General features: G+C 37.9%; 44 protein-coding genes, 2 pseudogenes and 1 riboswitch (1 of these 47 running past the window's edge). Of the genes and pseudogenes, 35 read left to right on the forward strand and 11 right to left on the reverse strand.

Features of this window, described 5'->3' with window-relative positions; genetic code table 11:
• The first annotated feature begins 150 nt into the window (after positions 1 to 150).
• Positions 151 to 987: an aminoglycoside phosphotransferase family protein gene (locus EFD62_RS12455; RefSeq protein ID WP_069196143.1), complete on the forward strand. Its 837-nt coding sequence runs from the start codon at positions 151 to 153 to the stop codon at positions 985 to 987.
• Positions 988 to 1,185: 198 nt separating this feature from the next.
• Here EFD62_RS12455 and EFD62_RS12460 read toward each other — a convergent pair whose 3' ends face one another.
• The 6 genes from EFD62_RS12460 to EFD62_RS12485 all read right to left on the reverse strand — a co-directional run bounded on the left by EFD62_RS12460 (position 1,186) and on the right by EFD62_RS12485 (position 5,625).
• A complete protein-coding gene (locus tag EFD62_RS12460; protein WP_069196144.1) occupies positions 1,186 to 1,602 on the reverse strand; it encodes a hypothetical protein in 417 nt (138 codons plus the stop codon).
• Between the two features lie 98 nt (positions 1,603 to 1,700).
• Entirely contained in the window at positions 1,701 to 2,405 is a 705-nt protein-coding gene (locus EFD62_RS12465) for a flavodoxin family protein (protein WP_069196145.1), read from the reverse strand.
• A gap of 65 nt (positions 2,406 to 2,470) precedes the next feature.
• Complete coding sequence (locus EFD62_RS12470) at positions 2,471 to 2,887, reverse strand: hypothetical protein (RefSeq protein ID WP_069196146.1); 417 nt, start codon at positions 2,885 to 2,887, stop codon at positions 2,471 to 2,473.
• A 238-nt stretch (positions 2,888 to 3,125) separates the two neighbouring features.
• A complete protein-coding gene (locus tag EFD62_RS12475; protein WP_069196147.1) occupies positions 3,126 to 3,725 on the reverse strand; it encodes an NAD(P)H-dependent oxidoreductase in 600 nt (199 codons plus the stop codon).
• Positions 3,726 to 3,922: 197 nt separating this feature from the next.
• Positions 3,923 to 4,954, reverse strand: a complete 1,032-nt coding sequence (locus EFD62_RS12480) for a sensor histidine kinase (RefSeq protein WP_069196148.1) — start codon at positions 4,952 to 4,954, stop codon at positions 3,923 to 3,925.
• Positions 4,951 to 5,625 (reverse strand): response regulator transcription factor, encoded by a 675-nt coding sequence (locus EFD62_RS12485; protein WP_069196149.1) that lies wholly within the window; start codon positions 5,623 to 5,625, stop codon positions 4,951 to 4,953. The genes EFD62_RS12480 and EFD62_RS12485 overlap by 4 nt, the downstream gene beginning before the upstream one ends.
• Before the next feature lie 333 nt (positions 5,626 to 5,958).
• Between EFD62_RS12485 and EFD62_RS12490 the strand changes: the two genes are divergently transcribed.
• The 4 genes from EFD62_RS12490 to EFD62_RS12505 all read left to right on the forward strand — a co-directional run bounded on the left by EFD62_RS12490 (position 5,959) and on the right by EFD62_RS12505 (position 8,860).
• A complete protein-coding gene (locus EFD62_RS12490) occupies positions 5,959 to 6,780 on the forward strand; it encodes a DUF5685 family protein (RefSeq protein WP_069196150.1) in 822 nt (273 codons plus the stop codon).
• Positions 6,777 to 7,445, forward strand: coding sequence for a DnaJ domain-containing protein (locus tag EFD62_RS12495; RefSeq protein ID WP_069196151.1), 669 nt, complete (start codon positions 6,777 to 6,779; stop codon positions 7,443 to 7,445). Before EFD62_RS12490 ends, EFD62_RS12495 begins: the two co-directional genes overlap by 4 nt.
• A gap of 30 nt (positions 7,446 to 7,475) precedes the next feature.
• Positions 7,476 to 7,886: a hypothetical protein gene (locus EFD62_RS12500; RefSeq protein ID WP_069196152.1), complete on the forward strand. Its 411-nt coding sequence runs from the start codon at positions 7,476 to 7,478 to the stop codon at positions 7,884 to 7,886.
• Positions 7,887 to 8,050: 164 nt separating this feature from the next.
• Positions 8,051 to 8,860 (forward strand): alpha/beta fold hydrolase, encoded by an 810-nt coding sequence (locus EFD62_RS12505; protein WP_069196153.1) that lies wholly within the window; start codon positions 8,051 to 8,053, stop codon positions 8,858 to 8,860.
• A 24-nt stretch (positions 8,861 to 8,884) separates the two neighbouring features.
• A riboswitch (Fluoride riboswitch) is annotated at positions 8,885 to 9,000 on the forward strand.
• Positions 9,001 to 9,149: 149 nt separating this feature from the next.
• Here EFD62_RS12505 and EFD62_RS12510 read toward each other — a convergent pair.
• Positions 9,150 to 9,782 carry a TetR/AcrR family transcriptional regulator gene (locus EFD62_RS12510; RefSeq protein WP_069196154.1) on the reverse strand — a complete coding sequence of 211 codons (633 nt, stop codon included), beginning with the start codon at positions 9,780 to 9,782 and terminating at the stop codon, positions 9,150 to 9,152.
• Between the two features lie 710 nt (positions 9,783 to 10,492).
• Here EFD62_RS12510 and EFD62_RS12515 point away from each other — a divergent pair.
• The 7 genes from EFD62_RS12515 to EFD62_RS12545 all read left to right on the forward strand — a co-directional run bounded on the left by EFD62_RS12515 (position 10,493) and on the right by EFD62_RS12545 (position 22,785).
• Entirely contained in the window at positions 10,493 to 12,997 is a 2,505-nt protein-coding gene (locus EFD62_RS12515; protein WP_069196155.1) for a GDSL-type esterase/lipase family protein, read from the forward strand.
• A 166-nt stretch (positions 12,998 to 13,163) separates the two neighbouring features.
• Positions 13,164 to 13,652, forward strand: a complete 489-nt coding sequence (locus EFD62_RS12520; protein WP_069196156.1) for a flavodoxin domain-containing protein — start codon at positions 13,164 to 13,166, stop codon at positions 13,650 to 13,652.
• A gap of 170 nt (positions 13,653 to 13,822) precedes the next feature.
• A complete protein-coding gene (locus EFD62_RS12525) occupies positions 13,823 to 15,004 on the forward strand; it encodes an aminotransferase-like domain-containing protein (RefSeq protein ID WP_069196157.1) in 1,182 nt (393 codons plus the stop codon).
• An 89-nt stretch (positions 15,005 to 15,093) separates the two neighbouring features.
• Positions 15,094 to 17,289, forward strand: coding sequence for a M56 family metallopeptidase (locus EFD62_RS12530; protein ID WP_069196158.1), 2,196 nt, complete (start codon positions 15,094 to 15,096; stop codon positions 17,287 to 17,289).
• Positions 17,290 to 17,591: 302 nt separating this feature from the next.
• Entirely contained in the window at positions 17,592 to 19,340 is a 1,749-nt protein-coding gene (locus EFD62_RS12535; RefSeq protein WP_128706224.1) for an ABC transporter ATP-binding protein, read from the forward strand.
• Entirely contained in the window at positions 19,333 to 21,225 is a 1,893-nt protein-coding gene (locus EFD62_RS12540) for an ABC transporter ATP-binding protein (RefSeq protein WP_069196427.1), read from the forward strand. Before EFD62_RS12535 ends, EFD62_RS12540 begins: the two co-directional genes overlap by 8 nt.
• A 129-nt stretch (positions 21,226 to 21,354) precedes the next feature.
• Positions 21,355 to 22,785, forward strand: a complete 1,431-nt coding sequence (locus EFD62_RS12545; RefSeq protein ID WP_128706225.1) for an aminoacyl-histidine dipeptidase — start codon at positions 21,355 to 21,357, stop codon at positions 22,783 to 22,785.
• A 25-nt stretch (positions 22,786 to 22,810) separates the two neighbouring features.
• On the opposite strand, the pseudogene EFD62_RS12550 reads toward EFD62_RS12545, so the two are convergent.
• Positions 22,811 to 22,948: pseudogene (locus EFD62_RS12550) on the reverse strand (GNAT family N-acetyltransferase); the annotation flags it as partial.
• A gap of 17 nt (positions 22,949 to 22,965) precedes the next feature.
• Complete coding sequence (locus tag EFD62_RS12555) at positions 22,966 to 25,839, reverse strand: CotH kinase family protein (protein WP_128706226.1); 2,874 nt, start codon at positions 25,837 to 25,839, stop codon at positions 22,966 to 22,968.
• Between the two features lie 605 nt (positions 25,840 to 26,444).
• Between EFD62_RS12555 and EFD62_RS12560 the strand changes: the two genes are divergently transcribed.
• From EFD62_RS12560 to EFD62_RS12600, 9 genes and pseudogenes are all read left to right on the forward strand, one after another.
• Entirely contained in the window at positions 26,445 to 27,893 is a 1,449-nt protein-coding gene (locus EFD62_RS12560; RefSeq protein ID WP_128706227.1) for a tryptophanase, read from the forward strand.
• A gap of 248 nt (positions 27,894 to 28,141) precedes the next feature.
• Entirely contained in the window at positions 28,142 to 28,870 is a 729-nt protein-coding gene (locus tag EFD62_RS12565) for a DUF554 domain-containing protein (protein ID WP_069196163.1), read from the forward strand.
• A gap of 256 nt (positions 28,871 to 29,126) precedes the next feature.
• Positions 29,127 to 30,551: an aminoacyl-histidine dipeptidase gene (locus EFD62_RS12570; protein WP_407921093.1), complete on the forward strand. Its 1,425-nt coding sequence runs from the start codon at positions 29,127 to 29,129 to the stop codon at positions 30,549 to 30,551.
• Positions 30,552 to 30,569: 18 nt separating this feature from the next.
• Positions 30,570 to 32,434: pseudogene (locus EFD62_RS12575) on the forward strand (OPT family oligopeptide transporter).
• 351 nt (positions 32,435 to 32,785) lie between these two features.
• Positions 32,786 to 33,841, forward strand: a complete 1,056-nt coding sequence (cbiB, locus tag EFD62_RS12580; RefSeq protein ID WP_069196165.1) for an adenosylcobinamide-phosphate synthase CbiB — start codon at positions 32,786 to 32,788, stop codon at positions 33,839 to 33,841.
• A gap of 153 nt (positions 33,842 to 33,994) precedes the next feature.
• Positions 33,995 to 34,558 (forward strand): bifunctional adenosylcobinamide kinase/adenosylcobinamide-phosphate guanylyltransferase, encoded by a 564-nt coding sequence (cobU, locus tag EFD62_RS12585; protein ID WP_069196166.1) that lies wholly within the window; start codon positions 33,995 to 33,997, stop codon positions 34,556 to 34,558.
• Positions 34,559 to 34,576: 18 nt separating this feature from the next.
• Entirely contained in the window at positions 34,577 to 35,323 is a 747-nt protein-coding gene (gene cobS / locus EFD62_RS12590; protein ID WP_069196167.1) for an adenosylcobinamide-GDP ribazoletransferase, read from the forward strand.
• Between the two features lie 86 nt (positions 35,324 to 35,409).
• Positions 35,410 to 35,961 carry an ECF transporter S component gene (locus tag EFD62_RS12595; RefSeq protein WP_069196168.1) on the forward strand — a complete coding sequence of 184 codons (552 nt, stop codon included), beginning with the start codon at positions 35,410 to 35,412 and terminating at the stop codon, positions 35,959 to 35,961.
• Positions 35,962 to 36,039: 78 nt separating this feature from the next.
• Complete coding sequence (locus tag EFD62_RS12600) at positions 36,040 to 36,774, forward strand: MBL fold metallo-hydrolase (RefSeq protein WP_128706229.1); 735 nt, start codon at positions 36,040 to 36,042, stop codon at positions 36,772 to 36,774.
• 116 nt (positions 36,775 to 36,890) lie between these two features.
• Here the strand turns inward: EFD62_RS12600 and EFD62_RS12605 are convergent, their stop codons facing one another.
• Positions 36,891 to 38,159: a methyl-accepting chemotaxis protein gene (locus EFD62_RS12605; protein WP_128706230.1), complete on the reverse strand. Its 1,269-nt coding sequence runs from the start codon at positions 38,157 to 38,159 to the stop codon at positions 36,891 to 36,893.
• A 274-nt stretch (positions 38,160 to 38,433) separates the two neighbouring features.
• Here EFD62_RS12605 and EFD62_RS12610 point away from each other — a divergent pair, with 274 nt between their 5' ends.
• The 12 genes from EFD62_RS12610 (at position 38,434) to EFD62_RS12665 (ending at position 53,744) form a co-directional block, all read left to right on the forward strand.
• The gene (locus tag EFD62_RS12610) at positions 38,434 to 39,813 is read left to right on the forward strand and encodes a beta/alpha barrel domain-containing protein (protein ID WP_069196171.1); all 1,380 of its coding nucleotides are present in this window, start codon (positions 38,434 to 38,436) and stop codon (positions 39,811 to 39,813) included.
• Between the two features lie 34 nt (positions 39,814 to 39,847).
• The gene (locus EFD62_RS12615) at positions 39,848 to 41,776 is read left to right on the forward strand and encodes an aconitate hydratase (RefSeq protein WP_069196172.1); all 1,929 of its coding nucleotides are present in this window, start codon (positions 39,848 to 39,850) and stop codon (positions 41,774 to 41,776) included.
• A gap of 81 nt (positions 41,777 to 41,857) precedes the next feature.
• The gene (locus tag EFD62_RS12620) at positions 41,858 to 42,529 is read left to right on the forward strand and encodes a GntR family transcriptional regulator (RefSeq protein WP_128706231.1); all 672 of its coding nucleotides are present in this window, start codon (positions 41,858 to 41,860) and stop codon (positions 42,527 to 42,529) included.
• Positions 42,530 to 42,608: 79 nt separating this feature from the next.
• The gene (locus EFD62_RS12625; protein ID WP_069196174.1) at positions 42,609 to 43,982 is read left to right on the forward strand and encodes an RsmF rRNA methyltransferase first C-terminal domain-containing protein; all 1,374 of its coding nucleotides are present in this window, start codon (positions 42,609 to 42,611) and stop codon (positions 43,980 to 43,982) included.
• A 43-nt stretch (positions 43,983 to 44,025) separates the two neighbouring features.
• On the forward strand, positions 44,026 to 44,760 hold the full coding sequence (locus tag EFD62_RS12630) for a pseudouridine synthase (protein ID WP_069196175.1): 735 nt from the start codon (positions 44,026 to 44,028) through the stop codon (positions 44,758 to 44,760).
• A 28-nt stretch (positions 44,761 to 44,788) separates the two neighbouring features.
• Complete coding sequence (locus EFD62_RS12635; RefSeq protein WP_128706232.1) at positions 44,789 to 45,958, forward strand: class I SAM-dependent methyltransferase; 1,170 nt, start codon at positions 44,789 to 44,791, stop codon at positions 45,956 to 45,958.
• Positions 45,959 to 46,372: 414 nt separating this feature from the next.
• Complete coding sequence (locus EFD62_RS12640; protein ID WP_069196177.1) at positions 46,373 to 46,870, forward strand: carbohydrate-binding protein; 498 nt, start codon at positions 46,373 to 46,375, stop codon at positions 46,868 to 46,870.
• Positions 46,871 to 47,293: 423 nt separating this feature from the next.
• Positions 47,294 to 48,928 carry a response regulator transcription factor gene (locus EFD62_RS12645; RefSeq protein ID WP_069196178.1) on the forward strand — a complete coding sequence of 545 codons (1,635 nt, stop codon included), beginning with the start codon at positions 47,294 to 47,296 and terminating at the stop codon, positions 48,926 to 48,928.
• Positions 48,929 to 49,083: 155 nt separating this feature from the next.
• Positions 49,084 to 50,190, forward strand: a complete 1,107-nt coding sequence (locus EFD62_RS12650) for a peptidylprolyl isomerase (protein ID WP_069196179.1) — start codon at positions 49,084 to 49,086, stop codon at positions 50,188 to 50,190.
• A gap of 246 nt (positions 50,191 to 50,436) precedes the next feature.
• Complete coding sequence (locus tag EFD62_RS12655) at positions 50,437 to 51,717, forward strand: glucose-1-phosphate adenylyltransferase (RefSeq protein ID WP_069196180.1); 1,281 nt, start codon at positions 50,437 to 50,439, stop codon at positions 51,715 to 51,717.
• Positions 51,714 to 52,835, forward strand: coding sequence for a glucose-1-phosphate adenylyltransferase subunit GlgD (glgD, locus tag EFD62_RS12660; protein WP_069196181.1), 1,122 nt, complete (start codon positions 51,714 to 51,716; stop codon positions 52,833 to 52,835). The genes EFD62_RS12655 and glgD overlap by 4 nt, the downstream gene beginning before the upstream one ends.
• 33 nt (positions 52,836 to 52,868) lie before the next feature.
• Positions 52,869 to 53,744, forward strand: coding sequence for a YegS/Rv2252/BmrU family lipid kinase (locus EFD62_RS12665; RefSeq protein WP_069196182.1), 876 nt, complete (start codon positions 52,869 to 52,871; stop codon positions 53,742 to 53,744).
• Positions 53,745 to 53,799: 55 nt separating this feature from the next.
• On the opposite strand, the gene EFD62_RS12670 is transcribed toward EFD62_RS12665, so the two are convergent.
• Entirely contained in the window at positions 53,800 to 54,558 is a 759-nt protein-coding gene (locus EFD62_RS12670) for an enoyl-ACP reductase FabI (RefSeq protein ID WP_069196183.1), read from the reverse strand.
• A 312-nt stretch (positions 54,559 to 54,870) separates the two neighbouring features.
• On the opposite strand from EFD62_RS12670, the gene EFD62_RS12675 reads away from it, so the two are divergent.
• Positions 54,871 to 55,587, forward strand: a complete 717-nt coding sequence (locus tag EFD62_RS12675; RefSeq protein WP_069196429.1) for an ABC transporter ATP-binding protein — start codon at positions 54,871 to 54,873, stop codon at positions 55,585 to 55,587.
• Positions 55,574 to 57,671, forward strand: partial view of a COG1361 S-layer family protein gene (locus EFD62_RS12680; RefSeq protein WP_069196184.1) — the 5' portion only. 335 nt of this gene lie beyond the right edge of the window; the window shows 2,098 of its 2,433 coding nt (coding positions 1–2,098); the start codon lies at positions 55,574 to 55,576; its stop codon lies off the right edge, out of view. The genes EFD62_RS12675 and EFD62_RS12680 overlap by 14 nt, the downstream gene beginning before the upstream one ends.

The raw sequence follows: 57,671 nt of genomic DNA on the forward strand, positions 1-57,671 counted from the left end.
TTTGTTTGTGGTGAACTCAATTATATCAGAAAAAAGGGGGTCATTGTTTTTTTATATCAAAAAACTTTGAAACCGTTGATAAATAGCATATTCAATATATAACTAGTGTAATTTACTTTACACTAACAGTAGATAATGCGGGGGAAAAATATGAAAAGCGAAATTCTGGAAATTTTACGTAAAAATCGGATAGATGAAGCTTGTGTTAAATTAAGTACTCATGGTATTGCAAATGAAATATATGCAACAGAAAATTATATTATAAGGATTCCTACAGATCATCCGGAAGCAATTTCTGATGCTTTTACGGAATCTGTAGCAGCTCCGGTAGCAAAATCAAATGGAATAAAAACACCGGAATTGATTTGCTTTGATGACTCTTATTCGATATTAAATAAAACATATTCTATTTGGGAGAGGATTCACGGTGTGACCCTTGGTGAAATAGAGGATTACTTGCATTATTATAATACATGGGAAGAGATTGGTTTTGAAGTTGGGAAAATACATGTTAATATTAAACACTGTGAAGATCCAAAAGGGTGGCTTGATAGCCCTGATAGAGACTATACAAAAGATATGATAATTCAAGGTATGGCTAACAACAGAAGCAAATCTTCGTATTTACTGGAACTAATACAAAATAAATATACACAAGAACTTTTCACATATAAAAAATGTTTTGTCCATGGTGATACCAATCAGTTTAACTTTTTATGTACGGAAAGTGACTGGTTATTATCTCTAATTGATTGGGGCGATTCCGGTTGGGCAGACCCGGCAATAGACTTTTATATGATTCCAATAGAGGTTCTTGATAATGTTTTAGAGGGTTATAGTCAAATCGCAAAAGCAAATATTGATATTGGTTTTATATATCGAATTATTATTGATAAAATATGGATAGGAATTGAAGAGAGAGAAGATATATGCATTTTGGAAAAGAAAATAATGGAATTGGAAAGTAAACTCCTAAAAAGGCTGTGATAGATATGTGTATAGCATTGAAATGTTAACATTTTATTGAGGTTTTGTTAAATACTGTGCATACATACACGAGTTAGACTTATTACATACGATATTAAAGGGGAGGAAAGACATCCGTGAGCTTTGTGACACCGTTTGTGAGATGGATGCGGGGTGTATAAATGATATTTCAAGCAATGAAATAAAAATTGGATAGACTTAAGTTGCATCGATTCGGTAATCGACAACTATGCCATTTTCCAAAATCAATATAAGCCACATATCATCTACATATCTAACTCCCAAGTGATAGATAATAGTGCTTTCGGGCTCAAAATACTCTTCACTCATCTTAAAAGATGTTTTGGTATTTGCATACTCTTCTTCTTCACCTAGCAAAGAAATGATCTCCTGTTCTGTCTTTCCAATAAGCTTGTACCTTTTGATTAAGTCATCAACTATCTTTATTCTGTCGTTTGGTGCCTCAAACCATTTTTCAACTGTGAACGTATGCTGGTATGTATAAATTCCAAGACCAACTAGAGCAAATAAAAATATCGCGGCAAAAAAGCCTATTATGATGAAATTCCATTTCTTAGCCTTATATACATCTTTGTGCATTTCTTTTTCATCCATATTTCTATCCGCTCCTTTCCGTTAATTGATAATTCACTCGTTATATATCTCTTTATTCCTTATGGAATGAACAAAGTAACACAGTATCAAATATATTGTCATAGCCAAGGTCTTTTCTTATCAAACCACCCATTGTTATGCCAATGCCAGTAATCACTTGCCAAAGGAGTCGATATAAGCTCCTTATTATTTACATTCATTCTCATTAGATTAAAGATAAACTTTGTCCTAAATCCCACTTTTGGTTTTTTTACTTTTTTCAACTCATTACACAATTTGTCAATAGCTTTTTCGATTTTTTGCTTTTTACTTGCGGATATTTCTTGCCAACTCATTGCTTGTATACTAAAGCCTAAAGTTTTTATGTACGGAATGCCCCAATAAAACAAGCATGTAGTAATATCTTTTATAGCTTTACTTGTGCCCGCACCTGCTGCTGTTGATATAACCACTGCCTTCTTTTGAAACATGTACGCTTTTGGACGGTGAGGCATCCAGTTTATAAATGTGAGATCAATGAAAGATTTCATTGGAGCGGAGGCCCTCATGCAATATGTGGGGGTAGTGAATATTAATAATTCCGCTGATTCGATTGCCGACTCAATGACATGTTTCTCATCATAGAAAGGACATTTTGTTTCACTTTCAAGACATTTATAACATCCTAAGCAAAAATGATTTAAATCTCTAGGCAGAAAGAATTCTGTAATCTCGTTTTCAGTTGCAATTTTATTAGCTAAAGCCCTTCCTATGTTATAAGAACTACCCTTATGATTTTGTCCATGAATAATTACGGTTTTCATCTCTTTACCTCCAACATTTTGACGGTGACGGTACTATATATACTTTGTAATGGTAGCTAGATAGTTTATTGCTTTTCATCAAATGTAACACCTATACGTCTGGAAACGTGATTGATCATTTCTTGTAATTCATTTATTTTATCCTGCAATAAGGGGCTTTTATCTTTATACTTTTGATAATAGTATTCAAAATACTCATCAAAAAATCTATATTTTTTTTGATGGAGGACTGAACTTATTGAATGGTACAAATTAATTCCATATTTATCCATGAACTCAAAGAAAAATTGCTTTGCTTGTTCGGATAATCCATTTAAATATGAAAAATCATCATTATACTGAAGTTTTTGATTTATTTTATCTTTTATAGAACCTAACAGAATTCTATTAGATTCATTTGTGGATTTTTTCTCCACCCACTCAATTACGGACTTTAGTAATGTTATTTCATCATGAGTAAGACGTAGTTTATGTTGGTCCATTTATAATACACCCATTTCAGATATTAGGATCGAATTTGATGGCTATATTATACCATATAGTCCAGCAAAATCAAACGGGAGATTATCTTTTGGCAAATTCTTGGGGGTGAATTTTCAGAATCAAGTAATAAGAGAAAAACTTAGAGAAGGGTATGTTGAAATCTCAATTGATACTCGAAATTAGTTGCTTGGAAGGATTGCATAAAATACCATACACAGAAGTATTTATACGCCTGTATTAACTTTTGCATGGAAAAAACCTGTTAACTACCTCTTTCACATCATCAAGCCATTTCTGCCGTTCTTCCAAAGTACTGGTTACAATTACCCCATACATTTTTCTGTAAAAATTATTTACGCCACATAGTCCAAAAATGCAATTTTTCCATATGGTTTCGAGGGGATCTCCAAAAACTTTGATTTCTCTGTCATGGAAGGTATTTGATGTATTAAACACTATGGCTGCTTTTGCCTTCAGCAAGCCGACCGGAACCCCTTCGCCTCTATCGTTTTCTTCAAATTTGTAAGCTACACCCGGACGTATCACTCTGTCAATCCATCCTTTTAAAATTGCTGGAGGTTGTCCCCACCAATTGGGATGTACAACTATTATTCCATCTGCATCTGAAATTTGCTCACAGTGTGTTCTTATAACGCTATCGATTTCTCCGTCCTTGGGTATCTCCTCATGCGTTATAACAGGATCAAAGCCCTCTTCATACAAGTCATGAAACACTACGTCATGCCCATTGCTTTTCAAAAGATCAATAGCTGTGTGTGCAATCGCGTGATTAAAACTCCCTTTGTGTGGATGTCCTAAAACTACAAGAATTTTCATACATTTAATCCTCCAAATCTTGTTATAACCGAATATTGTCAAGCATATTATATATAAGTTGCCAGCTAATGTCAACGAGGTGCATTTCCACTACATATTTTTATGATAAAAGTTTGGAATATTTTGGAGTATGGCAGCAAAACATGCCCTAAACAATTTGCTGGAGTAGCTTTCAGCTATAGAAAAGAAGAAAGTCACTAAGACTTAGGTAACTTCACAATAAAAGTTGTACCCTTACTTATTTCACTTTCTACAACAATATCTCCTTTGCATAGTTCCACAATTCGTTTGACAATTGAAAGACCAAGCCCATTTCCCTTAACGGCATGGGATTTATCCCCCTGAAAGAATTTATCAAAAATACGTTTTTTGGTGTTCTCATCCATACCATTTCCATCATCGCTTATCTTAAATTGAATACCATCAACTGCTTCATGGCAACAGATTGAAATATGTCCATTATCGTTGGTATATTTAATTGCGTTTTCAATTAGATTTATGAAAAGATGAGAAAGCATCTCTTGATTGCTGTATATTTTTATAGGTTCCAAATCCAGATTAATCTCTATGTTTTTCTTACTCCACTGCTTCTCTAGGAGTATAACACAATCCCTTATCTGTTCATCCAATTCATATTCCGTTTTATTTGTTATAATTTGCTGATTTTCAAATTTGTTAAGTAAAAGAACATTTGCAGACATATTAGCCAGCCGTTCGGATTCACTTATAATAATATCGGTGTACTCTTTTCTCTTTTCCGGAGAAAGATTGTCATTTTGCAGTTGCTTGGCAAATCCCCGGATTGAAACAATAGGGGTCTTGAATTCATGGGAAAAGTCATTGATAAAACCATTGCGGAACATTTCTATACTGCCCAGCTCTTCTACCATGTGATTAAAATTTTTAATTAAATTACCCACTTCCGAATGACCGTTAATTTCTTCAACCCGGACGCTAAAATCACCGGTAGCCACTACTTTGGTTGCTTTAATCAGTTGATTAAGAGGTTTTAGCACTCTTTCACTGGCTACTGCCGAAATAGAAGTACCTATAATACTACTGACGAGTAATGCCACTAACGGGTATAGAATAGGGGCAAGTCTGGGAATTGGTAAAATGCCTATTGCAAATAAAAATAAGAAAAACACTCCTGTCAAAACCCCTGAGGAAATCATAATATAAAAAACCAGAAATACCATCTGGATATTCAAAGTTCTTCCTCTATTCATGCTTTTACCACCGCCTTGTATCCGAGTCCTCGAACTGTAATTATTTCAAAATCCGAACTATTTTTAAATCTGTCACGTAAACGATTTATGTGAACATCTACTGTTCGTTCGTCAGTATCCGAATTCATCCCCCAAATTTCATCCATTAAACTGCGTCGGGTAAAAATTTTGTTTTGGTAGGACAATAATTTGTATAACAGCATGAATTCTTTATTTGGTAATTCCAGAACAGTACCCTTCTTCGAAACAGTAAGGGCATCATAATCCAGAACCGTTTCTCCCACTATAAGCCGGTGCTCATTTACGATTTTGGAACGGCGAAGCAGTGCTGCAATTCTCAGAAGCATTTCCTCCTCGTCAACCGGTTTTACCATATAATCATCGGTTCCTACAAGAAAACCCTTCTTTTTGTCAGCGGGTGTTTCTTTTGCCGTTACCATTAAAATCGGTAGGTTACAGTTACCTTTACGCAATGTTTCACTTAATTCATAGCCGTCCATGCGAGGCATCATAAGATCGAGAATAATCAAATCCACGTGATAATTGTACATTTTTTCAAGGGCATCTATACCATCCTTAGCAAGGATAACTTCATAACCGTTTTGAACCAATACAGCTTCCATTAACCTCCTGGTGTTGTGGTCATCTTCCACTACTATGATGCGAAACATCGAAATACCTCCCTTTTCTTTATATGTATATACTTTATCATTCTATTTTAAACTGATTTTAAACAAAAAGCCTATCTCTTTATTATTGGTCTATTAATGTATTATTTCGTCTTCATCTAGATATTTTGTTAATATTCAGTCTATATTTGCCTTATATAATAAACATGATCTTGTGTTGCAGTCATGGAGCTGTTAAACGTACCAAAAAGGCATCAAAAAGCTCCCCATGATAAAACTTCAGATAATGAAGATAATTGGTCCTAGACTGGTGGGAAATTATACAATAATATAATTTGTAGGTAAAATAGTAAGAGAGGAAGGAGGGTGAATAATATGTTTGGCTATATAGTTGCAAATGTTGATAAGCTGACAGATGAAGAAAAACAGCATTATCGTTCTTGCTATTGTGGCTTATGCAAGGCATTAGGGAGTCGTCATGGGACAATAAGCCGTATAACCCTTACTTATGACATGACTTTTCTTGTCCTGTTCCTTTCTGCACTATATAAAACTGACAATAAAATAGAAACCGAGCGTTGCATTATTCATCCTCTAAAGCCGCACCAATACTGGCAAAATGCTATAACAGACTATGCTGCCGACATGAATGTCGTACTTGCCTATTACAATTTTTTAGACGATTGGACAGACGATAAAAATATTCTGTCATTGGGTGAAGCAAAACTGTTTGAGCGTCAATATAAGCGGATTTTTAAGCAGTATCCAAATAAATGCACGGTAGTCAGTGATTGCTTAAAGGAGCTTTCAATAATAGAAAAGTCCGGAGAACTTAATGCCGATATTCCGGCCAATACTTTTGGAAAGCTGATGGGTGAAATCTTTGTTTTGTATGAAGATGAATATACAGAAAGCTTGCGGGCCTTTGGAAGGTCTCTGGGCAAGTTTATTTATATAATGGACGCATGTCTTGATTTAAAAGATGATATAAAGCATGAACGATATAACCCCCTGATTATGGCTTCATCTGAAGATTTCAGCATGATTTTGAACCTGCTTATGGCTGACTGTATAGATAAATATAAGCGGTTGCCAATCAATCAGGATAAGCACCTGATTGAGAATATCCTTTATTCCGGTGTTTGGACAAGGTATGAGGCAGAAAAACAAAAACAAAGGAGGGAAAATAAGAAATGACCGACCCCTACAAAGTGCTTGGAGTATCGCCAAATGACTCCATTGAAGAAATTACAAAAGTCTATCGTCGATTGGCGAAAAAATACCACCCGGATGTTAATCACGGAGATGAAGAAGCTGCAAAGAAAATGAGTGAAATAAACGCAGCTTATGATCAGATAAAAAGCGGGAACACTTCCCAAACTAACAGTAGCAGAGGATACAGCGGCCAAAGTTCCTATGGATATGGAGGCAATTCTGACCCTTTTGGGGGATTTAATCCTTTCGGATTTGACCCATTCGGCGGGTTTGGTCCCTTTGGAAACAGTCAACAGAGGCAAGGATCTTCTGAATTTGAGCCGGTAAAAAGCTATTTGCGTGCCGGATATTATGCGGAGGCGCTAAATGTGCTGTCTAATATAGACAACAGAAGTGCCCAGTGGTATTACTACAGCGCAATTGCAAATTATGGATTGGACAATAAAGTTACAGCCCTTAATCACGCCAAAACAGCAGTTCAGATGGAGCCGAATAATGTGCAGTATCAGAGCTTGTTAAATCAAATACAAAACGGCGGAAGGGTTTATCAGCAGCAAAGTTATAACTTTGGTATGCCTGTAGTCAATCTAAGCAACCTTTGTTGGGGGATGTGTATGGCAAGGTTGTTATGTGGTATGTGTTGTTAATAAGTTTCTATAAATAGGGAGGAATTTAAGATGGGAAATTTCAAAAGTAAATTAGCAAGATTTATGTATGGCAGATATGGAACGGACGAACTTTCTAATTGGTTATTTGTTGTATATTTTATTTTGCTTATAGCCAATTTATTTATCCGTTCAAATATAATTAGCCTATTAATATATGCAGTTATATTTATAGTGATTTTCAGAACATTCTCGAGAAATATTTATAAAAGGCAAAGGGAAAATGAGAAGTTTATGAAGCTCTGGAAGCCTGTTAAATCAAAAGGAACTTTGACAATTCAAAGGATTAAAGATATTAAGACAAAACGTTATCGCAGATGCCCCCATTGTAAATCTGTCCTGCGTTTGCCAAGAAAAACGGGAAAGCATAAAGTGGATTGCCCACGCTGTCATAATGAGTTTGAAGTTCGCGTTCTGTTGTAATACCTGAGACTTTTGTATTTCTTCACTATAGTCATCATAGTACAGCACCTACTAAAAATTGACTATGGTGGAGGTAATGCAAATCATCACCACCAATCACTAACATCACATTAAATTCTCTTAATGAATACTATAGTTTAGTATTATTCATTAAGGGGGACAATATGGGCTATTATGTTAATGTGAATGGTGTAAATGTATATGTTGAGGATTTAAACCCGGAATGTAAAAAGACAATCCTGTTTCTACACGGCTGGCCAGGCAATCATAATCTGTTTGAATACCAATTTGATAAGCTGCCCCAATTAGGTTATCGATGTATTGGAATTGATACAAGAGGTTTTGGTAGATCGGATAAACCGTTTTGTGGATATGATTATAATACCTTATCTGACGATGTGAGGGGAGTGGTGGAAGCCTTAGGTCTGCGGGACTTTACTTTAGCCGGACATTCTACCGGGGGTGCGATAGCAGTAAGATATATGGGACGACATAAAGGATATGGGGTAACTAAGCTGGTTCTTATTGCAGCAGCGGCCCCAAGCTTGATCAAACGCCCTAATTTTCCATATGGTATTGATGAAGAGACAGTATTGCAGATAATCGAAGGTACATATAATGACCGTCCTCAAATGCTTAAGAATTTTGGCGACCGGTTTTTCTTTCAACATACATCCCAAGCATTCTCCGATTGGTTCTTCCAGTTGGGCTTACAGGCGGCAGGGTGGGCAACTGCAGCCATTGCAAAGACTTGGATTAGCGAAGTATTATTCGTTGATATGGAGGCTATCCATGTGCCTACCTTAATTATTCATGGTGTTCATGATAAAGTAGTTCCTTTTCAGCTAGGAGAGGTACAGCAAAGGATGATTCGAAACTCTAGGCTGGTACCGTTTGAATTATCCGGGCATGGATCTTTTTATGATCAGAAGGACGAATTTAATGCTTTGTTGGCAAGGTTTGTGGAAAGCTAATCCAGTGGAGAATTCATAATATAGAGGGAAAAGAGCAATGAAATTTTCCTGCGTTAGCTGTGTAGCCGTGGGATTATTATATTGACAACTGCTGGTTAAAAACCTAAACCGCTTATAAAGCTGATGACTTCTGCGACAAAATTACGCAGGCTCATTAGCTTTTTTATTGCCTGCGGTTGTATAATTACGATCCACTTCAGCAAATACCAATTGAAGATGTTAAATATCAAAGTGTTTAGCATGACTCTACGAAAGCATTATAGATGAGGTTGAACATGGAAAATAAGCCTCAATATAAAGTTTTTGATTTTATACCATCCAAAAGTATCTGAAAATATGCCAAAGCCTGTGCCTTTAAGTCGAAGTCAGGATATCTGATACACCATTCATAGCAAAGGCCCCTTATGGCAATTACAAAATGCCTTATAAGATCCTCAAAAGATAAAGTAGACTGAAATTCTCCACGCTCAATGCCCCTTTTTAGCACATTGGCAAATATCTGATACAGCTCCCTGTCATATCCCTTGATGGCACCCATGTCTATGTCATCGGTCAACATTAGTTGATATACAGTTCTCATGCTCTTGTAACCTATGACCTCGGTGAGTGTGTCTGCTATTTTACCGATTAATGCCAATAGTATTTGGGCCGAAGAAGTATCGTCGGAAAAAGAGTCCAGTACAGACCGATAATCCGTGTCCACTTTACGGACATAATCGGAAATGAAAGCGGCAATCAAGGCATCCTTAGATTCAAAATATATATAGAAAGTGCCCTTTGCTACTTGGGCCTCCTCTACAATCCTGTCCACTGTGACCTCTTTGAAATTGTACTGATTAAACAGCATAGCGGCGGTGGTTAATAGTTTCTGCTTTGTCTTTTCACCTTTGTTACTTTTACGTTTTGCTTGTTCTTTTTTCAAATTTTTTCACCCTTCTTATTTTCACCCTTCTTAGTTGTATTGGCATCCATCATATTGTATAATTCTATTATATAATATGACTATGGTCACAAAAAGTTATTTCTGAATGTTCGGAGTATATTATTAATTCTGTCAAAGTCAAACTTCAAGGCATCAATCTTGAGCCGGACATGAAAACTTCATTTTACTCCGAAGAATTTACCCAATGGATTCCAGTGGCAGAAATCAATCTTTACTCTATTTTCTGATGAGTCGGATCAATATCTGCATCATCAAGCAAACTTTTTGGACCGGGTTCCTCCTCAGGTTATAGGAATTTCAACAGATGTTTTTAAGCCCATTATGGCCATGAAATTCCTATAGCCTTTTAATAGTGACCCGGTCTATACCGACGGTATTACCTTTACAGTCGACGGTAAAACCATGCATCCGATGGAGGAGGAAGGCACAATCTCCTAAAATATCAGCTTTCTGTACCGGCCAGGAACTGTTCTATGCCATAGAGATCTATATGGATACCGGTAGCTGGGAAGAGCTGATTTCCAGCCTGATCACAATTTACTCTGACAAATCCTCTGAACGAGGATTGAGGTAAGAAAATTTTTCAATAATCGAAAAATTCTTTTGAAGATAGGTGATATAATACCCTTAAAAGATATTACTTCTACGTATTATATATAAAAAACAAACTTTTTTGGGGAGGAGATAATGTGAAGAAAAGAAAATTAAGTTTTTTTATTAGCATTATTATGATAATAACAATGCTGGGCTGTTTTTTAGATTTACATGTAAATGCAGCTTCAAATGAGTACAAGTTTGATTTTGGAGGGGGTGCCGTACAACCGGGTTATATAGGGGTTAGCGCTTCTACGGCTTATAGTAAATCAAGGGGCTATGGTTTTAATACTCCTTGGAATATGAAGGATGTCACGGCATCAGGCAGCGGTCTTACGAGCGATGCTGTCCAGTTTATGGCATATGGCACAAAAAGTGAAAATACTTTTAATGTAGATCTTGATAATGGTCTATATGAGGTAAAAGTCATTTTGGGAAATACTTCGAGGGCAAGTGTGGCAGCAGAAGGTGTATATCAAATAATAAACATGACGGGAAACTGTGCAACAGACAAGTTTCAAATCCCTATTACCGATGGACAGTTAAACATACTGGTAACTGCGGGAAAAGAAGGTACTGCATTTACCCTTAGTGCTCTTGAAATAAAAAAGATATCGAATGTTCCTGTAACAAATAGAACGATATATATTGGAGGAGATTCAACAGTTTGCAACTATTATCCCCTGGATGGAAGTGCTCAGGCCGGTTGGGGACAGATGTTGTCTAAATTTGTTGATACCAACACTTTTCAAATTAGAAATATGGCTTCATCGGGCCAGATTGCAAGAGGTTTTAGAGATGATGGTCAATTTGAAGCAATAATGAAATACCTTAAGCCCGGCGACATATTCATATTACAATTGGGCATAAATGATACTAATTCTAAAAACTCAACAACTGAAGCGCAATTCAAAGAAATTATGACTGATATGGTTGTAAAGGCTAAGGCTACCGGTGCAACTATGGTATTGTCAACACCTCAAGGAAGGGCAACGGACTTTAATTCATCAAATGTACATGATTCCCAAAATAGATGGTATAGAAGGGCTACTATAGAGGTGGCTAAAGAACAGGGTGTTCGACTAGTCGACCTTAATGTCTTAAGCTCGAAGTATTTTACATCAATAGGGAAAGATGCGACGATTGCACTATATATGCCGGATGACAGCTTGCATCCCAACCGTGAGGGAGCTACTCAGCTTGCCCGTATTGTAGCTGAGGATTTGGCAGATCTTTTTAAAGCACCCGTTGTGACGCCGACAAGCACGCCTACGGCCACTCCTACAAACACTCCAAAAAGCTATCTTTATGGCGATGTTAACGGTAGTGGAACTGTAGACTCTACAGACTGTACCTGGATGAAAAGGTATTTATTAAAGCAAGTAAAGTCATTTCCAATCGAAAATGGAACTATAGTGGCTGATTTAAACGGAAATGGTACAGTAGATTCAATAGATTATACACTACTAAAAAGATTCGTATTAAAAATTATTAAAGAATTTCCGGTAGAAAAGCAAAAAAACGAATCGGTAATATATCAGGCTGAAGATGCGATAATATCTCAGGCTTTGTTGGAAACCATTAATGCAGGCTATACAGGAGATTCATATGTGAATTATTACAATGAAATTGGCGGATATATTGAGTGGAATGTTAATGCACCTTCTTCAGGAGCATTTGCCCTTACATTTAGATTCGCAAACGGCACAACAGTTAATAGACCTATGGAGATAAAAGTTAACGGAAATATTATTAAGTCAAGTATGGATTTTATTTCAACAGGGGCATGGACTAGTTGGATTGAAACAAGTGTAGTGGTAAAACTTGAACAAGGAAATAATGTTATCAGAGCGACAGCTATTACATCCGACGGAGGACCGAATGTTGACTATCTTAAAGTATCCCCGTCAACAGAACCGGCTGTGACACCTGAACCGACGCCTGAAGGGAAAATTACGATTTACATAGCCAGCGATTCTACTGCACAGACATATAGGGCATCCTATGCACCGCAAGCCGGATGGGGACAGTTTTTAGGTCAATATTTTACTTCAAATATTGTAGTTGACAATAGGGCAATTGCAGGAAGAAGTTCTAAGAGTTTTGTTATTGAGGGAAGACTAGACGAAATTTTAAATGTAATTAAGCCCGGCGACTATTTATTCATTCAGTTTGGCCATAATGACGCAACCATAACTAACCCCGATCGCTATGCGGCACCATATACGACATATAAGGAGTATCTTGGCAAATACGTAGACGGAGCACGCCAGAAGGGGGCTATACCGATATTAATTACTCCCGTGGCAAGGCTTAATTATAAAAACAATAGCTTTGTTAATGATTTTCCTGATTATTGCATAGCTATGAAGCAAGTAGCCGAAGAAAAAAATGTAAAGCTCATTGATCTGATGACAAAGAGCTTAAATTACTATACTTCGATAGGCTATAATGAAACATACAAGCTTTTTATGGTCTCTGTAAATAATACAGATTATACGCACTTTACAGAAAAGGGAGCTGAGCAGATTGCCAGGCTAGTGTCGCAAGGTGTTAAAGAAATAAATTTGGATATCTCTAAGTATTTAAAGGCCAACTAACTAATAATTAATAGAGCAAAATACGGAGCAATTAAAAATAATTCTACATACGAAGACTTTTCTTTTGAGCAATGTGTTATAATAAAATAATTATAGAAGTGATAAAGTTGATTGGTGGTATGGGACGCAAAACGTCTGTATTGGAGTTAAGGAGGTACTAAGCAAAATGATAATTGTTTATGAATCGAAAACAGGTTTTACGAAGAAGTATGCCGATATGCTTGCGAAAAATACGAAATTAAAAGCCTATCGGGTAAAGGAGCTTCCAAAAGATATTAAGGATGAAGAAATCATATTTCTTGGTTGGATAAAAGCCGGCAAGATACAGGGCCTTGGCAAGGTGAGAAAGTATAATATCAAGGCTGTTTGCGCATCAGGTACTGCACCACATGCAGAGCCCAATGAAGAAACTGTTGTGGCAAATAACAAAATAGAAAGTATACCGTTTTTTTATTTGCGCGGTGGTTGTCTGCCTTTAAAAGAGCTTACGGGTATGGATAAAATCTTGATGTCCATGTTTTTAAAGATACTTAAAAGTCGAAAAGAAAAAGATGGAAAAATAGAAGGGACTATCTCAAACATTGTAAACGGTTTTGATGGTGTGAGAGAGGAAAACCTTGAGCCTGTAGTCCAATGGATAAGCAAAAACAAGTAATTGAAATCAAATTCATAAAAAAGCCCACCTTGACCCTATGCTTAATGTAGGAGCAAAGGTGGGCTTTAAGATACGATACAATGCCTTGTGAAATCCAATTTGACAGTTTACATTTCAGTTATATTATGATAGCATTTGATAAATTAATTTTGAAAGGGGTGCAGTTAACAATGAATATTCAATTTGCAGATAGGATGGGTAATGTTCAAAAATCATTTATTAGAGAGATTCTCAAAGTAACTGTTAATCCACAAGTAATATCCTTTGCAGGGGGACTTCCTAATCCGGCTTCGTTTCCGGTTGAAGAAGTTCAAAAAGCTACTCAAAAGGTTTTAAATGATGATGGCAATAATGTACTCCAATATAGCACTACAGAGGGGTATTTGCCACTTAGACAATATATTGCCCAAAGGTATTTGAAGAAGAAGGGGCTAATTATAGACCCGGATGAAATATTAATCACTAATGGTTCGCAACAAGGACTTGATTTAATCGGTAAGATTCTTCTTAATAAGAATGATGATATCCTCTTGGAAGAACCTGGATATCTGGGTGCAATTCAAGCACTTTCAATTTTTGAACCCAAATTTCATACTGTTCCCTTGCTTGATGATGGAATAGACATTAATTCATTAGAAGAAGTCTTAAAAAGATGTACTCCTAAGTTGTTCTATGCCGTTCCTAATTTTCAAAATCCATCTGGAATTACATATTCCGCACAAAATAGAGAGAGCGTAGCTAATATATTAAAGAACACTAATGCAATTTTTGTTGAAGATGACCCATATGGAGAACTAAGATTTATTGGTGAAGATGTACCATCGATGAAGACCTATCTAGGGGATAATGCAATTCTTTTGGGATCTTTTTCGAAAATCATAGCACCGGGAATGCGCCTTGGCTGGATATGTGCCAAACGTGAAATAATGGAGAAACTGATAATTGCAAAGCAGGCTTCGGATTTGCACACAAACTATTTTTCTCAAAGGGTTGCTTATCAGTATTTAATTGATAATGATATTGATAATCATATTAAAAAGATTACGGAATTATACAAGAAACAAAGAGATTGCATGGTTTCAATGATTGAAAAATATTTTCCGGAAGAAGTTAAAAGCACAAAGCCGGAAGGCGGAATGTTCTTATGGGCAACTTTGCCTCAAGGATTTTCATCATTGGAATTATTCGACATAGCATCAAAGCAGAATGTTGCCTTTGTTCCGGGTGACCCCTTTTATATTAACAAGAAAGGAACAAATACACTGAGGTTAAATTACACAAATTCTACAGAGGACAAGATAGAAGAAGGAATAAAACGGTTGTCGGAAGCTATAATAGGACTTATAAAATAATTTTGCGATAAGGTGGATTGACAAATTGGTCTATTCGATATAGACTAACAATGTATAGTCGATATTGAATAGACCAAGGAGGCATAACAATGCGGGAACTATTTCCTACTGTTTTAAATATGAGCCTTACGGCAAGCTATGTAATTCTTTGCGTGATGCTTATGAGACTGCTACTTAAAAAAGCTCCAAAAGTCATATCCTATGCTTTATGGGTTGTGGTGGCTTTTCGTCTTGTAATTCCATTTTCCTTTGAAAGTATGTTTAGTCTTATACCTTGGAGAACGAATATTGTGCCAATTCAACATGAGGTAATCTATTACCAAAGTCCTCAGGTTAATAGCGGGCAAGATGCATTAGATTCATTTGTAAATAAATCACCCTCTGCCCAGTCCCCCTTTGATTCCTACGTTGATGCAAGTGTAAATATGGTTGAGACAAGTGCAAATATATTGGAAAACTCCATGGAGATAGGGACATACATATGGCTCTTGGGAATAATGGCATTACTTATTTATAGTTTAACATCCTTCGTAAAATTAAAAATGCAGCTTAAAAGTGCTCAGCTAATAGAGAAGAATATCTATGAGGCGAAGAATTTAAAAACACCCTTTGTGATTGGTTTGATAAGACCAAAGATATATTTACCGGTTGGACTTGATGACACTGAAAGAAGCTATATTTTGCTGCATGAGCAAACCCATATCAATCGAAAAGACCACATAATAAAAATATTAGCTTTCTTAATATTATCAATACATTGGTTTAATCCTCTTGTATGGATTGCGTTTAGGTTAATGAATACAGACATGGAATTGTCCTGTGATGAAAGAGTATTGAAACAAATGGGGGAAAATATTAAAAAGCCTTATGCCAGCTCATTATTGTCGCTTGCAACCGGAAGGCATATCTTAAATGGCAGTACCCTGGCTTTTGGCGAGGGAAATGTAAAAGGAAGGATTAAAAATGTGTTAAATTACAAGAAGTTGCCCTATTGGGTGATTGCTGCATCGGTGGTGACTGTAATTGTAGTAGGAATTGCACTGGTTGCAAACCCTAAGCCGGGCCAATCCGTTCAACCGCAAAAAGATGAAGATAATTTGACAAAAAGTCTTTCCGGTACAAGGGTGCAAATTGAGTTCCTCTCCGACATGATTGGTTTTAAGTCGGCAGGCAAGTTTGTGACAGACGACTCAAAAATATTTGCATTCATCGATTCAACCCTTAGAGACAGTCTAACACCTGCAAAAGAAGATGATTTGGAAAACAATCATACTAATCACTATGCACTAAAATTATCTGATGGGGCAGGGGAATATAAATATGAACTTTACTACGATACGCTGTATAATAAAGCTTATATTGCAAAAGATGAAGGCCTATATGAAGCAAGTACAGATTTTGCGCGTTATATTGATTCATTCCTGGAGAATTCAAATATTAACATCTATATAGATAACGCCGATGCTGTGGCGCTGTTTCAGAAATATGGATGGACCCTTGACTATCAGATTGGCGTAATGGAAAACAAGCTCAACAACATAAAGACATTGTCCGGTTTTAATCCAAATGAATATTATTTTGCTTATAACAATGAACTTTCAAAAGATATTGGGCTTGATATGAGCGAATATTCAAACGATTCAAACATTGATGTTGAAATATACAGGATTCATGAAAGTATGCCCAAGGAGTTTTATCCTATACAGGATTGCAGGGGTATTGTTGTGAAGAGCAGAGGCAAAATAATCGGTGCATTCATCAGTGCCGGACGTCACAGCACTTTTAACGCCTGCAGTCTGAAAGGAAATAACTTTGAAAAAGTAACAGGGCAAACCATTAACCAATGGCTTAGGAAGATGGCTCAGCCTGATGACTTTGATATAAGCCTATCCAAATTGGAGCCGGAACAGGTTATTGAAGAATATTTCAAAGCGTTGAATAAAAAGGATGCTGAGGCAGCAAAAAGTTGTATCTCTAGAAAAACTCTACTGGATAATTTAACATCAAATATTGAGAACAGTGAATTGTTTAATGAGGGCCTAGAATTGCCGTTAACCGGTGCCGGAATTCGTCCTAAATCAACCTTTGAGAATCTGAAAACTGCAAAATTGTTGAAAGTCGAGCTAACTAATGAGCCCGATGAATATACTAAAATTTTTACAGTAACAGTAGAACTTAAATACAATAAAGATGCAGTAATTAGTAGTGGGAAGCAACATTGGGATTGCCACATGGTTTATGAAACTCCACAGACTGGCTGGAAAATTGAAAGCTTTGGACATTAAACACTAGAATATATCGGGGGTTTGATTTTAGCTAATTACCATTTGACAATATTGGTGGAGTTTGATAATATATTCTAATCGTATTTGTCTACTACTGTGGTTTTATAGTAGCATTAGTACATATATCTAGCCATTGATTAGAAATAGAAGTAAGCGGAAGTTTAGAAGACATAATTGGTAGTGAAAAGAATATAAAATAATATGATTTTAGAATTGCAATAGATGCAGAAAACGAGTAGTGTTTATCACGTAAATTCAGTTGATGAACAATACTCATTTTTTAATGGAGGGATTGATGTAATATGATTAAAGACCTGGCTCGAAGTATTCGTGAGTACAAAAAATTATCAATTATAACTCCGATACTCATAAGTCTAGAGGTAGTGATTGAATGTATAATTCCATTTATCACTGCAAATTTGGTCAACCTAATTAAAAGTGGCTGTGAATTACGTACAATTATCAATTATGGAGTTGTCTTAATTGTCATGGCGTCTTTGTCACTCATGTTCGGTGCTATTGCAGGCTCAACTAGTGCCACAGCATCTTGTGGGTTTGCAAAGAATTTAAGAAAGGATATGTTCTATAGTATCCAGAATTATTCCTTTGAAAACATCGATAAATTCCTAACCTCATCGTTGATTACCCGTATGACTACCGATGTTACCAATGTGCAGCATGCGTATATGATGCTGATTCGAGTGGCTGTTCGTGCTCCTTTGATGCTGGTTTTTGCCTTTGTAATGGCCTTTGTAATGGGTGAACGCATGGCGTGGATTTTTTTGGTGGTTGTGCCGATTCTTGCGATTGGACTTATTGTTATAACTTACAAAGCATTACCGTTATTTAGGAAGGTATTTAAAAAATATGACGCTTTGAACAGCTCCATTCAAGAAAATATTAAAGGAATGCGCGTTGTAAAATCCTTTGTTCGTGAAGATTATGAGCAAAAGAAATTTGATTTGGCAGCACAGGATGTATGTGCAGACTTTACAAGAGCAGAGCGTATCTTGGCTTTTAATGGACCTTTAATGCAGTTTTGTATGTATTTGGTTATGGTGTTCGTTTTGTCCTTTGGTTCCTATACCATTATTACCAGTCGAGGATTGGATTTTGATATCGGGCAGTTTTCTGCTATATTAACATATAATTTTATGATTCTTAGCAGTTTGATGATGCTTTCTATGGTATTTGTAATGATCACTATGGCCAGTGAATCTGCTAAGCGTATTGTTGAAGTAATTAATGAGAAGAGTACATTATCAAACCCTGAAAAACCGATTCATACAGTAAAGGACGGTTCGATTTCCTTTGAGAATGTAAGTTTTAAGTATTCGGAAAAGGCAGAGCGAATGGCATTAGCGAATATAAATTTGCAAATCAAATCCGGCGAGACCATTGGGATTATCGGTGGTACGGGAGCCTCAAAGTCATCCCTCATTCAGCTTATTCCCCGTCTGTATGATGCAACCGAAGGGATTGTAAAAGTAGGCGGCGTGGATGTAAGAGACTATGATTTGGATATCCTGCGTAATGAGGTTGCTGTTGTGTTGCAGAAGAATATTTTATTTTCCGGAACCATTAAGGAAAATCTTCGTTGGGGTAATAAGGATGCTACGGATGAAGAATTGGTACAGGCGTGTAAACTCGCTTGCGCCGATGAATTTATAAGACAGTTCCCCAAAGGATATGACACCTATATTGAGCAAGGCGGATCCAATGTGTCCGGTGGACAGAAGCAAAGACTTTGTATTGCAAGGGCATTGCTCAAAAAGCCCAAGATATTAATCCTGGACGATTCCACCAGTGCAGTGGATACCAAGACCGATGCCAAGATTCGTAAGGCACTTAGGGAATATATGCCCGAGACAACCAAGATAATTATAGCCCAGAGGACAGCGTCTGTTGAAGATGCAGATAGAATTATCGTAATGGATGGTGGTTCTATCAATGGAATCGGAAATCACAAACAATTATTAGCGGAAAATACGATTTATAGGGAAATATATATTTCTCAAAATAAGGCAGGTGCACAAAGTGAAAATGAATAATATTAAGAGTAAAAAATCAATTATCCGTCGCTTGTTCAAGAATATATTAGAGTTTTATCCGGTAATGTTTCCGGTTGCTGTTTTATGTATATTGTTCAATGCAGCTATTAGCTCCATTCCTGCTATATTTATGCAGAACGTCATTGCTCTGATTGAGAATAACTGGCAGACTGGGGACTGGAATGCAGTAGGAGAAAGAATATTATCCCTTGTTGCTATATTGGCAACGTTTTATGTATTATCACTCCTTAGCGGTATTGCATATAATCAGTTGATGGCAATTATCACTCAAGGAACCTTGAAGAAATTCCGTGGGAAAATGTTTGCCAAGATGCAGACGCTTCCAATTAAATATGTGGATACCCACAACCATGGTGATGTCATGAGCGTTTATACCAATGATATTGATACGTTGAGACAAATGATTTCCCAGAGTTTCCCACAGCTTTTGTTGTCCAGTATCTCAGTTCTCACCGTATTTGCAATTATGGTTTATTATTGTATGTGGCTAACCATTGTTGTATTAATAGGTGTAACCATAATGTTCTTTGTCACAAAAAAGGTAGGTGGCGGTTCTGCCAGATACTTTATTAAACAGCAGAAGGCTCTTGGACATATGGAAGGCTTTATAGAAGAAATGATGAATGGACAAAAAGTAATCAAAGTATTCTGTCACGAAAATGAAAGTAAGGCTGATTTTGATAAGATCAACGAAGCTTTATTTAACGATGCCAAAACAGCCAATCGTTATGCCAATATTTTGGCTCCGATTCTAAATAATATCGGTAATGTACTGTATGTTTTTGTTGCTATTATAGGTGGTGTTTTATTGGTTACCAATGTGCCAAACTTGAGTATTTCCGGACTTGCCATGGGAATTAGTATCGTTGTTCCATTCCTCAACATGACAAGACAGTTTGTTGGCAATATTAATCAGGTGTCGCAGCAGATAAATGCTGTTGTTATGGGGCTTGCCGGTGCACAGAGAATCTATGATTTGGTTGATGAGGAGTCGGAACAGGATAACGGATATGTTACCTTGGTAAATGTCCGCGAGGAAAACGGTCAGTTGGTTGAATGTGAGAAGAGAACGGGAATCTGGGCTTGGAAGCATCCTCACAGTAGTGATGGTTCTGTAACATATACCAAATTAACCGGTGATGTGAGATTGCATGAGGTTGACTTTGAATATGAACCGGGAAAAACAATTTTACATGATATCAGCCTTTATGCAAAGCCGGGACAAAAAGTAGCATTTGTTGGTGCAACCGGTGCCGGCAAGACTACAATTACAAACTTACTAAACCGTTTTTATGATATTGCCGACGGTAAAATCCGTTATGACGGCATCAATATAAACAAAATCAAAAAATCGGATCTTCGTCGTTCTATCGGTATGGTACTTCAGGATACCAACCTCTTTACCGGTACTGTAATTGATAACATTCGTTACGGTAAACTGGATGCCACTGATGAAGAATGTATTGAGGCTGCAAAACTCGCGGGGGCTGATGACTTTATTCGCCGTTTGCCCGATGGCTATCAGACAATGCTTACTGAAAATGGTGCAAATCTATCCCAAGGTCAGAGACAGTTAATTTCTATTGCCAGAGCAGCAGTTGCCGACCCTCCGGTTATGATTTTGGATGAAGCAACATCCTCCATTGATACAAGGACCGAAGCCATTGTACAGCGAGGTATGGATGCCTTGATGGAAGGTAGAACAGTATTTGTAATTGCCCATCGTCTGTCCACAGTTAAAAACTCCAATGTAATCATCGTATTGGATCAGGGACGTATCATTGAACGAGGCAATCATGAGGATCTAATAGCTCAAAAGGGCCAATACTATCAACTGTATACTGGCGCATTTGAATTGGAATAAAGCTATTCAATCTCAAGGTAAGAAAATTTTTCAGCAACCGAAAGATTTTCTTTGAACCTTGGAATTATAATAAGTATGGGTAATAATATGTATATAGATATGATAAACTTGGAAAGACGGTGAAAGCTTATGTCAACAATTCATACAATTGAACCCCGGAAAGTATTTCATTGGTTTTATGAGATCAACCGGATTCCGAGATGCTCCGGTGATGAAAAGAGAATTAGTGACTTTTTGGTGAGTTTTGCGAAAGAAAGAAATTTGGAAGTCTATCAAGATGAACTTTACAACGTAATCATCAAAAAGCCTGCAACTTCCAGTTATGAAAATGCACCTGCTGTCATCATCCAAGGGCATAGCGATATGGTTTGTATCAAAGGGGAAGGTTCTACTCATAATTTTGATACAGACCCGATTGAAATGATCGTAGAAGGGGATATTTTACGGGCAAATAATACAACTCTTGGCGGGGATGATGGGATTGCCGTTGCTTATGGTTTGGCAATTTTAGATTCTGATGATTTAAAACATCCGGCTATTGAACTTTTGGTTACAACGGGGGAAGAGACAGGCATGGATGGTGCAATGGCTTTAACTAATGAGCATTTAAACGGAAAGATACTACTTAATATTGATTCCGATGAAGAAGGTGTTTTTTTAGTTAGTTGTGCCGGAGGCGCAAACCAAACCATTACCTTTCCATTGAAAAAAGAAAAGAGAAGTGGCACCGGTTTGGAAATTAGAGTTTCCGGATTAAAGGGCGGACACTCCGGAATGGAGATTATTAAACAGAGAGCAAATGCAATCAAATTATTAGCCCGCATTCTAGATAAATGCAGGGACAAAGTTACTTTGGCTAAGATTTCAGGTGGTACCAAACATAATGCAATTCCGAAGGAAGCAGAAGCGGTTGTATTAACAGAAGATGTAAATGGTACAGTACGTGCAATAGAATCACTATCAAAAGAATTAAAAGAAGAATATCGGGTGGAAGATAAAGGACTAACTATTACCGTCAGGGAAGTTGGCGTTGAGGAAGTTTTCTTAAAGGAATTATCCGACGATATTATTGATTTTCTGATGATGACGCCTGACGGTGTGCAGTACATGTCGAAGGATGTTGAAGGTTTGGTGCAGACTAGTGTGAATAATGCTATAGTGGAAGAGAAAGAAGGGCAACTGGTTATTACAATTTCACTTCGTTCTTCATCCGGCAGTTCCTTAAGGGAACTACTAAACCGGGTGTCGTTAATTGCAAAGAGAACCCACGGTATATCGCATGAAAACAGCTCTTATCCGGCATGGGAATATGATGATAAATCTGAAATCAGAAAAATAGCAGTTGGAGTTTTTGAAGATTTATTTGGCCAAAAAGCAAAATTAAACGCAGTTCATGCCGGTCTTGAGTGTGGTGTGTTGAAAAGGATTTTACCGGATGTTGATATGATTAGCTTTGGACCGAATTTGTATGACATTCATACTGAAAAAGAGCATCTTAGTATTTCGTCAGTAGGAAGAACTTGGACATTCTTAATCCGTTTGCTGGAAGAGATAAAATAAAACGCTACAAGCTAATCCTTCAACATTATATATATTTATATGGCTTATCCAAGTTGTGACCTAGCTTTTTAGCTAATGCTACAGAACGTAAATCATGCGTGTCCCAACTTGGATATAAGCCTCTATTTAGATATTCTAAAATTAGTTTTGCACCACAGGCAGTTGCAAGACCTTTTCATTTTATTTGTAGTCATGAGATGTAGTGTTAAAATGTTTTGCTATAATCATAATATCTTTTAAGTTAATCGCGTTATCTTTGTTGAAGTCTATATCTGCTTTGTATTCTGCATCAACTGGAGTAGTGTCGAATGCTATCGCTATTTTCATAACGTCTTTCATATTTATGGCACCGTCCGATTTCCCATTTATCTCAATGTCTCCGGCCCATAAAATCAATGGTGACTCCTTTGAAGATAAAGCCAAATCATTTGAAACGGTATCTTTTCGAACTTCCCTCGCAAGATAATTGGTTTTGCTTATTTTAAAAACATATTCTGCATTGCTTTGGGGGACAGACAATTCAAAATATCCGTCTTCATCAGTCAATGCTGACACATTGAGGTCTAAAACTTCAACCTTGAAATTTGATTTTATATCAGCAGCCGTTGATGATAAATCCGGTTCTATATATCCTGAAATTGTACATTCTGTGCTACTGTCTTTTTTAAATATCGCTTTTAAATTTATATTTTTTGTTGGCATTATTACCAAGGTGTCGGATGTTTCATCGGTTCCTTCCCACCGGTCAAAAACATATCCGTCTTCAGGAATAGCCGTAATTGTCAAAGGCACACCTTTGAAATAGGTTCCTGTCCACTCTTCCGGGTTGTTCACTCCGCGGGTGGTATCTTTAAGATCAATGGAGTTAATACGGATAAAGCCCTTTGAAGTATCAGTCTCTAGGTTAACTGAATAAGTACCTGTAACACCAAATCTTTTGAATTTATTAATTATGTGTTGGGTCACATGGTAAGGACGTTCTTTAGCAAAGGTTTGCATTAACTCTACCTCACTGTCCCAATCCCAAATGGCTTGCCAGCGGGCATTGTGTTCGGGTATTGAAGGCGCTATGGCATTTTTGACTTCGTCTATTGTATCCATAACTAATTCAGAGTCAAAGCAGGTATTAAGATAATCAGCCATTCTATTTATAAACGCATTTCTGAATTCAGAATTCTCCAGTAATTTTTTAAAAAGAAATACTGACCATTCGCTTGTTGGGTTTTCTGAGGCATGGCTCAATGTATCATGTCTAATGCCGGCATCGCCCATCATTGGTCCAGCGAAGCCAAAATCCGTATCCTTTATTATCCATCTCCATCTGCCGTCTTGTCCATAAGGTGCCTCTGGGTGGTATAAACCATCCTCAGTCTTGTATCTCCACATACTAACATTGTTCTGCGGCCAGTCACCATTGGCAAAGTAAATATTCGCAACATAGCAATCAATAAAATTGTCTACATCCATTTTTGTCTTTATGTACTCATAATTATCTTTTTGGGTAATATCGTTTGATTTAAGAAAGTCGATTATTTCATTTGTATAAGCTTTTGCATCTTCATCTGTTCCTTCATTTACTGTGATACTTCCGGAATAAGTAACTTCAAGTAGTGCGACATTGTTCTTTTTTAGATTGTAATGGGATGCAAAATATATGTTGTCATATCGTTCACGAATGTTATGTATTCCCCAATATTCACCATTAATAAATACTACTGAGGGCCTATACGCTTGTGTATCGAGATTCAAATGGGATACAAGCTTATGCATCAGTCCATCCCTAAACATGCTATTTGCCCAATCACTGCCGGAATTTCGTAAAACAAGACGTTTAAAATCGGTGATACTTTTTCCGGTCACTTTGTCTGTAAGTCCGGGAAATATATTATAGCTGATCTTATCTTTATAATCGTAGCCTCTGTCTGCATATAATCGAAGACTTTTTTGAGCAAATCCCTTAGAACCTCCTCCATGAAGCCTTACACCACAATAATGGGAAAAGCCCAGGGTTCCATCCCTTTCAAAAAATTCCACATGAGCGGGTCTTTCCCAATCTGCACCGCTTTTATTGCTGTTTAAATAAATTCCGGTGTTCTTGTCAAATAAGTTTGCCTCGTCTGTTACAATTGAGATCACAGGGAGGCTGTATCTTGACATCATATTGGGATCTACAAAATAGGACCGAGTTATAGTTCGGCTTGTTTGACCGTCTGACCTCACAGCAACAGCTTTTACTGTTGAACACTTGAATACTTCTCCTAAAGGAGGATACCAATAATACTCTCCTGTGTTAATCATGGATAATACATTAGGCTCTCCAGCTCTGCTTTTTATTTTTATCTTTCCGGAATATTCAAATGTATGTGGATCTCCGGGCTTCGGATCGGATCCGTCAAGGGTATAATAGACTTTGGTATCTTCTTGGTTTACAGAGAGTTCCAATTCAAATTCCTCAGTGTAAAAACCGGCTTGGTGAGAAAAAACAGGCTCAAGAACAATTGTCTGTGAATTGTCATTACTTGTGTAGGGGGTAGGTTTTGAAAAAATCAAAAATTCGTTTCCGCCGTCTGTACTTCTGCCATAGGATTCATCATCAGCCAACCTCCCATATATGATAGAATCAATAACTTCACCGCCAGGAGTTTTCAATACTACTTTTTCTCCTTGAGCACTAAGTTTAAAGTTTGTATGCAGCTGTCCGTCACTTGCTACTTTATTCTTATCAGAAGCCCAAATTACAAGATAACCTTTAGGTGGGATGCTCCCTTCAGGGAAAAACCATGTTGCACCATCATCGGAAATACTATAGCCTGTTAAATCCACAGATTCATCGGAAGCATTATAGAGCTCAATCCAATCGGAATAGGCTCCTCCTAATGTCCCGTGTTTAGGGTCATCAAGATCTCCGTCACGGATAGTATTTGTGTTTGATGCCATGATTTCGTTTATATAAATACGATGTTCTTCAAGGATGGCAGCTTTTGCTTGTCCAAAATGCAACCCAAGGTTAGTCGCTAATACAGCAGATAATAAAAAACTAATGGTTTTTTTCATACCCAATTACCTCCCCTAAAACTTCAATTTATATTCTAAAGATATTATATCATAAAATTGAAATTACAGATATTTTATGACGATAAAAATATTCATTATTCTTCATATTATGAGTATTGAAGATGAAAGTATAACTTTGGAAGGAATATGGGTTCTTATATGGTATACTCCCATTGTTCTTTTAATTTTAGTGTTTGATAATGAAGAACTGGCAAAAATATTTTATTGCTATATTGAACTGTAATAGCTATATTATAATGTTCAAATGGCATTGTAGTGGTTGTAAAGATTGCAAAACATTTGTTGACTATTTTGTTGATTGGTTATAAAATATTGATAGTAGCATGGTATTATAGTAGAGAAATACTATTATCGAGTAAGGTTTCCAATTGATATAAGCTTATTTGACAGATTGTTATTGTTTTTTGGTAATATGGTATTACGGATTCTGTTGATTAAGCATATAAGATACGATATAGCACCTTTTCTTTATAAATACCCTGTAGAGGGTATTTTTGTATTTTATGGTTAATTCTTAGTTGTACTATCCTATAATGCCAGCTTGAAAAAATCTTATAAAAAATAAAATTAGGGGTGATTGATGTATGTCAGAAGTAAAATTTTTTTATGGTGGCAATGTGCCTTTAGAAATGCATAAGGTGAGAATAGTACAAAAATTGAATCTCGTCCCCATTGAACGCCGGCTCGAAGCTATAAATGAGGCGGGAAACAACACGTTTTTGTTGAAAAATAGCGACATTTTTTTGGATATGCTCACTGATAGCGGGGTAAATGCTATGAGCGACAAGCAGCTTGCTGCTATGATGGAAGCGGACGATAGTTATGCTGGTTCTGCGACCTTCACAAAGCTAGAAAATAAAATTAAAGAAATTTTCGGGATGGAGTATTTTCTTCCGGCCCACCAGGGAAGAGCTTGTGAAAATATTATTTCCCAGGCATATGTAAAGCCGGGAGATATTATACCTATGAATTATCACTTTACTACAACTAAAGCCCATATTACATTAAATGGTGGCTTGGTTGAAGAAATAATCATTGATGAAGGGTTAAATCCAACGAGCGATTATCCATTTAAAGGAAATATGGATGTCGAAAAACTAAAAGGACTCATTTCTAAGCACGGTGCAGAAAAAATTGCTTATGTCCGTCTGGAGACAGGCACAAATCTGATTGGAGGTCAACCACACTCCCTTGAGAATATGCAGGAGATCCGAAAAGTTTGCGATGAGTTTGGTCTCATGCTTGTCTTAGATGCAAGCCTTTTAGCAGATAACCTTTATTTCATTAAAACCCGTGAAGAAAAGTGCAAGGATATGAGTATCCGGGAGATAACCCGTGCTATGGCAGACCTTTCAGATATTATTTACTTTTCAGCACGTAAACTTGGATGTGCCCGTGGCGGAGGTATTTGTATAAGAGACAAAGACATATATATGAAGCTTCGTGAGCTTATCACGCTATATGAAGGTTTTCTTACATATGGAGGAATGTCTGTACGAGAGATAGAAGCAATTACTGTCGGACTTGATGAGACTATGGATGAGAATATGATTAACCAGGGACCGCAATTTATTGCTTATATGTGTGAAAAACTACAGGAAAGTGGTGTTCCTATTATTACACCACCCGGCGGTTTGGGTTGTCATCTCAATGCTATGGAGTTTGTTGATCATATTCCTCAAAGCCAGTATCCGGCAGGTGCACTTGCTTCAGCATTATATATAGTAAGCGGTGTCCGTGGTATGGAGAGAGGAACTATATCCGAGCAAAGGGATGAAAACGGAAATGAGCATTTTGCCAATATGGAATTGTTGCGTCTAGCCATGCCAAGGCGTGTATTTACCCTTTCACAGGTAAACTATGCTGTAGACCGTATTAAATGGCTTTATGAAAATCGTAAGTTGATCGGCGGAATAACTTTTGTAGAAGAACCTAAGGTTTTGCGTTTCTTCTTTGGAAAATTGACTGCAGTTTCAGACTGGCAGACTAAACTAGCTGCGAAGTTTAGAGCAGATTTTGGTGACAGTCTGTAGTATCCGTTTCTAATGAAAATTGATGCTAAATATTAAGAAAACCCACGGTTTCGGCCGTGAGTTTTCTTAATATTTAGGCCTCTTGGAATGAAATGAAAGAGGCAATAGCGAAGGGACTCGACGTCTCAAGCTTTTACTTTGGCCTCTTGGAAAGAAATGAAAGAGGCAAAAGCGAAGGGACTCGATGTCCCGAGCTTTTACTTTGGCGTAAAACACCGGACAATACATTGTAATTTAGGGAGGAAGTCATGCTGGCTCAAGGAAGTGTTGTAAATGCAGTTGTTATAATAGCTGGTGCTTTGCTGGGAATGATTATAAAAGGTAAATTATCAGAAAGATTTAAAGTAATTATAATGCAAGCGTTAGGTCTATCTGTTATTATTATTGGATTATCCGGGACCCTTTCTGCGATATTTAGGGTTTCTTCCGATGGCACCCTTGAAAATAAAGATATAATGATCATGATAATTTTTCTTGTTGTGGGTTCCATAATAGGAGAGGCTATAAATATTGAACAAAAATTAAACAGGTTCGCAGAGTTTATCCAAAAGAAGATTCCAGGTTCAGGTGGTAATTTTTCTGTTGGTTTTGTAACTGCAACCCTCCTATTTTGTGTAGGTGCAATGGCAATTGTAGGTTCTCTGGAGGAAGGTCTTACTGGAAATGCCGATACGCTTTATGCCAAGTCAATTCTGGATTGTATAAGCTCTTTTATTTTTAGTGCCACGATGGGCGTAGGTGTTCTTTTCTCAGCAATACCTGTACTTCTTTACCAGGGTTCAATCACACTTTTTGCAGGAGCTTTAAAGCCCATGTTGACTCCTGAGGTTATAAGTCAGATGTCACTTGTTGGAAATGTCCTTATTTTAGGAATTGGCCTAAATCTTCTAGAAATCCGCAGTATCAAAGTAGCTAACATGCTTCCGGCAGTGTTTTTACCGATTCTTTATTATTTAATACGATTTTTAATTATATGAAAGCTGTCAATAGTTAAGTTTAATTAATTTTTATGAAAACTGTATATCAGTAATTTCATCATAGCATAATTAAAATATCTTACTGAGTGTATGAGGGTCTTCGTTTTGGAGTTTTAAACGCGGATATCCTTTTGCAGTATTTGGTAAAGAGTCTACCGAGCTTATAGTTTAGAGTATAAAAAATAAATATAGGATATACTACTTTATAACTTATTATATATAAGACATGATAAAACTTGAAAAGATGGTGGGAATTATGTCGACAATTCATACAGTTGAACCGCGAAAAGTGTTTCATTGGTTCTATGAAATCAACCAGATTCCAAGATGTTCCGGTAACGAAAAAAGAATTAGTGACTTTTTGGTTGATTTCGCAAAAGAAAGAAATTTAGAAGTTTATCAAGATGACCTTTATAATGTAATCATCAAAAAGCCTGCAACTTCCGGTTATGAAAATGCACCGGCTGTCATCATACAAGGGCATAGCGATATGGTTTGCATAAAAGGTGAAGATTCTACGCATGATTTTGATACCGATCCGATTGAAATGATTGTAGAAGGCGATATTTTACGAGCAAATAACACAACTCTCGGTGGAGATAATGGAATCGCAATTGCTTATGGTTTGGCAATTTTAGATTCCGATGACTTAAAGCATCCGGCTATTGAGCTTTTGGTTACAACAAGTGAAGAAACAGGTATGGATGGGGCAATGGCTTTAACCGATGAGCATTTAAACGGAAAGATATTACTTAATATTGATTCCGAAGAAGAAGGGATTTTTTTAGTTAGTTGTGCTGGAGGCGCAAACCAAATTGTCACGTTTCCATTGAAAAAAGAGAAGAGAAGTGGCACCGGTTTGGAAATTAAAGTTTCTGGATTAAAGGGCGGCCACTCCGGAATGGAAATTATCAAACAGAGAGCAAATGCAATTAAATTATTAGCCCGCATTCTAGATAAATGCAGGGACAAAGTTACTTTGGCTAAGATTTCAGGTGGCACCAAGCATAATGCTATTCCGAGGGAAGCAGTGGTTTTGGCAGAAGATGTGAGTGGTACAGTACGTGCAATAGAATCACTAGCAAAAGAACTAAAAGAAGAATATCGTGTGGAAGATAAAGGACTCACTATTACTGTGAGGGAAGTAGGAGTAGAGGAGGCTTTCTTAAAACAATTATCCGACGATATCATCGATTTTCTGATGATGACGCCTGATGGTGTGCAGTATATGTCAAAGGATATCGAAGGTTTGGTGCAAACAAGTGTCAATAATGCGGTGGTGGAAGAGAAAGAGGGACAACTGGTTATTACAATTTCACTTCGTTCTTCATCTAGAAGCTCATTAAGGGAACTACTAAACCGAGTGGCGTTAATTGCGAAAAGAACCAACGGTATAGCGGAAGAAAACAGCTCTTATCCGGCATGGGAATATGATGATAAATCTGAAATAAGAAAAATAGCAGTTAGAGTTTTTGAAGAGTTGTTTGGCAAAAAGGCTGAAGTAAATGCAATTCATGCCGGTCTTGAGTGTGGGGTGTTGAAAAAGATTTTACCGGATACTGATATGATTAGTTTTGGACCTAATATATATGACGCACATACGGAAAAAGAGCATCTTAGTATTTCATCTGTGGGAAGGACTTGGACATTCTTAATTCGTTTGCTTGAAGAGATTAAATAAAACACTGGAGGATGTTATATGTCGAAAGAAGCAAGGAAACTACCAAAAGATGCATATGGCGGAATTCGAGGTGAGGATTACAAGCCGTTTATCCGTAACGATGAAAAAGCACCGGAATCAACGGTGTACTCTATTATTTTAGGAATACTTTTTGCAGTTGTTTTTGCTGCAGCCAATACTTATTTAGGGTTAAAAGTCGGTTTAACCATTTCCGCAGGTATTCCCGGTGCCATATTGGCAACGGGTGTATTTAAAAGTATATTCAGAAGAAATAATATACTGGAATCAAACTATGTAGCTTCTTTGGCAGCTGTTGGAGAATCTATTGCCGGCGGTATTATATTTGTATTGCCTGCTCTTATTCTTATCGGGTTTAATCTTCCTCTTTGGACGGTGGTTGTAGTTACCGTTATAGGAGGAATAATGGGCGTTTACTTTATTGTACCTGTCCGTAAGCACTTAATTGTACAAGAGCATGGAAAATTGGTTTATCCGGAAGCAATGGCACAGGCTGAAGTTTTGGTAAATGCAAATCAGGGCGGTAAAGGCTTTGGAGCCGTTTTAAAAGGTGTGATTGTTGGCTTGGGTTATAAAATTATATCCGGTGGTTTGGCACTATGGAACGAAACAGCAACTTATGTTATCAAACCGTTCCAAAACGCTATGATAGGTACGGATACTCTTGCATCCCTAGTCGGTGTTGGATTTATTATCGGTACAAAAACATCATCATTAATGTTTGCAGGCTCTATCGTTGCATGGCTGGGATTAATTCCGTTGATTAAATTCTTCGGTGCATCCGTTGGAATCCCGATTTTCCCATCTACCATGCTGATTTCTGAAATGCCTGCAACTGATATATGGTCCAACTACATTAAATATATAGGTGCCGGTGCGGTTGCTGCGGGTGGTTTCATTTCTTTGGCAAGATCGCTGCCTACTATATTTAAGTCATTTAAAGAGGCTATGGGCGGATTTGGTAAAGGAGAAAAAACACTGGATCGCACAAATCAAGATCCGTCAATCGTATGGGTGCTATTCTTGCAGTATTCTTCTCTTTCTTCTTTGCAATAGTATCTGCAAGGATGGTTGGTGTAATCGGTGCCAGTAACAACCCGGTTTCAGGTATGACCATAGCAACACTTTTGGTAATTGCCTCTGTTTACAAAGCAATGGGTGCAACCGGTGTGGATGGAATGCATGTTGTATTGCTGGCAGTTGGTATTGTCTGTGTGGCAATAGCCGTTGGAGGTGGTGTGGCCCAATCTTTAAAAGCAACTTTTGTTTTGGGTGGTACTCCCAATAAAGTGCAACATGGTATGTTTGCTTCCCTTGCAGTTGCTTCCGTTGTTGGAGGTGCCACAGTTCTTCTTCTGAACAGCGCTTATGGTATCGGTACCGAACAGGTTACTGCACCGCAGGCAACACTTATGAAGCTAATTGTAGAAGGTATCATGACAGCACAGCTTCCATGGACCCTTGTTATCATAGGAATAATGATTGCAATTTTCTGCGCCCTTGCAGGATTGCCAATCCTGCCGGTCGCTTTAGGTCTCTATTTGCCATTATCTTTAAACACAGCTATTTTCTTTGGAGGATTGATTAGAAAGCTTGTTGAAAACAAGTTTAAAAAGAATCAAGCGGATTTGGATACAGCAGTAGAAAGAGGTACTTTGATTGCATCGGGATTGGTTGCGGGGGATGCCCTAACAGGTATTATAATTGGTGCCTTTGCAGCATTAAATATAAAGATCAATTTCCTTTCAGAGGTGATTCCAAACGAAAATGTGAAGAACTTTGTAAGTCTTGCAATTTTCATATTGTTGGGATTTTGGCTGTACAACTACTCTTCCCGATTTAAAAGAGAGACGAAAAATGCATGACTTATACTTCTTTCTTTAAAAGCCAATACTTGCATAAATGAATAAAAATATATATAATGAACTATGTGAATTGAGCTGAAGATTGGATAAGTTCAGAGCAAATAGCCGTTGCAACATATGCATTACAATAGTCATTCCTTTCCACATATTAATTACTACAACGCTTTTTGCAGCAATTGAAATAGTGACCGAAAAGAGAAGCGGAGCTGAAGACTTCCGTTCTAAAAATTAAGTTTGTTATCTGTGATGATTTTATATCATAAGATATACTAAGTGCATGTAACAGTGTTCGGTTCAAAACATGGATTTGGACTTTGTCAAATAAAAATGAATAGTATGGGGGGAAAGGCAATGGCTATGTATCTGCTGCTGGATGTTTTTATTGCATTTGCTTTGGATTTTTTTATTGGTTACCCGCGTTGGATGCCTCATCCTGTTAAGTTTATCAAGTGGCTTGGGAAAAAAATTGAGAATATGATGCGAAGTATTATCAATGCATCATCGGCAAAAAAGGTCAAGGCATTGGGAGAGGATGTTGTTCGCAACACCAGAAGGTCTTACAGAAATGAAAGAGCTGTTGGAGCAGCTTTTATTCTAATAATGATAGGGATTGTGATTATCATTGTTGCCGGGGTTTTGAAGCTATCGATGTTTGTAAACCCTATACTTTTTCACGTTATAAACACGTATTTGATATATTCTTCTTTTGCGTCGAGAGCTGTTGCAACCGAGGGCTATAAGGTATTTGATGCGTTAAAGGAGAGGGATATATTCAAGGCTAGAAATATGCTTGCCGCTGCAGTAGGAAGGAAAACAGAAAATCTTGATGAAAAAGAAATAATAAAAGGATCTGTGGAGTCGACGGCTGAAAATACATCGGATAGGGTAATAGCTCCGATTTTTTATGCTTTTTTAGCTTCGTTTTTTGGTTTGGGTGCTACGATAGTTTATGTGTATAAAACCATCAATACCCTAGACCAGGTGGTGGGCTATAAAAACGAGATGTACAAGAATTTCGGCTGGGCGACGGCAAAGCTTGATGATATAGTAAATTATATACCGGCAAGGTTAACGGGATTATTAATAGTTCTCGGAGCCCTTATAACGAGAAAAGAGTATAAAAGCAGCTACTCTATTATGATGAGGGACAGAAAAAAGCATGTTAGTCCAAATTCGGGATATCCTGAGGCTGCTGTAGCAGGTGCATTGGGGATAAGACTTGGGGCAGAGGCGTTGTATTTTGGTGATATCGTTGAAAAACCTACAATCGGTGATGATGTAAACGAATTGGATATTAAAGCTATTTCCCAGACCATTACTCTAATGTATGCAGCATCGATTATTGCTATGTTATTGATGGGAAGCTTGGGACTTTTGATAATTGCGCTTGCAGAATATGTATTTTAGAACTATGTGATTTGTGAATCAAAGAAGCCAAGTACATTTATCGATTAGACTTGGTTTGTCAAATAAATAACAATGTGCGTGAAGCTTGAAGCACCTCCGGGTATTTTCCCTTGGTGCTTTTTTATAATTTGAATATAGGGGTGATTTGGAATAATGGGTAAGTTTATTCTGGTTACAGGTGGTGCAAGAAGCGGGAAGAGTTCCTTTGCAGAGTCACTGATTCGCAATGATTATGATGAAAACGATGTCTTATATATTGCAACATCAATACCTTTTGATGAGGAAATGAAGATAAGGGTGAAAAAACATAGAGAACAGAGGCCTGCCGGCTGGGAAACGCTTGAAGCATACAGGGGCCTTGACATAAGACTTAAGGAGGTGGGTGCCGGTAAGAAGTATATTTTACTTGACTGTATCACTCTTATGGTATCAAATATTATTTTAGAAAAGTGTGTAGACTGGAATATACTTCCTGAAAATGCTGAGAATGAAGCAGAACAGGAGGTTATCTGTGAGGTTCAAAAGCTGCTTTCTGCCGTAAGAGCACTGGACGTTACATTTATTGCAGTAACAAATGAGGTTGGAATGGGAATTGTACCGGAGAATAAGCTTTCGAGAGTCTTTCAGGACATAGCCGGAAGAGTAAATCAGATGTTGGCAAGGAATGCTGATGATGTGTATTTATGTGTTTCGGGAATTCCTATTAAAATTAAATAATGTGTTGGAGTGGTGAAGTTGAAATACTTAAAGAGAGTAATGCTGATGATTGGGTTTCTCACCAGAATTCCCATACCTTTTGAAATTGACGGCACTGAAGAGGACTATGGAAAAGGGCTGGTTTTTGCACCGGTTGTCGGTTTTCTGATAGGGGGAATAATAACAGTAGTTTATTACATATTGAAAAGGTTCTTTCCCTCAGGTGTAACAAGTGTTCTGCTGATAGTGGCATATATTATGTTGACCGGAGGGATTCACTTGGATGGATTGGGAGATACTTTTGATGGAATATTCTCAAACCGAAGCCGGGAAAGAATACTGGAAATTATGCGGGACAGCAGAATCGGAACAAATGCCATGCTGGCTGTTGTTTGCGTCATTATTCTAAACTATGCTTTACTGAATTCTATTCCTGCATCTTTTGTCCCCCATGCAATATTGTTGTTTCCGGTAGCTGGAAGAATCGGCTCTTTGATTGGAGCAGGTAGCTCTGACTATGCCCGAGAGGGAGAAGGCTTGGGTAAATCCTTTATAAACTGTTGCGGAGTGAAGGAAATTCTACAGGGCGGTGCAATATACTTCCTTATTTTTCTTTTGGTCTTGGGTTTAAAGGGGTTGCTGCTGGCATTTCTTACTTTTGTGACGGCATTTATCACAGTAAAGTTTTTCTCAAAGAAAGTCGGAGGAGCTACGGGAGATATATTGGGGGCTGTGTGCGAGCTGAATCAGACATTTTTTTTACTACTTATTTATCTTATTTCTTGACAAATGTAACTGTTGTAAATAAAATATCCCTGTCAATTGGATACACTCTGGAAATGTATCGATACAGTTATATTGGGGGGATTTTGATGAATAATTCAAACAGAGCCAATGCTACCAGAAAGATAGCAATAAACGGAATGATGATTGCACTGGTTTTCTTGGCAACATATGTTACTAAAATACCTACGGCAGTAGGGCCCTTTAATCTTGGGGATTCGGTTATCATAATAACAGCGGTTTTCCTAGGAAGAAAGAGCGGCTTTTTGGCGGGAGCCATAGGATCGTCTATTGCGGATATAGCAATGGGATATCAGTATTTTGCACCGGTGACGTTTGTCGTGAAGGGACTTGAAGGTTTTGTCGCAGGTTTTATTGTGTATGCTCTGTCAAAAAGATTTAAAGAAAAAGGTCATGTAATTATATTGGTTGCATCTATAGTGGCGAGCATTGTCATGGTCTCGGGATACTTTTTTTCCGAGCTTTATGTAATGAAGATATTTGATGACACTATGGGAATGGCGGCGGCATTAAGGGATCTTCCGGTTAACCTAGTCCAAGGCGGCGTATGTGCGGTTGTGGGATACCTATTATCCGTTGCCCTTGAAAGATTCAAAATAACAAAATATATTCCGAATTAAGGAGCAGTAAAAGGCAGGACAAAAACAGGTTTAGAAGAATAAAAGTAAGGATAATATTTCAAATAGGAGGTGCGTTTTATGAAGCTAACAATATTGGGCAACAACGGTCCATTTCCATCAGCGGGGGGAGCTTGCTCCGGGTATCTTATCACTGAAGGAAATATAAAAATATTAATAGACTGTGGCAACGGTGTGTTGAGCAATCTTCAAAAATTCGTAAGAATTGAAGATTTGGATGCTGTAATATTAACTCATCTTCATAGTGACCATATGTCCGATATGATGGTTTTAAGATATGCAATTCAAATAAAGAAGAATAGGGGAGATGATATAAAACCTCTTAGAGTATATGCTCCCTCAGAGCCTGGCGAGGAGTATGACAGGTTGAACATTGCAGATGTATATAGCCTAAGTCCGCTTTCAGAGGATACGGTGCTGCAGCTTGATGACCTGAACATTTCCTTTGCAAAAATGAAGCATCCTGTAAAATGCTTTGGAGTATCGGTATATAACGGAAGTAAAAGGTTTGCTTTTTCCGGAGATACCTCTTGGGATCAAAACATAATTGAGTTTTCCCGGGGATCAGATTTGCTGATGCTTGATGCGGGATTGCTGTCAAAGGATAAAAAGAGTGATAATGTACCTCATCTTACAGCGAGAGAATGCGGAATTGTTGCAAGGGATGCCGGTGTATCAAAGCTTTTGCTTACCCATTTTTGGCCTGAAGATGATGTTTCGAACCATCTTGCCGAAGCGAAAGAAAGCTTTGAAAATGTGGAGATTGCCCAGTTGCTAAAGACATATGATATATAAAATATGAATTGGGGTAGCAATAAAAGAAGAGATTGAATTTAGCTCAATCTCTTCTTTGGCTATTTTTACTATTTAATAATCATCTTAGACTATTGCATCATACAAATCCAGTTTTCTTAATTTATCTGGTCGTTTTCGCTTAGAGTGTACTTTTTGAATTTGCTTTCAAGCTCTTCTACTAGTTGTTCAAGATTTTTAGCCGATTCTTTCATGTTTTCGATACATCTTAGTTCATGCTCTGTGGTAGCGGCTACCTGCTGACTTGCAGCAGCAGTTTCCTCCGATACGGAAGAAATGTTTTCTATAGCAGTGGAAACTTGAATTTTATCCGTTTGCATTTTGGTTATTGCCTGATTTACTTCATTAATCTTGGACACTATATAAGTTATGGCATTGGCTATATTGTTGAACGCATTGTCGGTCTTGTTAACCGCTCCGTTTTGCTCCTGAGAAACTTTTTTCATTATTTCCATGGATTGAATAGCCAGTTGGGATTCTTCATGTATGCTCTGCATCAAAATGTTAATCTCTTCGGTTGATTTCCTACTCTGATCCGCAAGCTTTCTTACCTCTTCCGCAACAACTGCGAATCCTTTTCCGGCTTCGCCTGCCCTAGCAGCTTCTATAGCGGCGTTTAATGCCAGAAGGTTTGTTTGCTCAGCTATGCTTTCAATGGATTCCACAAACAGACCTATATCTTTAATTGTATTTGTCAGCTTTTCAACTACTGAGAATATCTTTTCAGCAGTCTCATAGTTTTCCTTTGATTTGTCACGAAGTATGCTGACCGAATCTAGACCGACATTGTTGAGCTCATTTATCTTACTGGTCTCTTTGGTAATTCTGTTGTAGCTTTCATATACGAAATTTATTTGATCCGAAAGCTTGTCGACCATTTCCACACCTTGTTGAGCCTGTTCGGCTTGGTGGGATGCACCATTTGCAATATCGTCCATGGTTTTCGATATGTCATCTATCGCCGTTGATGCTTGCTGTGCAGTTGTACTGACGGATTTTGTAGCATCAATTATGGATTTGGACAAATTGTGGAAATCCGTAATTAATGACCTTATATCTGTCAGTAGTTCATTGACAACTATTACAGAGGGACGCAACATAGCAAGATTTTCAGGATCTATGGTTTTTGAGAAATTGCCGTCTCTTATGGTTTTTACTTCTTTTTCAAATTGCCCAACAACTCGTTTGGATTGGAGTGAGGTATTTATGTGCATAATAAAAAGCATTACAAGATTTGTCACAAAGACTGCAAGAAAAACCTGCCATTTTCCGATTAATAGACCCGATATGGTGCTTAATGCGATAACAACTGCCAAAAGAATTAAGAACGGCAATGATTTATTGCCCAAAAAATTGGATTTTTTCATATTGTTCCCTCCAGCTTAGAATAAGAGAATAGAAATCAGTCAGAAATGCTATAATACTATATTTCGATATTGATTATAAAAAATCCTTCTTAAACACATATTAATTTATTTATATTATATAAAATAGTAGCCTCTACGGGAAATTTTACATTGACATGGATTATGGGATTGTATACAATTATACTAAAATACAAAGGTGCGTAAATACAATATAGTTTACATTAATATGATATACATAGAATTATGTAATCAAGATAGATTAAGGGGGTAAAATATGATCGAGTTTAACAAGAAAACCAATACACTAGAGCAGCTTCAATATAAATATTCGCTCCAGGATGTTTCAGAGCCAAATCTGTATAGGGAAATTTTTAATTATGATGAAATACCGAAGTGTGCATTCAATCATAGAAAGGTACCTATGTTTCCTGCAGACGAGATATGGATAACAGATACCACATTCAGGGATGGACAGCAATCAAGAGAACCTTATACTGTGGACCAGATTCTGCACCTGTTTGATCTCTTACATAAGCTGAGCGGACCTAAGGGTATTATCAGACAGTGTGAGTTTTTCCTTTACAGCGATAGAGATAAGGAAGCCGTTTATAAATGTCAAGAGAGAGGATATGAGTTCCCGGAGGTTACAAGCTGGATAAGGGCAACAAAGAATGATTTCCAATTGGCAAAAGATATGGGAATGAAGGAGAGCGGAATCCTTGTAAGCTGCTCCGACTATCATATATTTAAAAAGCTCAACATGACAAGAAAACAGGCGCTTGAACACTATATGAGCATTATAAAAAGTGCTATAGAGGTAGGAATAAGACCAAGATGTCACTTTGAGGACATTACTAGAGCTGATTTCTATGGCTTTGTTGTGCCTTTTGCTTTAGAGCTCAGAAAGCTTATGGAAGAAAGCAAAGTGCCGATTAAGATTCGTGCCTGTGATACATTAGGATATGGAGTTTCATATCCGGGTGCGGCACTGCCGAGAAGTGTTCCGGGAATAATTTATGGACTCAGGCATCATGCCGGTTTCCCAAGTGAACTCATAGAATGGCATGGGCATAATGACTTCTACAAGGCTGTCAGCAATTCGGCAGCTGCATGGTTGTACGGAGCTTCCAGTGTAAACTGCTCCCTTCTCGGTATTGGCGAGAGGACAGGAAATACACCTCTTGAAGCAATGGTTATTGAGTATGCTCAGCTCAGGGGAACTACGGATGGTATGGATACAACAGTAATAACCGAGATTGCTGAATATTATGAAAAAGAACTGGATTATCAAATACCTTCAAGGACTCCTTTCGTCGGAAGACATTTTAATGTTACACAAGCAGGAATACATGCCGACGGACTTTTAAAGAATGAGGAAATATACAATATATTTGATACCGCAAAGCTTTTAAACAGGCCTGTAGGTGTTGCGATAAACCAGACTTCCGGCCTTGCGGGAATTGCCCATTGGATAAACAGCAACTTTGGGCTTGAAGGTGCAAAAAGAATTGACAAAAAGGATGAAAGAGTAGTAAAAATTAAAGAGTGGGTAGATGAACAATATAAAACCGGACGTGTAACAGCTATAGGTGATAACGAGCTTGAAGAGGTTATAAAAGAAATAGCTCCGGAAATATTTGATCTGGTACTCTAAGATAGTAATATGAAAAAATAAGGGGGAATTGTGAGTGGGATTGAATTTAGCGCAGAAGATAATTAAGGAACATTTGATAAGCGGGGAAATGACCCCCGGCAGTGAAATATCGATAAGAATAGACCAGACTTTGACTCAGGACTCTACCGGAACAATGGCATATCTACAGTTTGAGGCTATGGGAATTCCAAGGGTAAAGACGAAAAAGTCTGTTGCATACATTGATCATAACACATTGCAGGCAGGTTTTGAGAATGCCGATGACCATAAATATATTCAGACAGTTACTTCAAAGCATGGGGTGTATTTTTCAAGACCGGGCAACGGTATATGTCACCAAGTTCAACTAGAGAGATTTGGTGTGCCGGGAATGACCCTTTTAGGATCCGACAGTCATACTCCTACCGGCGGAGGGATTGGAATGCTTGCTATAGGAGCAGGCGGTCTTGATGTAGCAGTGGCAATGGGCGGAGGTCCATACTATATGATGATGCCGAAAGTGTGCAGAGTTGTTTTAAAAGGAGCTTTAAGACCATGGGTTACTGCCAAGGATATAATTCTTGAGGTATTGAGGAACCTTTCGGTAAAAGGTGGAGTGGGCAAGGTTATCGAGTATGCAGGAGATGGCATAAAGAGCCTTACTGTTCCTGAAAGAGCGACGATTACCAATATGGGAGCGGAGCTTGGCGCTACTACTTCAATTTTCCCAAGTGATGAGGTTACAAGGGAATTCCTTAAGGCTCAGGGCAGAGAGAATGACTGGGTTGAGCTAAAACCCGATGAGGATGCTCAATATGACGAAGAGCTTGTTATTGAGCTTGATAAGTTGGAGCCTCTGGCAGCACAGCCCCATAGCCCGGATAATGTTGCAAAGATTCGTGATATAGGAAAGCTAAAGGTTGATCAGGTGGCAATCGGAAGCTGTACCAACTCTTCATATATGGATATGATGAAGGTGGCTGCAATACTAAAAGGAAAGAAAGTTCATCCTAATGTCAGCCTTGTTATTGCACCGGGTTCTAGACAGGTGTTGACAATGCTTGCTCAGAATGGAGCTTTAGCTGATATGGTTGCGGCAGGGGCAAGAATATTGGAAAGTGCTTGCGGACCATGTATAGGAATGGGTCAGGCACCGGCAACCGATGCCATTTCTTTAAGAACCTTCAATAGAAATTTTGAAGGAAGAAGCGGTACAAAGTCTGCCAAAGTTTATTTGGTTAGCCCTGAGACGGCTGCAGCAAGTGCAATAACCGGAGTATTGACCGATCCTTCGGAATTGGGTGAGGCACCGAAAGTCAGCATGCCTGAAAAATTTGTTATTGATGACAGCATGGTTTTGGAGCCTGCACCGGAAGGAGCAGATGTTGAAGTAGTTAGAGGACCTAATATCAAGCCTTTCCCGATAAACAAGGCGTTGGAGGACAAAGTTAATGGTAAAGCTCTCATAAAGGTTGGGGATAATATCACAACTGACCACATTATGCCTTCAAATGCAAAGCTTTTGCCTTTCAGGTCGAATGTGCCGTACCTTGCAGAATTCTGTCTCACACCTTGTGATGCGGATTTCCCGAAGAGAGCAAAGGAAAATGGCGGAGGATTTATAGTCGGAGGTTCAAACTACGGACAAGGTTCAAGCCGTGAACATGCTGCGTTAGCACCCCTTCAATTGGGAATAAAGGGAGTTATTGCAAAGTCTTTTGCAAGAATTCACATGGCAAACCTCATTAATTCAGGAATCATACCTATGACCTTTGAAAATGAGGCTGACTATGATGAAATAGACATGGGTGACGAGCTTGTGATTGAGAATGCAAGGGATCAGATAAAAAATGGCAGCAGCATTGTAGTGAAAAATGTAACTAAGGGAAAAGATATAAAGGTTAATGTTTCACTGTCTGAAAGACAGGTGGAAATGATTCTTGCTGGTGGACTTTTAAACTATACAAGACAGCAAAATCAGTAAGAATGGAGGGAGCACCCCTCGGTTTTGGTGGGTGGCGGGAAAATATGGAGAAGTTGCGCTCTGCAAAGGGGGAGAGCAAAAGTGGCGAAAATTGAACACGATGAAAGTGAAAGCTATTTGCGTTCACTAAGGGCAAAAGTGTTTTATCAGATTCAAAACGATATATTAAACGGAGTTTATCAACCGGGGGATAGTCTTACTGAAAAAAAGCTCTGTGATGAGCTTGGAGTCAGTAGAACTCCTGTAAGAGAAGCAATAAGGCAACTTGAATTGGAAGAACTTGTCCGCTCGATCCCTAATAAGGGTGTGGTTGTAACAGGAATATCTGCTAAGGATATTGAAGAAATATATGTTATAAGGATGATGATTGAAGGGCTTGCTTCAAGATGGGCGGCGGAAAATATAACACCAGAGGAAGCGGAAGAGCTTAAAGAGGCATTGGACTTAGAAGAGTTTTATACAAATAAGAATGATACCGAGCATTTATTGAAGCTTGATTCAAAGTTCCATGACATCCTCTTTAGAGCCAGCAAGAGCAAACCTCTAATTCATATACTGAGCACGTTCCACCACCATGTTCAAAGAGCCAGAAACGCATCCTTCGGGTCACCGGGTAGAGCCAAAAAGGTTTTGGAGGAACATAAGGCAATATACGAAGCAGTAGTTGCTGGAGATGCTGATAGAGCGGAAAAAATGACAAAAGAACATGTAAAAAACGCCAGCATGATGTTTAAGCGCGTATTTAAGGGTTAAAAAAACGGGGTCAGGCTTGATGGGTTCACATTCCAAAGTGTGGATTTGTCAAGCCTGACCTTGTAAAAGGAGTTGTGAAATGAAGCTTCCTGAAGAATTTTTAAGAAAAATGGAAGGACTTTTTGATGCTGATGAATATGAAGAATTCTTAAAATCCTATGATATGCCAAGGTATTATGGGCTTCGGGTCAATACACTAAAGGTAGGAATTGAAGAGTTTAAAAAGATTTCGCCTTTTGAGCTTGAACCCATACCATGGACAAAGGATGGTTTTTATTATCGTGAAGGGGATAATCCAGGAAAGCATCCGTATTATCACGCCGGACTTTATTATATTCAAGAGCCCAGTGCCATGCTTCCGGGAGCCGTTATGAATGCCGAGGGCGGGGATTATGTATTGGACCTTTGTGCTGCTCCCGGGGGAAAAACGGTGCAAATGGCAGCCGGCATGAAGGGAAAAGGCCTTCTTGTAGCTAATGATATAAATGCGGACAGGGTAAAGGCTCTGGTAAAAAACATTGAGCTTTGCGGTATAACCAATGCCATAGTTACCAATGAGAGTCCCGACAAACTGGCGCGCAAGCTCAGTGGATTTTTTGACAGGATACTTGTTGATGCACCGTGCTCCGGAGAAGGAATGTTTAGAAAGGATGAGGATGCAGCAAAGAGCTGGGGCAAATTCAAGTGTGACAAATGCTGTACTATGCAGCGGGAAATTCTTGACAGCGTGGATGAGATGCTAAAGCCCGGAGGATATATAGTCTATTCCACATGTACTTTTTCTCCCGAGGAAAATGAGGGAATGATTTCCGGTTTTCTGGAGAAGCATAAAAACTATGATGTGTTGGAAATACCTAAAGCATATGGCATAGATAATGGCCGCCCCGAATGGTGGGATAACAATAGAGAATTGTTGAAAACTGCCAGGTTGTGGCCTCACAAGGTAAAAGGAGAGGGACACTTTGTTGCCCTTCTTAGGAAAAAAGGTGATAGAACTACCAATGAAATAGGGATTGTAAAAAATAAAGACTCCAATGTGAATAAGCTCATGGAGCCCTTTTATAAGTTTGCTGAAGAAAATCTAAACATAAATATAGATGGCTTTTTCACCGTTAAAGGAAATAATTTATACTGTCTTCCTGTAGAGCCACCTGATCTATCAGGCATAAAGGTGGCAAAATTCGGTTGGTACTTAGGGGAAATATTAAAGGGCAGGTTTGAGCCATCCCACTCCTTTGCCCTTTCGTTGAAAAAGGAAGATATCAAGAAGACGGTAAACCTTGGAGCAGATTCAATTGATGTGTTAAAATATTTAAAGGGTGAAACCCTGATGCTTGAAGGAAACCCGGGATATACAGGAGTTTTGGTTGACGGATATACATTAGGCTGGGCAAAGCAGACCGGGGATATGCTAAAGAATCTGTACCCAAAGGGCTGGAGGAAAATGCAATAACAATGTAATTATAGTCATATATAATATGGAGGTAGGTGGAGCATTGAAAGATACACAGAGGGTGGACAAGATACTATCGAACTTTGGGTTTGGTACCAGAAAGGAAATAAAGCAACTGGTCAAATGCGGAGCGGTAAAAGTTGACGGAATTATAATAAAAGACAGCGGAATGCATGTTGACCCAAAAGAAAGCCTTATAGAAGTAGCCGGAGAAATATTGAAATATCGGCAGTTTATTTATATAATGATGAATAAGCCGCAGGGAGTCGTGTCAGCAACTTATGACAATAGGCTAAAGACGGTAATTGATATCCTGCCGGATGAATACAAATGCTTCAACTTATTTCCGGTAGGAAGATTGGATATTGACACCGAAGGACTTCTTCTTCTGACAAATGACGGGCAGCTGGCCCATGAACTGCTTTCGCCCAAAAAGCATGTACCCAAGAGGTACTATGCTCTCATCGACGGAAATGTTACGACGAAAGATGTAGATGCCTTTAGGGAAGGGGTTGTGTTGGACGACGGTTATAAAACTCTTCCTTCGGAGCTTTTTATACTGAAGTCGGATACTTACTCCGAGGTGGAAATAGTGATTCATGAAGGCAAATTTCACCAGATAAAGAGAATGTTTGAGTCCGTCGGGAAAAAAGTAAAATACTTAAAGAGAATTCAGATGGGGAGACTAAAGCTGGATGAAACCCTCAAACTGGGTGAATCGAGGGAGCTTACCGAAGAGGAGGCTCTACTCATCAAAGAGGTTCAAACAGTAAATTGAGTATTATTTTTACAGGTGGTATGAGCGGATGAATAAGCAAAGTTTAAATAAACTGTCCTTGTTTTTAACCGGTATTGAGCAAAGACTCATTGATAACTGGGAATTTTTCAAAAGCATAACTGTGGTTTATAAGTCTGGAACCAAGGAATTTCCTGCAAAAATCCTGCAGGATGATGCCAAACTAAAGATGAGTTTTAACGGCAATACCGAAACATTGGAATCAAATTGGCTTTCCTTGAGAATTGTGAAAATTGCGCAAAACTACGACAGCCTTGTCATTACTTATGAAGAGAGAGGATCAACAATTATTATCGAGGCGGATGACAAAAACGTTAAGATGAAGACCCGGGATGTAAAGGAACAGAAAGAGGCAATACAGGCTCATAATGAAGTTCCGCAGATTTCAAACCGGGATTATTACATCAAGGTGGGACAGGCCGATGAACTCCTAAAGGAAATCGGAATATTGGGCAGCAACGGCAAAATAAAGAACGACATGATAAGAAAGTACAACCAGATAGATCACTTTGTGGAGCTCATCGATGATATGCTGCGGGAATCTTTCAAAGAGCATGAATCATTGACAATTCTAGACTGCGGATGTGGCAAGTCCTATCTTACCTTTGTCTTGAACTATTATATAAAGGAAGTATTGAAAAAGCCCTGCTATTTTATAGGGTTGGACTACTCAAATACCGTAATTGAAGCATCAAGAAGGATCGCAGAGAATCTCGGCTATCGCAATATGGAGTTTAAAGTGACTGATATTAGAAATTATCAGGCATCGGAAAAGATACATATGGTTATAAGCCTTCATGCCTGCAACACAGCAACCGATGAAGCTATTGCTTTGGCTGTAAACAACAATGTAAAAGCTATGGTCATGGTGCCCTGCTGCCAGCAGGAAATTTTAAAACAGTATTCATATCCGCCTTTTGAGCAGATAATAAAGCATGGTATTCTAAAGGCGAGAATGGCTGACGTTATCACCGATGGCATCAGAGCGCTGATTTTGGAAGCTTTGGGTTATAAAGTTTCCGTTGTGGAATACATATCGCCGATTGAGACGCCGAAAAACCTTATGTTAAGAGCAATTAAGACTCAGCCGTCCGACAGCAGGGCACTGGCAGAATATAAAAAACTAAAGGAAATATTGGGAATTAATCCGACGCTGGAAAAATTGATTTATTTAAAATAAAAATAATGAATTAAACATAAGGGATATACACATATTAATAATTAGAGGCAGCATGTTTTTATGAAGCCTGACAAGACATCAAAGTAATAAAATGAATATTTTATTTGAATTGGTTGACGTGTAAAGCTTTTTTTAATAAAATAAACTTGAAATTGTAAAAATAAATAAAGCTTGGATATCTGCGCATTGTCTGTTATTTTACAGTTCTTTTGAATGCAAAGGGTAATAATTTTAGCAATATAATGCTAAATACTAAAGTTTTTTAGGAAAAAGCCGAATATAAAAGTGTAAGTTGTAATATTGCCATAAAATATAAATAACAAGTTTCATATAATAACGTAGATGAAAGCTACACAGACGATAATTTTAGGGGAAACTTAAAATTACTAAAATCTAATCGAAGAGGTGAATTATATGGCTAGGACAAAGCAGGATTACGCGGATAACGGTGTTGAGATCTCTAAGAGCACCATAGGTGTTGGAGATGAGGTAACTCTCTATTACAAAGGCCTTTTGGTACAAAGCGGAGCAGAAACGGTATTTGCCCATATCGGATACGGTGAGAATTGGGATGACAAGGCGTTTATACCTATGGAGAGAGATGATGACGTCTTCAAAGCTACTATTAAGATCGACCATTCGGATGACTTGAATATAGCATTCAAGGATAGTGGAGACAATTGGGATAACAACTCTTGGGCGAACTATTCTTTCAAGGTTTCCAAAAAAGCTGCAAAGGCTGCAAAGATAGTCAGCAAAGAAGAGAAGACTGAAAAGAAGGCAAGTACCAAGTCAACAAAATCAAGTGAGACAAAGTCTGCAGCGTCAAAGAAAAGTACTGCAACAAAGTCGGCATCGGCAAAAAAGACTGCTGCTTCCGGCAGAACTAAAAAAACTTCAAGTGAAAAATAGTATCAGTCTTGTATAATTAATTGGCAATGCAGATAAAGGATAGCTATGATAATCGATAAAAGGAGGCTAATTTGCCTCTTTTTTTGCTTAAAACACACATTTGATATTAGGATTAATTTGCCCGAATCATTAAACTTATTATTGAAGACAAATTGAGTTAATCCCATTAAATGCCCAAACAAAACATTTGACAAGCAGTTGATATAGTATTAATATTAACTTATGATTGGTTCATATTAGGTATTTAGTCTTATGGTATTATATAAATTGCCGCAAATATCTGAATTGATAATGTAGTGATTTATAATTGCATTTCTTATAAATGGGTGTTTTCGTTTTTTTGTAAAAGTATTTAAAACTTTTTGACATATAATTGTTGATATGCTGCTTTAAGCTATGGTTTTAATAAAGGAGGATTTGATTTTGTTTGGCGTTATGATTGTCGACGATGATCCTAAAATCCGAGAATGGTTTGAGATTGAAATAGAATGGGGAAAGCTGGGGTTTGATCTCATCTGCTCAGCTAAGGATGGAATTGATGCGTTGAATAAGTTAAATCAGTATAATAAGCTTGATCTTATAATTTCTGATATAGATATACCCAAGATGGATGGTATAGAATTGCTCAATTCTATAAAAGAATATAATCTTTCTTCCATGATTGTTCTATTAAGTGACGCGGATAATGTGGCTCATGTTAAGCAAGGTATTCTTTTGGGAGCATATGATTACATATTAAAGCCAATAGATAAGGATAAAGTGATTGATGTGCTGAAAAAGGCGCATGACTCTCTTATGAATAAAAGAATAGAGGAAGAAAAAAACAGAAATCTAAAAGAAAGGCTGGAAATTAACCTTTCCCTCTCTAGAGAGAAAATTTTACAGGATTTGTTAAGGGGTAAGGAATTTCCTTTTCAAGAGCTTGATTATATTCAAAATGAGTACAATATCAGTCTTCAAAAAGGTATGGTACAGGTCGGCATTATAGAAATCGGAAACTTTGATGCCGATTCCAGAGAATTGATAAAAAGCGGAAGATTCGATAACTTGATCAAGGAAGTCGGAAAAATAATTTCGGATGTCTTAGAAGAATTTCCTGAGTTAAGATGCAATATGGTGGAAATGGACATAGGCTTAATAAGTGTTATCCTCCAGTCGGTGTCTGCAAAGGAATTGGAAGACTTTGAGGAAATGACTGCGGACTTTTTTGAGAGAGTATTGAAGGAAATAAAGCAGGATGCCAATATGCGTGCAACCATCGGTATTGGCGGTGCATCTTTGAGCCTTAGTGATATAAGCCTAAGTTATATGGGGGCAAAGGCAGCTCTTCGCCATAAGTACATTTTGGGTGGAAACAGAGTCATTCATATAAAGACTGACTATAACGAAAAGCAAAACCTCTTATACCCTGCGGAGAGGGAAAAGATGCTCGTAGAGTATATAATGGCCGGAGATGACAGTGCATTAAAACTTGCAGAGAATATATTTGACGATATTGCAATTGGGACGGGGGATAATCTCAAAAGAATAGCTTTCGCTGCCAATCAGTTGGTTATTAATATATCCAACTTTATTGATATGCAGTATGATTTTATTAACAAGTTGTGTGATTTTAGCAAATTTAATAATGTTGATTTTTCCGGATTTTCATCCAAAGATGAAATAAAGGAATTATTTATGACTTTTGTGACAAAACTTTTGAGCGTAGTCCAAGAGTATAAGCCTGCCCAGAGCAACAGTTTGATAAAGAAAGCTTGTGAGTACGTTTTAAGCCATATTGAGCAGGAAATAACTCTTATGACAATAGCCGATTATTTAAGCATAAGCAAAAACTATTTCTGCTCTCTGTTTAAACAGGAGACGGGATACAACTTTTTGGAATATGTTACCAAGGTAAAAATGGAGTGGGCGAAAAAGCTTCTAAGAGAAGGAAATTATAAGACCTATGAGGTAAGTGAAATGCTAGGTTATAGAGAAGCAAGCTATTTTAGCAGACTATTTAGAAAGTATACGAAGTTGAGTCCTGCAGAGTACAAGAAAAGTTTTGATGACCAATAAATTAATATTACCTAACGAAAGGTTATAGTCACACCAAAAACTGGGTACTGGAAATTTGTCTTGTGAACCATGCCAATTTACTATATAATTTATACAGAAGCTTAAGAATAAATTCTATTATACGGCATGAGATTATATTCTGGGAAGGTTTGGTGATGATGGGGAATAATACGAGTGTAAGCAAAAAGCCTATCGTTAGAACGCACATCATCCTGCTATTAGCGGGTATACTTGTGCTATCTGCTGCGTTAACAGTTTTAGTTGCATATCATACTGGTTTAATATATGGGGACTTTTCGAAACTTGCTACGGTAAACGGTGAACCCGTCTATGTCAGAGAGTATAAAATGAAGCTTAAGAGCAATACCACACAAGTGATTGATTATTTTAATCAAAATTATGGATCTGAATCTAAGCAGAACTTCTGGACCAACAGCTACAACGGTGAAGTACCGGTAGAGTTGGCAAGAGAGAAGGCACTGAATGATATTATAGAAGTAAAGGTTCAACAAATACTTGCAAAAGAAAATGGAATTATTGAGAGTACTGATTATAGAGATTTCCTGAAGGATTTAGAGGATGAAAACCGACAGAGAAAGGATGCGCTTAAAAACAATAAGATAGTATACGGACCGGATAACTATGGAGAGTTTGAATATTTCAAATACTCTTTTGACAATATGGTTTTAAAACTTAAAGAGAAGCTAAAGGAAAAAGAACTGGCAATACCGGAAGACAGGCTTGAGGGTATGTATAGCTTGCTGAAGGAGACAAGGTTTAGGCTTCCGGACAATATAAAGATTCAGACAATAACCATCAGTTTTGCGGATGATAAAGGGATTATTAGTGATGGTCTGAAGAATAAAGCAAGGATTAGAATTGAGGAGGCAAAAAAGAGGATTGACAGCGGAGAGCCTTTTGAAAAAGTTGCATCCGAGTATAATGCAAAAGGTAGTGTGGTTGAGCTTACCTTTACAAAGGAAAAACAGATGGCAAAGGATGTTGCATACCCCGAACTTCTTACAGAAGCAGTGGAATTGGAGCCGGGCCAGGTTAGTGAGGTAATTGAGAGAGGGACTGATTTTGCTCTGATACTGTGTAAAGAGAAGAAAAGTACGGGTTATCTATCATACAAAGATGCCAAGAAAGAGCTTTTAGATGAGTTGGTTGAGAAGGATTATGAAGAGTATATAGATAGACTTGTTGAGGAAGCTAATGTTGAGATAAATGAAAAATTGTATAAACGCATGAACGTAAGATGACAATTGACAATTCTATATGGGGCTAACATTGATTTGGAAGATGTTAGTCCCTTATAAATTAATTAATGAGAATATTTTTAAAATAATTATGTATATTTTAAAGGATTACCAGTTGCGATATAGAATATATTACAGTGATTAACGTCTATATTGCACTTCCATATCATTAAACAAATTTAATATTTTTGACGAAAAAGCAATAAGGACTAATAAAATATACTTTAAACAATCGAGGTGGGGGATTTAATGCATAACAAGGAGATTATTGCTTTGCTGCTTGCTGGCGGTCAGGGCAGTAGATTGGGTGTACTTACAAAGAATATTGCAAAGCCTGCTGTACTGTATGGAGGAAAGTATAGAATAATCGATTTCTCTCTTAGCAACTGTGTTAATTCGGATATTGATACGGTGGGGGTGCTAACCCAATATCAGCCCCTTGAGCTCAACGCACATATAGGAATCGGAAAACCATGGGATATGGACAGGATAAATGGAGGGGTTACAATACTATCACCTTATCTCAAGGCAGAAATAGGCGAATGGTATAAGGGAACGGCAAATGCAGTTTTTCAGAACATCCATTATGTTGATAAGTATTCTCCGAAGTATGTAGTAATTCTTTCGGGTGACCATATCTATAAGATGAACTATTCTCAAATGCTAGATTTCCATAAAGCGAATAATGCTGATGCAACCATATCGGTAATAAATGTTCCATGGGAAGAGGCAAATAGATACGGAATAATGAATACCCAAGATAATGGGAAAATATATGAGTTTGAAGAAAAGCCGCAGAATCCAAAGAGCAATCTTGCTTCTATGGGAGTATATATATTTACATGGGAAGTTTTGAAAGAATACCTTATAAGAGATGACCAGAACTTGGAGTCAGCTCACGATTTTGGAAAGAATATCATACCATTGATGCTGGGAGAAGGCAGAAACATGTGGGCATACAAATTCAGCGGATATTGGAGGGATGTAGGTACCATACAGGCCTACTGGGAGTCAAATATGGACCTTATAAGCAGGGTGCCGGACTTCAACCTTTTTGATCCCGCATGGAAGATATATACTCCAAATCCGGTAAAACCGGCTCACTATATAGGCCCCACCGGGAGTGTAAAAAAGTCCATTGTTGCTGAAGGCTGCATGATATATGGTAGTGTAAAGAATTCTGTTTTATTTCCGGGTGTTTATGTTGGCGAAGGAACGGAGATTGTCGATTCTATAATCATGACCGACAGTGTCATTGGTTCGAATTCGTTAATAGATAAATGTATTATCGGAGAAGGTGCAAGGATTGGGAATAATGTAAAGATGGGAATCGGTGAAAATATACCCAATGAACTGAAACCGAATTTATACGACTCAGGAATAACGGTGGTTGGCGAAAAGGCTACTGTACCTGATGGATGCCAGATAGGCAAGAATGTTATGATAGATTCATATATAACCGATCAAGAATTTCCCTCACTGAATGTCGAGTCCGGAAAAAGTGCTTTAAAGGGAGGAGAGAGCGAATGAAAAGTACAATGGGTATAATACTTACCGGCGGAAAAAACGACAGGCTTAGAGAATTGTCAGAGATGCGTTCAACCACCGCCGTGCCTATAGGAGGAAAGTACAGGGTTATAGACTTTGTATTATCGAATATGGTTAACTCGGGCATAACGAATATTGGTGTACTCACCCAATATAGCTTCCGATCCCTTATGGACCATTTAGGCTCAGGAAAAGAGTGGGATTTGGATAGAAGAAATGAAGGGCTATTTGTATTTCCTCCGTACCTCGCGGGAGAACATTCGGGATGGTATCAGGGAAGTGCCGATGCCATGTACCATAATATCACCTTTTTAAAGCGCAGCTACGAGGAGTATGTTGTTGTTGCCCAGGGAAATTGTGTATACAAAATGCTTTTTGATGAAATGCTGGATTACCATATAAGCAATAATGCCGACATTACAATTGCCTACAGGGATATGAGAGATTTCCCTGAAGAAGAGATTTCTTACATGGGTATAATGAAAATGGATGATAGCGGAAGGGTAGTTGACTTTAAGGAGAAGCATAAAAATCCCCAATCAACTATTTGTTCAATGGGCATATATATATTAAAGAGGGAGCTTTTAATCGCTCTTTTGGAAGAGTGTATTTCCCACGGAAAATACGACTTTGTAAAAGATGTTATTATAAACAAGCTTAATTCCCTCAACATTTACGGATATAGATTTGACGGCTACTGGAGGAATTTAAACACTATAAATGCTTATTACAGGATTAATATGGAAATGTTGAATCCGGAAATAAGACATCAGCTATTTGAAGAGCATGGAAAGGTGTATACAAAGGTGAAGGATGAACCTCCTGCTAAGTATAACGAGGAAGCGGAGGTTAAGAATTCTATAATAGCCGATGGATGTATTATAGAAGGAACCGTTATAAACTCCGTCTTGTTCCGTGGAGTTACAATAAAAAGAAACGTTGTGGTAAAAGACTGTATAATAATGCAGGACTCAATAATTGAAGAAGGTGTAGATATTGAGAGCCTAATTATAGACAAGAATGTGTACTTGTCAAGGGGAATAAAATTAAAGGGGATGGCTAATTTCCCGATAACAATAGGAAAGAATGCTGTAATATAACGGCTTTTGAAAGATAAAAGAAGGTAGGGTATTATGGATAAAGCATTATTGGTCTATAATCCTTTTTCAGGCGATAGAGGAATAATTCAAAAACTGGATTTTATCATACAGAGATTTCAGCAGGAAGGTATTCTGCTTCAGCCTTACAGAATTATGGAGGGGTGCGAGAAAAATATTACCAGCTTAATGACAGATGGTTCTTTCAAGTTTGTAATATCCTCGGGAGGGGACGGCACACTGAACTTTATCTGCAATATTTTAATGGAGAACAACCTATCCATACCTATGGGAATTATTCCTGCGGGAACCTGTAATGACTTTGCTTCAATACTGAATATCCCGACATCGATTGAAGAGTGTGTGGATATCATTCTAAGAGGCAGGACAGTGGATGTGGATGTGGGAGTTGTAGATAAGAGGACTTATTTCTTGAGCTCTTGCGCAGGAGGTGTCTTTGTGGATGTATCCTTTAGTACCGATAGCGAGCTTAAGAAGAACTTGGGTGCTTTTGCTTATTATCTAAAGGCGCTGAGTGAAATGGCAAATATGAAGCCCTTTAAGGTGACTATTGAAACCGATAAGGAAGTTTTTGAAGACGATATTCTTCTTTTCTTTATTCTAAATGGAAACCAGGCAGGGGGCTTTCACAACCTTATGGATGCAGTTTATGACGATGGACTTATGGATATTGTCATTATTAAAGACTGCAGGAAAATAGAGCTTGCCGGTATTTTCTATAAAGTTATCAGCAATGAGTTGCCAAGTGACAAGAATGTGGTTACCATAAGGACAGACCGCTGTACTATAAAGAGCTCAAAGGAGATAATACTTAGTATTGACGGAGAAAAAGGACCAGCTCTTCCTGTAGAGGTAAGATTTGTAAATAAGGCATTAAAGGTGTTTGCATAAATAATAAAATAAAAGCTCAGCGACAAATAAGTCTCTGAGCTTTTAATATTATATATTAGATACCCATAATGTTATAGCCACTGTCCACATGAATTACTTCACCGGTTACTCCGCTGGAAAGGTCGCTTAAAAGATACAGGGCTGTTTTTCCAAGGTCCTCCTGGGTGATATTTCTCTTAAGAGGTGCTTTCTGAGGAACGGTATCCAGAATATCACCAAAATTCTTGACACCCTTGGCAGAGAGTGTTTTTACAGGGCCAGCTGAAATTGCATTAACTTTAATATTGGCTTCACCAAGGTCTGAAGCAAGATACTTTACACTTGTTTCAAGGGCGGCCTTTGCCACACCCATTACATTATATCCCCTGAATACCTTTTCAGAACCCATGTATGTCAAAGTCACGATGCTTCCGCCTTCTGTCATGAGGTCCTTTGCTCCGCGGCTCACAGCTACCAGGGAGTATGCACTGATGTCCAAAGCATGGGCAAATCCGTCTCTGGAGGTGTAGACAAAGTCATTTTGAAGGTCTTCTGTCTTTGCGTGAGCTATGGAATGCACTACTCCATGGAGTACACCGTATTTTTCTTTAATAGCGGCAAACAGATTATCTATTTCCTCGTCGGAGGCTATATCGCACTGAAATATGGAATCGGCGCCAAGCTGTTCTGCTCCGGCCTTTTCTCTTTCACCTTGGTATGTAATTATTATGTTTGCACCTTCCTCCTGAGCAGCCTTTACAATACCCCAAGCAATACTCCACTTATTTCTTACTCCCATAACCAATATGTTTTTATTACTAAGTAAGCTTCCCATCCAATACACAACTCCTTTGCAAGATTTATTATCCGTTATATTAATAGTACATTGTCAGAAGAAAATGGACCTTTAATCCCATATTACTTTATCAAAATTTACACCTCATGTAAAGAGTGCTGGAAATATGTGTTTTTACTTTATAAAAAATTTATAAATATTAATAAAAGTTTATATTACTTTAATATATATTTAATTGACTTTAAAACTTGAATAATTTACAATTATTATTAGTATCTTTAACTAATGAAAAAACATGTATGATGCTGTTGCATGAAGGGGGCGAGGAATATCTCGGTTGAAAAGAGCAATATGGAACCAATAATAAGCATTACAAATCTGAGTAAAATTTACAGAGTTGGCTCAGAAAAGGTAGTCGCTCTTCAAGATGTTAATATGAACATTAATAAGGGTGAGTTTTGTTGCTTTTTGGGCACTTCCGGATCAGGAAAATCGACACTTTTGAATGTGCTTGCCGGGCTCGAAAAGCCAACTAGAGGAAATATAAGGATTAAGAATGTAAGTATCGAAAAGCTTAATGAAAAAAAGCTTGCAGCATTTCGTCAGGATAATGTGGGGTTTATATTTCAAGCATATAATCTTGTCAATTATTTAAATGCAGTTGAAAACGTCAGCCTTCCTCTTATGTTCAAAGGTGTATCAAAAAAGGAAAGAACAAAAAGAGCCGTCGATTTATTGAAAGCAGTAGGGCTTTCCAAGCATCTGAGGCACAAGCCTACCCAGATGAGCGGAGGGCAACAGCAGAGAGTTGGTATAGCAAGAGCCTTTATTACAAATCCCGAAATCATATTTGCTGATGAGCCTACAGGTAATCTCGATTCAAAGACATCCTTGGAAGTTCTGGATCTTATGGCGGGTCTTGCGAAGAAAAACAGGCAAACTTTGATTATGGTTACCCATGACCTTAATATTGCCAAAAGGGCTGATAGAATAGTTTACATTCTTGATGGAAGAATTGAAAAAATTGAAGAAAAACAATATACGGGGGTTTCATATGAACAGAATTAAGATTATAAACATCTTGGCACTTTTTGTGCTTCTAATTAATCTGGTAGGTGTTAATATCGCATCTGCCGGCGCAAATGATATTATTATTATGGGGTCAAGTCAATCAAAAAATAGTGTTTCAAACGGCGATGCGTTTGAACTTGATGTTTACTATAAAAACGCTTCAGGTGAGACACTGGAAAATGTGTATGTTTCTGTAGATAAGAGCTCTGCTTTCTATATTGATTATAGCTATCCTCAAGCCAACGAGCTGGGAACTTTGAGCAGTGGCCAAGAGGGAACTACAAAATTTAAGCTAGTCTATAAAGGAACAGGGAACGAACTTACTTTGACATTTGATTATGAAAAGGGAGGCAGTCCGGATCAATTTTCTCAGACGCTGTATCTTAGTGTTAAGAAAGAAAAAGAACCAACATCCGGCGGTTCACAAACCAACACATCCGAATATAAGCCGAGCTTTAGAATTGTGGGGAAGATAAATAGCAAGCAGGAAGGAAAGAATCTTTCAGTTGAATTTCCTATTAAAAATATATCCAATTTTAGCGCTAAAGATATTCAAATAACAATGGCGGCAGACTCGGCCGATTCACCCTTTACAGCATCAACGGGGCATCTTTCAATAGCTATTGATGAGATTAAGCCCGATACAGAAAAAAAGATTAACCTTGATTTGGTTGTCAAACCGAATACTAAAAGCGGTACATATCCATTAAAGCTAGAGTTGAGATACGGCAATTCATATGGTGATATATTCTCCTCATCGGAAGTCATATATGTTGATATTGAAAACAACGATAAAAGCCCAAGTCTTATTTTAAAGGGTATAGAAATGCTTCCAAAGAGGCCGGCACCAGGAGATAAATTCAGTGCATCCATTGAACTTGAAAATCTCGGGACTCTTGATGCAAAAGATGTAAAAGTAACTTTGAAAGGATTCAGTAATGACGGAATTTATTCTGAGCTGACAGGTGTCAGTTATCTGAAAACCCTTCAGGGAGGCAAAACTGGCAAGCTGAATTTTAACCTTATCGTATCCGACAAGATAAATGTCCGCAGCTTTCCGATTGATATAGCTGTTGACTATAAAGATGAGTTTGGCAATTCATATAACGAAAGCTTCACATATTATGTGCCCATACAAGAAAAAAGCGAAGGGAAAGTTTCGTTAAAAATTGATAATATAAGTGCTCCATCAGGAGTTGTTGCACCGGATAAGGATTTTAAGGTTGCCTTTGATGTTGTAAATAACGGCACAAAAGAGCTTTCTAACGCAAAGGTGTGGATAACCGTTGAAAATGGACTCATCTGCAAATCTCAAAGTATTGTTATGGTTGATTCCTTAAAGGCGGGAGAGAAGAAAAGCTTCGATTTTGTCTTTGCTGCATTAACCGATGCGACTACGAAAAACTATCCTATTGCGATAAACGTGGAATACGATGATGAAGGAGCTTTAGGAGAAGCAAAAGGAAAGCAGACCATTACACAGTACGTAGGAGTGTATGTTGAAAATACCAAAGAAGAAGAGAAAGAAACTACTTCCACACCAAGAATTATAATTGACCGGTATAGCATATCCTCAGGAAACGCAGTAGCTGGAAAGAGCTTTGAAATTGAGCTTAGCATATTAAATACCCATAGGAACATAGATGTGGGAAATGTTGGGATTTCCTTCCTGGCAGATGAAGGGGTATTCCTGCCGGCAGCAGAAAGCGGTAGCACTATTTTCGTTGATGAAATAAAGGCAGGAGCTAGAGTAGTTAAAAAGTTGACCTTTGTTACCAAATACGATGCTGCGCCAAAAAGTTATTTGTTAAATATAAATTTCGAGTACGAAGACGATAAGAAAAAGGCATATACCTTGAAAGAAAGCATCAGTATACCTGTTATGCAGGAGCAGAGGCTTGAAATAAGTGAAATTCAGACCGGAATGGAGGCATTTATCGGACAGACGGTTCCTGTAACTTTGAATTTCTATAATATGGGTAAGTCTACCCTCAGCAATCTCATGGTTAAGTGTAAGGGAGACTTTGACATACAGCCCGGTTCAGATTATTTTGTAGGCAATTTTGAGCCCGGAAGAAGCG

The organism is Acetivibrio mesophilus, assembly GCF_004102745.1.
Lineage (GTDB): Bacteria > Bacillota > Clostridia > Acetivibrionales > Acetivibrionaceae > Hungateiclostridium > Hungateiclostridium mesophilum.

Coding starts and splice junctions, on each gene's coding strand:
- EFD62_RS12540 (WP_069196427.1), top strand. CDS start 19,333: ATGAATAATATTAAGAGTAAAAAATCAATTATCCGTCGCTTGTTCAAG.
- EFD62_RS12670 (WP_069196183.1), bottom strand. CDS start 54,558: ATGGGAAGCTTACTTAGTAATAAAAACATATTGGTTATGGGAGTAAGA.
- EFD62_RS12555 (WP_128706226.1), bottom strand. CDS start 25,839: ATGAAAAAAACCATTAGTTTTTTATTATCTGCTGTATTAGCGACTAAC.
- EFD62_RS12650 (WP_069196179.1), top strand. CDS start 49,084: ATGATGGGGAATAATACGAGTGTAAGCAAAAAGCCTATCGTTAGAACG.
- EFD62_RS12535 (WP_128706224.1), top strand. CDS start 17,592: ATGATTAAAGACCTGGCTCGAAGTATTCGTGAGTACAAAAAATTATCA.
- cobU (WP_069196166.1), top strand. CDS start 33,995: ATGGGTAAGTTTATTCTGGTTACAGGTGGTGCAAGAAGCGGGAAGAGT.
- EFD62_RS12465 (WP_069196145.1), bottom strand. CDS start 2,405: ATGAAAACCGTAATTATTCATGGACAAAATCATAAGGGTAGTTCTTAT.
- EFD62_RS12570 (WP_407921093.1), top strand. CDS start 29,127: ATGTCGACAATTCATACAGTTGAACCGCGAAAAGTGTTTCATTGGTTC.
- EFD62_RS12625 (WP_069196174.1), top strand. CDS start 42,609: ATGAAGCTTCCTGAAGAATTTTTAAGAAAAATGGAAGGACTTTTTGAT.
- EFD62_RS12520 (WP_069196156.1), top strand. CDS start 13,164: ATGATAATTGTTTATGAATCGAAAACAGGTTTTACGAAGAAGTATGCC.
- EFD62_RS12500 (WP_069196152.1), top strand. CDS start 7,476: ATGGGAAATTTCAAAAGTAAATTAGCAAGATTTATGTATGGCAGATAT.
- EFD62_RS12495 (WP_069196151.1), top strand. CDS start 6,777: ATGACCGACCCCTACAAAGTGCTTGGAGTATCGCCAAATGACTCCATT.
- glgD (WP_069196181.1), top strand. CDS start 51,714: ATGAAAAGTACAATGGGTATAATACTTACCGGCGGAAAAAACGACAGG.
- EFD62_RS12460 (WP_069196144.1), bottom strand. CDS start 1,602: ATGGATGAAAAAGAAATGCACAAAGATGTATATAAGGCTAAGAAATGG.
- EFD62_RS12675 (WP_069196429.1), top strand. CDS start 54,871: ATGGAACCAATAATAAGCATTACAAATCTGAGTAAAATTTACAGAGTT.
- EFD62_RS12655 (WP_069196180.1), top strand. CDS start 50,437: ATGCATAACAAGGAGATTATTGCTTTGCTGCTTGCTGGCGGTCAGGGC.
- EFD62_RS12595 (WP_069196168.1), top strand. CDS start 35,410: ATGAATAATTCAAACAGAGCCAATGCTACCAGAAAGATAGCAATAAAC.
- EFD62_RS12665 (WP_069196182.1), top strand. CDS start 52,869: ATGGATAAAGCATTATTGGTCTATAATCCTTTTTCAGGCGATAGAGGA.
- EFD62_RS12560 (WP_128706227.1), top strand. CDS start 26,445: ATGTCAGAAGTAAAATTTTTTTATGGTGGCAATGTGCCTTTAGAAATG.
- EFD62_RS12485 (WP_069196149.1), bottom strand. CDS start 5,625: ATGTTTCGCATCATAGTAGTGGAAGATGACCACAACACCAGGAGGTTA.
- EFD62_RS12475 (WP_069196147.1), bottom strand. CDS start 3,725: ATGAAAATTCTTGTAGTTTTAGGACATCCACACAAAGGGAGTTTTAAT.
- EFD62_RS12605 (WP_128706230.1), bottom strand. CDS start 38,159: ATGAAAAAATCCAATTTTTTGGGCAATAAATCATTGCCGTTCTTAATT.
- EFD62_RS12545 (WP_128706225.1), top strand. CDS start 21,355: ATGTCAACAATTCATACAATTGAACCCCGGAAAGTATTTCATTGGTTT.
- EFD62_RS12600 (WP_128706229.1), top strand. CDS start 36,040: ATGAAGCTAACAATATTGGGCAACAACGGTCCATTTCCATCAGCGGGG.
- EFD62_RS12640 (WP_069196177.1), top strand. CDS start 46,373: ATGGCTAGGACAAAGCAGGATTACGCGGATAACGGTGTTGAGATCTCT.
- EFD62_RS12455 (WP_069196143.1), top strand. CDS start 151: ATGAAAAGCGAAATTCTGGAAATTTTACGTAAAAATCGGATAGATGAA.
- EFD62_RS12490 (WP_069196150.1), top strand. CDS start 5,959: ATGTTTGGCTATATAGTTGCAAATGTTGATAAGCTGACAGATGAAGAA.
- EFD62_RS12470 (WP_069196146.1), bottom strand. CDS start 2,887: ATGGACCAACATAAACTACGTCTTACTCATGATGAAATAACATTACTA.
- EFD62_RS12525 (WP_069196157.1), top strand. CDS start 13,823: ATGAATATTCAATTTGCAGATAGGATGGGTAATGTTCAAAAATCATTT.
- EFD62_RS12635 (WP_128706232.1), top strand. CDS start 44,789: ATGAATAAGCAAAGTTTAAATAAACTGTCCTTGTTTTTAACCGGTATT.
- EFD62_RS12530 (WP_069196158.1), top strand. CDS start 15,094: ATGCGGGAACTATTTCCTACTGTTTTAAATATGAGCCTTACGGCAAGC.
- cbiB (WP_069196165.1), top strand. CDS start 32,786: ATGGCTATGTATCTGCTGCTGGATGTTTTTATTGCATTTGCTTTGGAT.
- EFD62_RS12610 (WP_069196171.1), top strand. CDS start 38,434: ATGATCGAGTTTAACAAGAAAACCAATACACTAGAGCAGCTTCAATAT.
- EFD62_RS12505 (WP_069196153.1), top strand. CDS start 8,051: ATGGGCTATTATGTTAATGTGAATGGTGTAAATGTATATGTTGAGGAT.
- EFD62_RS12480 (WP_069196148.1), bottom strand. CDS start 4,954: ATGAATAGAGGAAGAACTTTGAATATCCAGATGGTATTTCTGGTTTTT.
- EFD62_RS12565 (WP_069196163.1), top strand. CDS start 28,142: ATGCTGGCTCAAGGAAGTGTTGTAAATGCAGTTGTTATAATAGCTGGT.